This is a genomic window from Acidovorax sp. LjRoot129 (assembly GCF_964253765.1).
Taxonomy (GTDB): Bacteria; Pseudomonadota; Gammaproteobacteria; order Burkholderiales; family Burkholderiaceae_C; genus Acidovorax.
Genome location: NZ_CAXUSE020000001.1, coordinates 1 through 55,382 on the forward strand (window position 1 = coordinate 1; position 55,382 = coordinate 55,382).

The following is a 55,382-nucleotide window of genomic DNA, read 5'->3' on the forward strand; positions in this document are numbered from 1 at the left end:
CTGTGGCAAGCCTGCGCAGAGCAACTGGCGCAAGACCTGCCCGAGCAGCAGTTCAACACCTGGATCAAGCCCCTCATCGCCCAGGTGGCCGAGGATTTCTCCAAGGTCACCTTGCTCGTGGGCAACCGTTTCAAGCTCGACTGGATCCGCGCCCAATACGCCGGCCGCATCGCCGCCTTGCTCGAAGGGCTTTACGGCCAGCCAGTCACGCTGGAGTTAGCGCTCGCTCAGCGGGAATCCGTTGCCCGCACTTATGTTCGGCCCGCGCAGTCCGAGCAATCCAACACGCCAGCGCCAGCCGAATCACCCGCTGCCAGCAGCGACGACCCCGCGGCAGGCGCCTTCCGCAATCGGCTCAATGCCGCCCTGACCTTTGAGACGCTGGTGGAGGGCACTGCCAACCGCATGGCGCGCTCGGCGGCCATGCACGTGGCGGGCATGCCGGGCCACCTGTACAACCCGCTTTTCATCTACGGCGGCGTCGGCTTGGGCAAGACCCACCTGGTGCACGCGGTGGGCAACCGCCTGCTGCAGGACAAGCCCGACGCCAAAGTTCTCTACATCCACGCAGAGCAGTTCGTGTCGGATGTGGTTAAGGCGTACCAGCGCCGCACCTTCGACGAGTTCAAGGAGCGCTACCACTCGCTCGATCTGCTGCTCATTGACGACGTGCAGTTTTTCGCCAACAAGGACCGCACGCAGGAAGAATTCTTCAACGCGTTCGAGGCCCTGCTGGCCAAGAAGTCGCACATCGTGATGACTTCAGACACGTATCCGAAAGGCCTGGCCAACATCCACGAGCGGCTGGTGTCGCGTTTCGATTCGGGTCTGACGGTGGCCATCGAGCCGCCCGAGCTGGAAATGCGCGTGGCCATCCTGATCAACAAGGCCCGCGTCGAAGGCACCGAGATGCCCGAGGAGGTCGCCTTTTTCGTCGCCAAGAACGTGCGCTCCAACGTGCGCGAACTGGAAGGCGCACTGCGCAAGATCCTGGCCTACTCGCGCTTCAACCAAAAGGAAATCTCCATCCAGCTGGCCCGCGAGGCGCTGCGCGACCTGCTGTCGATACAGAACCGGCAGATCTCTGTGGAAAACATCCAGAAGACGGTGGCCGACTACTACAAGATCAAGGTCGCCGACATGTACAGCAAGAAGCGCCCGGCCAGCATTGCCCGCCCGCGCCAGATTGCGATGTACCTGGCCAAGGAGCTGACGCAAAAAAGCCTGCCGGAGATCGGCGAGCTGTTTGGCGGACGCGACCACACCACCGTGCTGCACGCCGTGCGCAAGATCTCTGGCGAGCGCCAGCAACTCACTGAGTTGAACCAGCAGCTGCACGTGCTGGAGCAGACGCTCAAGGGATGACATGGGACACCCCCTGAGTCGCCTTCGGCGCCGTCTCCCGTCAGGGGGACGACGCCCTCGCTGCGGGGCGGCCCTGGTTCGGCGTCCCTCGCTGGGGCACCGCCAGTATCCAAGGCTGTGGCGGGGCCCGGCCGTAACGGCAGCCGAAAAGTGCGCTTGCCACGGCAATGCCCTGGTAAGCGGGCAAAATGACGGATTGGGCAGCAGGGGGGGCACCACCCGTGCCGCTGCCAACGCACCGGTTTAGAAAATCCACAAGAGGTTGAAGACATGATCGTCCTGAAGGCAACACAAGACAAGGTTCTCGCGGTACTGCAGTCCGTGGCTGGCATCGTCGAGCGCCGCCACACGCTGCCCATCCTGGCCAATGTGCTGATCCGCAAGACGGGCAATGCCCTGCAGCTCACGACCAGCGACCTCGAAATCCAGATCCGCACCACGGCCGAGCTGGGGGGCGACACCGGCGACTTCACCACCACGGTGGGCGCGCGCAAGCTGATCGACATCCTGCGCACCATGCCGTCGGACCAGACTGTGAGCCTGGAGTCGCAGCAGTCCAAACTCATCCTCAAGGGCGGCAAGAGCCGCTTCACCCTGCAAAGCCTGCCGGCCGAAGACTTCCCGCTGGTGCAGGAATCCGCCGCGTTCGGCCCCGCGTTCAGCGTGCCACAGAAGGTGCTCAAGGACCTGCTGTCCCAGGTGTCCTTCGCGATGGCCGTGCAGGACATCCGCTATTACCTCAACGGCATCCTCTTCGTGGCCGAGGGCAAGCAGTTGTCCCTGGTGGCCACCGACGGCCACCGCCTGGCGTTTGCCAGCGCCACGCTCGACGTCGAAGTGCCCAAGCAGGAAGTCATCCTGCCGCGCAAGACCGTGATCGAACTGCAGCGCCTGCTGTCCGACGCCGGCGGCGAGAACCAGCCCCACATCGAGATGCAGTTCGCCAACAACCAAGCGAAGTTCACCTTCGGCGGCATGGAGTTCGTCACCAAGCTGGTCGAGGGCAAGTTCCCCGACTACAACCGCGTGATCCCCAAGAACCACAAGAACAGCATCACCCTGGGCCGCGCGCCGCTGCTGGCCAGCCTGCAGCGCACCGCCATCATGACCAGCGACAAGTTCAAAGGCGTGCGCCTGAACCTGGAGCCCGGCACCCTGCGCGTGGCGTCCAACAACGCAGAGCAGGAAGAGGCCGTGGACGAGCTCGACATCGACTACGGTGGCGACACCATCGAGATCGGCTTCAACGTGACCTACCTCATCGACGCCCTGGCCAACATGGGCCAGGACATGGTGAAGGTGGAGCTCTCGGACGGCAACAGCTCTGCGCTGATGACCATCCCCGACAACGAAAGCTTCAAGTACGTCGTCATGCCGATGCGCATCTGAGGCGGTCACGTCCCGTCTGCTGCATCGCATTGCCCTGAGCACGATTGCTACCATATTGATAGCTGCTAGCGCTTATCAAATAAGCGCTAGAGCCCAATTTGACCCATATTGACACATTGGAAACCCCGGTTTCCACGGATCCCAAGGCCCACCATGACCGTTGACAACAACATCCCTTCCGAGCCCGAAGACACCGGCGTCTCCGGCCATGTTGAGCCCACCCTCGCCAAGATCGACACCAACCAGGCAGGGGCCAGCGAAAGCTACGGCGAAGGCGCCATCACCATCCTGGAAGGCCTGGAGGCCGTGCGCAAGCGCCCCGGCATGTACATCGGCGACACGTCCGACGGCACCGGCCTGCACCACCTGGTGTTCGAGGTAGTCGACAACTCCATCGACGAGGCTCTGGCCGGCCACTGCGACGACATTGTGGTGACGATCCACAGCGACAACTCCATCAGCGTCACGGACAACGGCCGCGGCATCCCCACCGGCGTGAAGATGGACGACAAGCACGAGCCCAAGCGCTCGGCGGCCGAGATCGCGCTGACCGAACTGCACGCGGGCGGCAAGTTCAACCAGAACAGCTACAAGGTCTCCGGCGGCCTGCACGGCGTGGGCGTGAGCTGCGTGAACGCGCTGTCCAAAATGCTGCGCCTGACCGTGCGCCGCGAAGGCAAGGTCCATGTGCTGGAGTTCAGCAAGGGCTTTGTGCAGAACCGCATTGTCGAAACCGTGAACGGCGTCGAAGTCTCGCCCATGCAGGTGCTGGATGACACCGACAAGCGCGGCACTGAAGTGCACTTCTTGCCCGACACCGAGATCTTCAAAGAAAACAACGACTTCCACTACGAGATCCTGGCCAAGCGCCTGCGCGAACTCTCGTTCTTGAACAACGGCGTGCGCATTCGCCTGAAGGACGAGCGCAGCGGCAAGGAAGACGACTTCTCGGGCGCCGGTGGCGTGCGCGGCTTTGTCGAATTCATCAACAAGGGCAAGACCGTTCTGCACCCGACCTCGTTCTACGCAGCCGGCGAACGCCCCGCCGAAACGTATGGCGGCATCCCCGGCACGCACATCGGCGTGGAAGTGGCTATGCAGTGGAACAGCGCGTACAGCGAGCAAGTGCTCTGCTTTACCAACAACATTCCCCAGCGTGACGGCGGCACCCACCTGACCGGCCTGCGCGCCGCGATGACCCGCGTCATCAACAAGTACATCGAAGAAAACGAGTTCGCCAAAAAGGCCAAGGTCGAAGTCACCGGCGACGACATGCGCGAAGGCCTGTGCTGCGTGCTGAGCGTGAAGGTGCCCGAGCCCAAGTTCAGCAGCCAGACCAAGGACAAGCTGGTGTCGAGCGAAGTGCGCGCCCCCGTGGAAGACATCGTGGGCAAGCTGCTGACCGACTACCTGCAGGAGCGCCCGGCCGACGCCAAGATCATCTGCGGCAAGATCGTGGAGGCCGCTCGCGCCCGCGAAGCCGCCCGCAAGGCCCGCGAAATGACCCGCCGCAAGGGCGTGCTCGACGGCATGGGCCTGCCCGGCAAGCTGGCCGACTGCCAGGAAAAAGACCCCGCCCTGTGCGAGATCTACATCGTCGAGGGTGACTCCGCCGGTGGCTCTGCCAAGCAGGGCCGCGACCGCAAGTTCCAGGCGATTCTGCCCCTGCGCGGCAAGATCCTGAACGTGGAAAAAGCCCGCTACGAAAAGCTGCTGACCAGCAACGAAATTTTGACGCTGATCACCGCTTTGGGCACCGGCATCGGCAAGGCCGGCGGCACCACCGGTGGCGATGATTTCGACGTGGCCAAGCTGCGCTACCACCGCATCATCATCATGACCGACGCCGACGTTGACGGCGCCCACATCCGCACCCTGCTGCTCACCTTCTTCTACCGCCAGATGCCCGAGCTGGTGGAACGCGGCCACATCTACATTGCCCAGCCACCGCTGTACAAGGTGAAGGCCGGCAAGGAAGAGCTGTACCTGAAGGACGGCCCCGCACTCGACGGCTTCTTGTTGCGCATCGCGCTGAACCACGCCAGCGTGAGCACCGGCGGCGCCAACCCGCAAGTGCTGGCCGGCGAAACTTTGGCCGAACTGGCGCGCAAGCACCAGGTCGCTGAAAGCGTGATCCACCGCCTGTCCAACTTCATGGACGCCGAAGCCCTGCGCGCCGTGGCCGACGGCGTGAGCCTGAAGCTCGACACCGTGGCCGACGCCGAAGCCAGCGCCGTGAACCTGCAGATCAAGCTGCGCGAGCTGAACACCACCGGCACCCCTGCCGAAGTGGCCGGCGAATTCGACGTGCGCACCGACAAGCCCATCCTGCGCATCAGCCGCCGCCACCACGGCAACGTCAAGAGCAGCGTCATCACGCAAGACTTTGTGCACGGCGCCGACTACGCCGCCCTGGCCGAAGCCGCCGAAACCTTCCGCGGCCTGCTGGGCGAGGGCGCCAAGGCCCTGCGCGGCGAAGGCGAGAAGCAAAAGGAAGAAAAGGTCGGCGACTTCCGCCAGGCCATGAAGTGGCTCATCACCGAAGCCGAACGCACCACCAGCCGCCAGCGCTACAAGGGCCTGGGCGAAATGAACCCCGAGCAGCTGTGGGAAACCACCATGGATCCCAACGTGCGCCGCCTGCTGCGTGTGCAGATCGACGATGCGATCGAGGCGGACCGCGTGTTCACCATGCTGATGGGCGATGAGGTGGAGCCGCGGCGGGATTTCATTGAGACGAATGCGCTGCGGGCGGGGAATATCGACGTTTGATTTTTTGTCGAAGTGATGGGCCCCACAGCCTTTTCACAGCACCCTGCGCGGCGCGGCCGTAGCTGCGTCTCCACTGTTCGGCGTGCCCGTCGATTCGATCAGAAGAATATGCGCCTCTGCACTCGCGCGCGGACGGTGCTCCACACCCTTGGGCACTACGAATAGCTGACCAGGGTGCAGGGTGACCATGGCACCACCTGGCAGATCAATCTCTACGGAGCCTCTCAGTACCAGAAAAAAGTCGTCGGTATCGGGATGGCTGTGCCACTGGTACTCACCCTGAATCTTGGCGACCATGATGTCGTGGCCGTTGAATTCGGCCACGGTGCGCGGGGCCCAGTGGTCAGCGAACTGGGTGAGCTTTTGGGCCAGGTCCACGGGGTGGGCTGCGGTCGTAGTGGGGGTGTTGACGGTATCGGACATGGTGGTTGGGTCGGGGTAGGTTTGCAGGGTCGTGCCAGTGGGGGGCGTCTGCAGTGTCGCCACCGGGCACAGGGCGGTCTTGTACATTTGTTGCATGCACGCCGGGAACGACGATTCCGCCGCACCTTCCTCCTCCGCCTCTTCTTCTTCATCGCGCACGCCGCCACGCAGTGCCGGCAGCAGCCAGCGCGACTGGGCGGAGATGCGGCCGCTGGCCTCCGGGGGCATCACGCTGCTCAACGCGCATTTCACGGAGCACCGGTTCGAACGGCACAGCCACGAGACGTATTCCATCGGCGTCACGCGCTCGGGGGTGCAGACCTTTGCGTGCCGTGGTGCGCGCCACGCCAGCCTCGCAGGCGATGTGATCCTGTTCAACCCCGATGAGCCGCACGATGGCAGCCGAGGCACAGATGTGGGGTTTGGCTATTCGATCCTGTATGTGGATGCCGCGCTGGTGCACGCCCTGGTGGCGGACCGGGCGGCTTTTGGTGCGGGCGGTGCCAGCCATGCGGCGCGGTACTTCAAGGCGCCCGTGGTGCGCGATCCGCAGGGCGCCCTTTTGCTGCAGCAGGCAGTGGCTGCGGTGGCCGAGCGGCAGGAGTCGCTGCATGGGGAGGAGCTCACCAGCAGGGCTCTGGTGACGCTGCTGGGCCGCCATGGCGAGACGCGCACACGCTGGGCAGGCAACTGCCTGGATGCGGGCCGCCAGCGCATGGCCCTGGTGCGCGAGTACCTGGACGCGCACTTTGCCGATGATGTGACGGTGCAGGCCCTGGCCACACAGGCCGGCCTGTCGCGTGCGCACCTGACCCGCGCCTTCACGGCCACCTATGGCATGGCGCCACATGCCTACCTGAACATGGTGCGCATTCGCCAGGCCCAGGCGGCCCTGCGTCGGGGCAATGCGGTGGCCGACGTGGCGGCGGCTTGCGGTTTTGCCGACCAGAGCCACATGACGCGGCGCTTCAAGGGGCAGGTGGGCATGGCCCCGGCACGTTGGCTTGCCAACATGCGCGATTGCTGAAAAGCGTTTTTTTAACGCGGGTCGCCGCAAGCCGACGACGGCCTGATCGGGACCTCAGCAAAACGGGTGAGCCCCCCATCACTGGCGTCTGAGCGTCTGCTGCTTTCTGCACCGGCGCTCCAGCGTGCCCTCTTCACTCCCATCCTCCAGCCCCGCATACACACCACACGGCCAGACAAGGCCGCCGTACTGCTCCATGTACCAATACGGTGGCTCGGGGGCGCAAATTTCCATGTGTGTCACCCGCCAGACGGCGCCGGATTTGTGCAAGACCACCCAGAGCATTTTGTCCAGCTCAGTGTGGCAACCATCGGACAGGCTCCAGTCCATACCCTTGCCTGAGGCGGCCACGATGCTTCCCACCAGCACCGCCCAGTTGCGGTCCACGTTGAGCCGGTCTACCTTGATCCGCACGGGCTGGCCGGCCAGGGTTGCCGCTTTCGGCCGCACCACGTCCAGCAGGTCTTTGCGGGCGAGCGGGCTCAGTTCCGTGGCCCCCAGGCCTAGGCAGGTGGCAATGAGCGCCAAAAGTAGTACGAGTTGCTTGTGCATGACGGTCCTTTTAGCAGGCGGGGCTGCCGCGCACGGGCTACAAGGTGGAGATTGCTACCATCCACCTCCCATGCGATCCCCTATCTCTATCGTCGACGTCGACCGCCTCGACACCTGGACCCGCTACCGCGCGGGCCTGTGCGATACCTGCGCGGCCAACTGCTGCACGATGCCTCTGGAGGTGCAGCTTTCGGACTTGGTGCGGCTTGAGCTGGTGGACCCGTTCGAGGCCGAGCATGAAGAGCTGCGGCACATTGCCAAGCGGCTGCAGAAGGCACGGTTGATCGACCACTTTAACCACAAGAACGCAATCTTCACGATGGCCCGGCGCGCCAGCGGAGACTGCAACTTCCTCGACCCGAAGACGCGACTGTGCACGGTGTATGACAAGCGGCCTGAGACGTGCCGGCTGCACCCGCAAAAGAAGAGCCCCAAGCCGGGGTACTGCGCCTATGGGGCGCGGCGCGGGATTTAAAGCGCAAGGCCAGGCAGGCAGCCCTCCGACCTGACCTGGCAGCGGGTAGGCCGATGGCTGCAACTACGCGAGCAAGGCAGGCAGCCCCGCGGGTTACACCGTTTCGCGCTGCACAAACCCCGGCAAAGTTTCCGACGGCGCCGTCACGATGCGCGCCTCCACGACATCCACCCGAGCGTGGGGCGGACCTTGGTGCGCCCACTCAATGAGGGATTGCACGGCGTCCTGGGGCCCGGTGGCCAGGGCCTCGACACTGCCATCGCGGCAGTTGCGCACCCAGCCTTGCACGCCGCGTTGCTGTGCGGCTTGCACCATAGACCAGCGGTAGCCCACGCCTTGCACATGGCCGCGGATGATGAGGTGCTGAGTGATGACCGCGGGGGTGTTGCTGCTGTGGGGCATGGCCGCACTGTATCGCTAGCCCCAAGGATTTCTGCCCGTTTGCTTGCCATGCAGCGCTCGACCACTCGAATACGACCCGCTAAGCTGTGGCGCAGCAGGGGCCTCTACCGCGCCGTTGTATTCGGCCCCTGCACGCCCCACCACTGCATGACTGCTCACCGCAAGGCGCTGCCCTCCATCGACACCGCCCGCTGCACCGGCTGCGGCTGGTGTGTGGCGGTCTGCGCGCCGCATGTGCTGTCGCTGCAGGTGCAAGGTGATGCCGCCTGGGGCCCCAAGCGATCTCGGCTGGATGATGCGGCGCGTTGCACGGGGTGCGCACTGTGCGCCGTGCGCTGCCCGTTCGACGCGATCCAAATGGTGCGGGCGGGCGTACCGCCTGGCTTGCAGGGCAGCTTGCAGTCGGTAAAGGACGAAGCGGCCTTGTCCCACACCCGAGGCGATGTGCCTGTGATGTGATTTCTGGCCCGGGTTTTGCCCGGCCGTTCACCATTACCACCACTGCATGCACCATGCACAAGGAGTCACGCCATGTCTGAAAAGAAAGCCAGCGTCCACTGGGAGGGCGCCGGCAAGGCCGGCCAGGGCCAGGTCAGCACCGAGACCGGCGCGCTGAACAAATACCCCTACGGCTTTGCCAGCCGCTTTGGCGATGACCGTAAAGGTACCAACCCCGAAGAGATCGTGGGTGCGGCGCATGCGGCCTGCTTCACCATGGCGTTCTCGTTTGCCGCGGACAAGGCAGGCATCGCCACCGAAACCGTGGACACCACGGCCAGCGTGCGCTTGTCCAAGGATGGCGACGGTTTTGTGATCGACCGCATTGCGCTCACGCTGACGGCCAAGGTGCCGGGGCTGGACGATGCGGCGTTTCAAAAGCTTGCGGCCGACGCCAAGGCCAACTGCCCGCTGTCCAAGGCGCTGGCCGCCGTGCCAGAGATCACGCTGACCGCAACGCTGGTGCAGTAGCCGAGTTGTTGCGGTACCACTTTTGTCATGCCGAACTCTCGGTCAGCCAGGGACTCTGCATTGCTATGTACTGAGCACAGGATCGATGCGGTCCGCGCGACCCGGGAAAGGACGACAGCCCTTTTACCTCTTTGTTAATCGACCCTTTACCCGAAAAGGACGCAAAGTGCCTAGCTTCAATTTACGGACTGTCCGTAAGTAGTTGCAACTGAATGCTAGAGTATGTGGGCAGGGTCTCCCTGCCTGCGCGGGGAGCGCAGTACCACCCGACAAAGAGACGAGACGCTAATGCTTTTTTTCGCGAAACACCTGCGTGTATTCACCCTGTTCATCGGCATGTTGGCTTTGGTTGGCTGTGCCCAAGTACCGATGGCTACGCCAGAAGAGGATGCCAAAGCCAAACAGTTCACGCCTACAGCGGAAACGGCTTCGCTATACATCTATCGGGATGAGATTTTTGGTGCAGCGGTTCCGTTGGCCGTGACTGTGAACAATCAGCACCTGGGCCAGTCAGGCCCCAAAAGCTACTTTCACCTAAACGTCGCACCTGGCAAGTACAACATCGAATCCGTGGCCGAAAACACTGCTGCACTCACCGTCGCTGTAGAGGCAGCCAAAAACTACTTTGTGTGGCAAGAGGTAAAGATGGGTCTGTTCATGGCACGCACCCACCTCACCCAAATGGACGAAACTGGGGGTCGCACGGGCGTATTGGCTTCTAAACTGCTCGCAGTCAAAGTACCTGGCACCGCCATTGCACCAATCGGTGGCGCGCCAGCGATGCCATTGCGAACAGTAGCGCCCACGCAGATGACCTCCCCTGCGACGCCTGCAGTGTCTACCGTAGCGCCTCCGTCAGTCGCTGTTCCGTCGCCTGCGGCCAAGCAAGGATCTACTTCGGCGGCCGTAGTGGTGGCCCCCCCTGCTCAGCCCGCACCAAACAAGAAGGAGTCACGCTTGGAGTGGCTGAAAAAAATGCATGATGCCAAGCTCATTTCGACCAGCGAGTACGAGGTAAAACGTCAGCAAGTGCTCAGCGCACCTTAGCGATTTCTCCGGCGGGCAATTGCGCTAGTCAGGGGGGGCCCGCGAGGGCCCTTTTTTATGTCAGATGATCGCCGGCGCGTCTTTTTTCGTTCCTCTCTATCGCGCCCGGACCGCTGCAGCCAATGCAGCAAATGCCTGCCGGTCCACCGCGTGCGTGAAGGCCGTGTTGGGCACCGGGTGTGTGGATAGCTTGACCACCACCAGCTCTGCCGCCGGGTTGATATGGATGTGCTGGCCCATCAGTCCCTTGGCTTCCAAAGTGCCGTCGGCATCATGCGGCACCCACCACTGGTTGTGGTACGAGTAGCCCGCGCGCATGGCGGTTCCGGGGGCCTTGCTGAACTGGGCGGGGTCCGCGCCCTTGCGCAGCTCGGCGATGGTGGCGGGCGCGATGATCTGCTGGCCATTGAAGCGGCCATTGGCGCGCAACATCTCGCCCAGACGTCCCAGGTCGCGCAGCGTGGCGTTTACGCCCACGCTGGTGGACTGTCCACCGTTGGCGTCCGCAAACACATAGGCATCCTCCTGCGCGCCCAGGCGCGACCAGAGGCGTTCGGACAGCAGCGTGGCGTAGCTCTTGCCCGTCACGCGCTGCAGCAGCCAGCCCAGCACTTCCGTGTCCACCGACTTGTACGCGAACGCGGTGCCGTGCTCGCCTTCTTTCTTCAGCGTGGGCAAGAACTCGGCCATGCTTTTGGGCGCGCTGCTGCCGGGCGGCGCGGGCTGCAGGCCTGCGGCGGCCAGATACTGGAAGACGCCGGACGCGGGGTCGGCAAAGTTCTCGGCGTACTGCACGCCGGTGGTCATGTCCAGCGCCTGCTGCACCGTGGCGTCGGCCCAGGCGCTGGTGGCCAGCTCGGGCAGGTAACGCGGAATCAGCGCTTTGGGGTCGATCACGCCTTCCTGGATGAGTTCGGTGGCCAGCAGGCCGGTGAGCGACTTGCTCATGGACCACAGCACGTGGGGCTGGTGCGGCTGCATGCCGGTATGGTGCCGCTCGTACACCACCTTGCCGCGGTGCAGCACCAGCAGGCCGTCGGTGTACGTGGACTTTTGCCAGTCGGCCAACGTCGTGGTACCGCCCTTGCCGTCGGGCACCGGCAGCGCGTCGTCGAGTGCGCGGGCCCCTGCGGGCAATGCGCTGGAACTGCCCGCACCGCGCCACACGGCCGCCGTGGGGCCCAGCTCGCGCAGATGTTGCGCGCCCCAACGGACGTTGGGGTATTTGAGGATGTTGGCCAGGCGCACCACCTTGTCGGGCGGTGGGGGAAAGCCCTGCATCAGCTGCAGCGTGGCGGGGTGGGTGGCGTCGGGCGGTGGCAGTTGCGGTGCCTGGGCATGGCTGGCAGCGGCCATGCAGAGGGCGGCAGCGGCCGCGGCGAGCGTGACCAGGGCAAATTGAAGGCGGGGGTACGGCATGGTGCAAAAGTCCTGCAAGGGTGAGTAGGGAAACGATGGAGAAAATTGGGGAAACGATTGATCAGCAGGCCTACCCCCGCGCCGTCAGCAACGCGCGGATCGCGGCTTCGGTGCGCTCGTATTCGCCTTCGCCGAAGTGCTTGTAGCGAATGCGCCCCTGCGCATCGATGAGGTAGGCGGCGGGCCAGTACTGGTTGCTGTAGGCCTTCCAGGTGCCGTAGCGGTTGTCCTGCGCCACAGGGTGTTTCACGCCGTGGCGGCGCATCGCCACCTCGACGTTGCTGGTGGTGCGCTCGAACGGAAACTCCGGCGTGTGCACGCCCACCACGGTGAGTCCCTGGGGCGTGTACAGCTCGGCCCAGCGGTTGACGTGGGGCAGGGTGCGGATGCAGTTGATGCAGGCATACGTCCAGAAGTCCACCAACACCACGCGGCCGCGCAGCTGGGCCAGGCTCAGCGGCTCGGAGTTGAGCCAGCGCTCGATGCCCGTGAACTCGGGTGCGGCGCCAAAGTCGGGCAGCGTGGCCGCCTGGATGGCGGGCCCTGCTGCGTGGGTGAGGGCGGGCGCTGCCACGGCGGCAGCCACAGAGGCTGCAGACGCCAGGAATGTGCGGCGCGGAAACGAGATGGGTGAAGAAGGGCGCGATGTCATGGTGAAACTCCTTGCTGCGGGCCGCTTACAGCCCGCCAGAAATCGAGGGATAGAACTGCGACAGCCAGGCGGTGACCTGGCCATCGATCTGGAACAACATGGCCAGCGCGACGGCGATGACCACCACGCCAAAGGCCTGCTGCACGCGGTGCGCATGGCGCGAGATGCGACGCACATGGCTGGCCGCCGCCTGGCCGCCGTAGGCAATGGCCAGCATGGGCAGCGCGGCGCCGGTGGAATACGCGAGCAGCAGCACCGCAGTGCTGACCCCGGGCGGCTCGGTGGCGATGAGCGTGAGGATGGAGGCCAGCACCGGCCCGGCGCACGGCGTCCACACCGCGCCCAGGCTCAGGCCCAGCAGCAGTCCGCCCCAGTTGCCCGCCGATGAGCCCAGCCCCAAGCTGGCCACGCGGTTGAGCACGCCACCCGCGTGTTGGCTCAGCCACTGGAATGGCTTGGGCCACACCGTGAGCACGCCAAACACCAGCAGCATCACGGCGGCGAACCGGCGCAAGCCCTCGGGCGAGACCCCCAGCACCTGCGTAAAGCTGCTGAACAGCAGCGCCACGGCCGCAAACGACAGCGCAAAGCCCAGCGCGATGAACAGGGGGCGCGTGCGCTGCGCGGGGCCGCCCGCCACCGACGCGCCCAGCACCACCGGCAGCATGGGCAGCACGCAGGGAGCGCCCACGGTCAGCATGCCGGCGGCCACGGCCAGCCAGGGCGACGTGGCGGCCATGGTCATGGCGCACCCCCGTGCTCTGCGGCTGGGCGGCGCCATACCTGCGTCTTGCCAAACAGCGGGATGCCCACGTAGCCGCGCACCAGCAACTGGTCGGGCTCGGCGGGCGTGAGCTTGGCGCGGTAGGTCTTGGCGTTTTCGCGGTTGTAGATCTCGCCCTGGTAGACACCGTCGCCGCTCTCGCGCAGGCCCGACAACATCGTCATGCCCAGGGCGGGCCGAGCATCGGCCGCGGCCATGTCGGTGCCCGGTGCACTCATCGACCGGTTGGCCAGCACCCGCACCACCTTGCCGCAGAGGCTACTGATGTTGGGAGCAGTGCGGCTGCCGCCACCAACGTTCGTGCTGGCGGCGGTGTTGGCATCCGCCGTCGGGGCACAGGGTGCGATGTCCACCTCCAGGTTGCCGCTTTCGGTGATCCACCGGCCCAGGGGCGCCTTGGGGGGAGGTGCAGGGGCCGCCTGCGCAGCGGGAGCGCCGGGTTGCGCGCTGGCGGTATGCGCCAGGGCCAAGCCCAGCGCAGCAGCGGCTAGGGCAACGGATGGTTTCATGGCAAGTCCTCGTTGATTTCAGGAAGACTCATTGAAACCAGCGCACGTATCGGCGGTTTGTCGTGGAGAGGCCTTTTGGTATGCGCGCATGTCTGCGGCACCCGCAGACAAGTTCAGATACATGCGGGCCTGCAGCGGCTTCACCGCGCGGCGCCAAAGCCTGGACAATCAGCGTCCATGACGACCACGCCCCCGCCCGACCACATTCTGATCGTCGATGACGACGCCGGCATCCGCGAGCTGGCGGCCGAGTACCTGCAACGCCAGGGCCTGCAGGTCAGCGTGGCGGCCGATGGGCGGCAGATGCGCGAGGTGCTGGCCACGCAGCGCATCGACCTCTTGGTGCTGGACCTGATGCTGCCCGGCACCGACGGCATTGCCCTGTGCCGCGAGCTGCGCAGCCCCGGCGCGCCGCCGCTGCCCATCATCATGCTCACCGCGCGCAGCGACGAGGCGGACCGCATCCTCGGCCTGGAGCTGGGCGCAGACGACTACCTGACCAAGCCCTTTGCCGCGCGCGAGCTGCTGGCGCGCATCCACGCCGTGCTGCGGCGCACGCGCATGCTGCCGCCCAACCTGGCGGCGGCCGAGCCCGCGCGCCACCTCGCGTTCGGCGACTGGCGGCTGGATACCACGGCGCGCCACCTGCTCGATGACACGGGCGCGGTGGTGGCGCTGTCGGGCGCCGAATACCGGCTGCTGCGCGTGCTGCTGGACCACCCGCAGCGTATCCTCACGCGCGACCAGCTGCTGCAGCTCACGCAGGGGCGCGATGCCGACGTGTTCGACCGCTCCATCGACCTGCTGGTCAGCCGCGTGCGCCAGCGTCTGGGGGACGGGGCGCGCGGCTCGCGCTATATCAAGACGGTGCGCAACGAAGGCTATGTGTTCTGCGCCGACGTGTTGCCCACGTCCAGCAAGGCCGCTGCATGACGCTGCGCTGGTGGCCCCGCTCGCTGTTCGGGCGCATCCTGCTGGTGCTGGCGCTGGGCCTGGCGCTCGCGCATGTGCTGACGTTTGTGCTGGCCATCACTGAGCGCGGCATGACCATGCGGCGATCGATGGTGTCTTACTTTGCAAGCGACGTGGCCAGTTCCGTAGCCATGCTGGACCGCCTGTCCGCCGCAGAGCGCGCGCAGTGGGTGGACCGGCTGGCCCGCCGCAACTACCGCTTTGCGCTGACCGCGCCGCTGGATGCACCTGAAGCCACGTCCGACCTGGCCCGCCAGATCGCGGGCGCCGTGGGCGCCACGCTGCCGCCCGGCCAGACGGTGCGCGTCATTGACCCCCAGGTGCCCGGCACCGAGCTGCGCCTGCAGCTGCAGTTGAGCGACGGCACGCCCCTGGCCGTGGACATGGACGAGCCCCGGCTGCAGGTGTCGCCCTGGGTGCTGGGTGCGCTGGCGCTGCAGCTGGCGCTGCTGGTGGGCCTGTGCGCCTGGGCCGTGCGCGCGGCCACGCGGCCTTTGCGCACACTGGCCGATGCAGCCGATGCGCTGGGTGCCGACCGCGACGCCAAACCCCTGGCCGAAGACGGCCCGCGTGAGGTGCGGCGCGCCGCCCAGGCTTTCAACCGCATGCAGCAGCGCATTCAAACGCACCTGCAAGAGCGTATGCAGATCCTGGCCGCCGTCTCGCACGACCTGCAGACGCCTATCACCCGCCTGCGCCTGCGCGCCGACCTGCTGGACGACACCGTGTTGCAGGGCAAGCTGCATGCGGACCTGGCCGAGATGCAGTCGTTGGTGGAAGAAGGCTTGGCCTACGCGCGCTCATCGCAGGCGGCGCAGGAGCCCCTGCAGCGCGTGGACCTGCGCGCGCTGCTGCAGAGCATTGCGTTCGACTACGCCGATGCGGGCCTGCCCGTGTTGCTGCTGCACGCAGCCCCGGGCACCTGCGACACGCGCCCGCAGGCGCTGCGCCGGCTGGTGTGCAACCTGGTGGACAACGCGCTCAAGTTTGCGGGCGCGGCCGAGCTGAGCCTGCTCACCGTCAGCGACGGCGGGTGGTTGCTGCGCGTGCTGGACCGCGGCCCCGGCATCCCCGCAGCCGACTTGGCCGCCGTGCTGCAGCCCTACGTGCGGCTGGAGGATTCGCGCAACCGCGGCACCGGCGGCACGGGGCTGGGCTTGGCGATTGCAAGCGAGCTGGCGAAGGCGCTGGGCGGCCGGCTGGTGCTGGGGCCGCGCGAGGAAGGCCAGGGGCTGGAGGCGCGGGTCGAGCTGCCGGGCTCCCCACAAGCCCCTGCGTAGGTCGAACGCGCTGTGTGGGCATCTGCCGCCTTGCGCAGGCTGCCGCACAGCCCCATTGCCCCGTTCACCCACGGGCTTCATGGCGTTGTCGCGGCCCGGGCAGCGCTGCTAAAGTGGCCATCCCGTGGACTGACAGACAGGGAACGCCGTGGAAACCACCGCAAGCAGCAGCAACAGCGCCAGCAGCATCAACAGCCGCAGTGAAAGCGACCGCAGCAGCAGTCGCCACCAGCACATCCGCATCGGCATCGGCGGCTGGACCTTCGAGCCCTGGCGCGACAACTTCTACCCCGCGGGCTTGGTGCACAGCAAAGAGTTGCAGTACGCCAGCCGCCAGCTCAGCGCCATCGAGGTCAACGGCACCTACTACAGCACCTTCAAGCCGCCCACATTTGCCAAGTGGCACGGCGAGACGCCCGACGGTTTCATGTTCTCGCTCAAGGCCAACCGCTTTGCAACCAACCGCCGCGTGCTGGCGGAGGCGGGCGACTCGATCAAGCGGTTTGTCGAGAGCGGCATCTCCGAGCTCAAGGACAAGCTCGGCCCCATCGTCTGGCAGTTCATGCCCAGCAAGCAGTTCGAGCCCGCGGACTTCGAGGCCTTCCTCGCGCTGCTGCCCAAACAGGTCGATGGCCGCAGCCTGCGCCATGTGCTCGACGTGCGGCACGAGAGCTTTGCCGTGCCCGCCTTCGTTGAACTCGCGCGCCGGTATGGATGCGTGCCGGTGCACACCGACTCCGAAAAATTCCCGGCCATTGCCGATGCCGAGGCCGACTTCGCCTACCTGCGGTTGATGCGCAGCCAGGCCGATGTGCCCACGGGCTACACCCCTGAGGCGATTGCGCAGTGGGCGGATGGAGTGCGCGCCTGGACCAGTGGAGATCGGCCCCGTGATGTGTTTGTGTACTTCATCAACGGCGCGAAGGAGCGGGCCCCGGCGGGTGCGATGGAGCTGATGGCACAGCTGGGGATGCGGGTGCCGGAACGTGCCGGTGGCGAAGACTTCGGCCTGTTCTGACTGCGCTCCCACGCCGTGGGACCGGCGTGTATTGGACCGGTATGAGAGCGCGAGACACGGGAAAACTCAGTCAAAATTCCCTCTAGCGCTTAATCCACCTATGTCAATAGCTATTAATTTTATAGCTGACTCTCACTTTCGGCGGCTCCGCGGTCGACCCACCGTCCTCGGCCCTTGCGGCGTGTGGGCGCAACACGCACCTTCGTGCAGGCTTGACGCCACCCCAAACCCCTCAGGTACACTTCGCCCCTTCATGTCGTACACCTCCATCCCTTTCACTGCACGCGCCACGGCCTTCCAAGGCATGTGCATGATGCTGTCCGCATTCACGCGGGCTATGGGTGCACGAATGATTACCACCATTACCCCCGCGGCCACCTGAGCACGCGCAGGTGGCCGTTTCGGCAGCCACCTGGTGATCGCTCTCTCTTCTCCTCCAAGACGAATTGACTGAAACCCAGCTCTGGCAGCTGGGTTTTTTTGTTTGTTCGTTTGATTGTTTTTCAGTCGTTTGGAGAAGCCCATGTTCCGCGATCCCGTCCCGTCCCTAGAAGCCCCATCGTTCCAGCCCAGTGCTGCGGCCATGCGCCCCCTGCGCGTGGGCATGATCGGCATTGGCACCGTGGGCGCGGGCACCTTCCGCGTGCTGGCGCGCAACCAGGCGCTGATCGCGGGCCGCGCGGGCCGGGGCATCGAGGTGGTGGTGGTCGCAGCGCGCAACCTGGCCCGCGCCGTGAGCGTGGTGGGCAAGGACGTGGCGCTGACCAACGACCCGATGCAGGTCGCCACGCACCCCGACGTGGATGTAGTGGTGGAGGCCGCAGGCGGCACCGGCCCCGCGCGCGACTGGGTGCTGGCCGCCATCCGGGCGGGCAAGCATGTGGTCACGGCTAACAAGGCGCTGCTGGCCGAGCACGGCAACGAGATCTTTGCCGCCGCGCGCCAGCACGGCGTGGCCGTGGCCTACGAAGGCGCCGTGGCCGTGAGCATCCCCATCGTGAAGGCGCTGCGCGAGGGCCTCACGGCCAACCGCATCGAATGGGTGGCGGGCATCATCAACGGCACCACCAACTTCATCCTGAGCAAGATGCGCGATGAGGGCGTGGGCTTTGCCGAGGCGCTGGCCCAAGCGCAGGCGCTGGGCTACGCGGAGGCGGACCCGACCTTCGACATCGAAGGCATCGACGCGGCGCACAAGATCACGCTGCTGGCGGCCAACGCATTCGGCATGCCGCTGCGCTTTGCCGATGCGCAGGTGGAGGGCATCACCGCGCTGCAGGGCCTGGACGTGGCCTGCGCGGAGCAGCTGGGTTATCGCATCAAGCTGCTGGGCGTGGCCCGCCGCCGCGATGGCGATGCTGTCAACGGCGATGGCGCGTGCGGTGTGGAGCTGCGCGTGCAGCCCGCGCTGGTGCCCGCCACGCACCTGCTGGCGCATGTCAACGGCTCGATGAACGGCATCCTGGTCAAGGGCGACGCTGCAGGCGTGACGATGTACTACGGCGCGGGCGCGGGGTCCGAGCAAACCGCATCGGCCGTGATTGCCGACCTGGTGGACGTGGCGCGGCTCGAAGGCACCCACGCGGCGCAGCGCGTGCCGCACCTGGGCTTTCATGCCAACGCCGTCAGCAACGACCTGCGCGTGCTGCCGCGCGCCGCCGTGCGCACGCGCCACTACCTGCGCGTACCGGTGCATGCGGCCCAGCAGATCGAAGCGGTAGGCGCGTGGCTGGCAGCGCAGCAGTTGCCGGTGTTGCGTGTGGAGCTGGCGGCCGAGCGGCTGCTGCCCGGCGATGGGGTGCTGCCGGGCGCCAGCGGCCCGCAGGTGCTGGTGCTGACGGACCTGGCCGACCAGGCGACCTTGGACCTGGCGCTGCACGCGCTGGCCGCGCACCCCGCCGTGGCGGGGCCGGTGGTGTCGCTGCGGGTGGAGATGCTGGAGGGCTGAGGCTGAGGCTGAGGCTGAGGCTGAGGCTGGAGGGCGGATGCACTGATGCGCGACGTGCGTGGCGACGCGCGCTGTATCGCCACCCGCTCAGCACTCGCCCCCACCGTTCACGCTGAGCCTGTCGACGCGCGGCGCATGGCTTCGACAGGCTCAGCCCGAACGGCAGGGATGGGTTGGAGCGATTTCATGGCCAAAACAGGCGCCAGCGCTTGTCTATCAACCGCTTTAAGCTATAAATACGATAGCAAATGGCGTTCAAGCGCTCGGCCCGTGCTCCACCAACGCCGCCATGGCCAGCGCTTGGGGCGTGCCTTCCGCCGTCAGCCCCTGCACCACGCCCGCGCGGTCCACATCGCTGCGGTTCTGGTTGACCTTCCAGACGCCCTCCCAGCGCTCGACGGCAAGCTCCACGCCCACGATGGCGCCCAGCAATTTCTGCAAATAGTCCGCAGGCGCATCGTCCACGTGCCAGGGGTGCGGGCGGTGCGCCTCGTGCGCTTCGGTCAGGGTGTGCAGGATGGCGCGCAGGCGCTCAGGGTCGCCGTCCACCGCGCTGAGCGTGCCGTGCGCATGCACCGTGGCGTAGTTCCAGGTGGGCACTTGTTTGCCGTCGATGGCCTTGGACGGGTACCACGACGGCGACACGTACGCCTGCGGGCCGTGGAACACGGCCACCGCCTTTTGCGGCAGCAGCGGCCACACGCCGTTGCCCCGCCCCACGTGGCCCACCAGGGTGCCGTGCGGGCCGCGGGTGGGGTCCAGATACAGCGGCACATGGTTCACGTGCAGCGTGCCCTCGTGCGTGACAACCAGGGTGGCCAGGGGTTCGGCATGCATCAGCGCTTGCAGGATGGCCGGGTCGGTCACCTGGAACTGGCGGTTGGCAATCGTCATGTCAGCCCCCTTCCACTGCAGCTTCGATTTGCAGCACCGGCGCGCAGTCGATCTGCGTCTTGACCGAGTTGGCCAGAAAACACGCCTCGTGGGCGCGGTGGTGCAGGTCGGCCAGCACCTCGCTGCTGGGCGCGTGCGCGGCATCAAAACGCGTGACAGGCCGCAGCTGCACGTGCGAGACGACGAGCCGGCCCTGTTCATCCTTGGCCATGGTTCCCACGGCGGCATCGGTGTAGCTGTTCACGCGCCAGCCAGCGCGGCAGGTCAGGTCGAGGAACCACAGCATGTGGCAGCTGGACAGCGCGGCCACGTAGGCTTCTTCAGGGTCCACGGCGGCCGCATCGGAGTAGGGCTGTGGCACCACGTGGGGCGATGACGACCCGGCCACCACGGCGCCGCCATCGAACTGCCACGTGTGCGCGCGGTGGTAGCGCTTGTCCAGAAAGTCGTCGCTGCCACGGGACCAGGAGATGATGGCGGTGTGCTCGGCCATGGGGGGGGTTCCTTCGAAGGACCGGGCCTTCGGCGGCCCGTGTGTTTCTAAAATGGTTCTTCAGTTTATGGCGGCATTGCCACAACCAGGGGGCCAATTCATGCCAGTTGCCAGAGCCAATCCGAAGACCACTGCTGCCACTGCGGTGGCTGCTCCCAGCGCCCGCCTGGGCCTGCTGCGCCAGCAGGTGTACGAGCAGCTGCGCAGCGCCATCGAACAGGGCCGGCTGCCGGCGGGCACGCGCCTGCCCCCATCGCGCGAGCATGCGGCCAGCCTGGGCGTGTCGCGCAACACCGTGCTGTGGGCCGTGCAGCGCCTGCAGGCCGAGGGGTATGTGGAAGCGCATGTGGGTGATGGCACGTATGTGTCGCAGGCCGCGGGTGTGGCGCCTGCGCAGGGGCTGGTGGCGCCGCCGCGCGGGCTGTCGCGGCGCGGGCAGCTCATTGCCGAGACGGCGGCGCGCTGGCGGCCGCCGCATGTGGCGGCGCGGGCGTTCCGCATTGGCGCGCCTGAGGTGGACACTTTTCCGTTCGCCTTGTGGGATCGCCTCGCGCGCCAGGCCAGCCCCGCCCAACGCAGCGCCCGCGCGCAGTACCTGGACCCTGCGGGCGACCCGGCGTTGCGCCAGGCGATTGCGCTGTGGCTGTGGGCTTCGCGCGGCATCCGATGCGATGCCGCGCAGGTGGTGGTGTGCTCGGGCTCGCAGCAGGGCATCGACCTGATCGCGCGGCTGCTGCTGGACGCGGGCGACGAGGTGCTGGTGGAAGACCCGGGCTACCCGGGTATCCGCGCCAGCCTGCTGGGCCACGGCGTGTTGGCGCGGCCCGTGGCGCTGGATGCGCAGGGCCTGCGCATCGACGAGGGCGCCACCCAATGGCCTGGCGCGCGCATGGCGGTGGTCACGCCCACGCACCAGTTCCCTACCGGCGTGTGCATGGGCCTGGCGCGGCGGCAGGCGCTGCTGCAATGGGCACGCACGCACGACGCCTGGGTGGTGGAGGACGATTACGACGGCGAATTCCAGTATGGCAATGCGGCGCAGCGCGTGCCCGCGCTGTGCAGCCTGCCGGGGTCCGAGCGCGTGCTGTACGTGGGCACGTTCTCCAAGACGCTGCACCCCGGCCTGCGCCTGGGCTTTGTGGTGGTGCCGCCCGCGCTGGTCGAGGCCTTTGCCATGGCCCGCGCCATCACCGACCGGCATGCGCCCGGCGACACCCAGGCTGTGCTCGCGCGCTTCATCGCCGAAGGGCACTTGCTGCGCCACCTGCGGCAGATGCGCGAGCTGTACCTGCAGCGCCAGCAGATCCTGATCGACGCGCTAGTGGAGGCGAGCGGCGGGGCGCTGCAGCTTGCACCCAGCGACCGCGGCATGCATTTGTTGTGCGAGGACGCGCCCGGCAGCGACGACGAAACCCTGAGCCGTCGGGCACTTACCGCGGGGGTGATGCTCGCGCCGCTTTCGCGCTACGCCATGGAGTCACCACGACGCGGCTGGCTGTTCGGGTACGCGGGTTACAGCAAGCCGGAGATCGTGGCGGCTGCGCGGGTGGTGGGCCTATTCGCTTCCACCAGCCGCAGCAACTGGCGCTGACCAGGCCAGCGACCGCCGCGCAAGGGCCGCCAAGCCGCGGGTGCGGCGCTGCGCTGGCGTGCGCTGGCAGTGTCCCCCTTCCCGAATTGCGCAGCAATTCGAGATAAGGGGCTGAGGGCTGCGGCTACGAGCCTGCCTGCGCAGGCTTGGACATGCCCGAAGAGCCGCCGCCTCTGGCGGCCGCACCGAGGCGCCGAAGGCGACTCAGGGGGATGCCACCCTACCTCTTCCACCACTGCTTCGACAACGCCGGCTGGCGGATATCGAGCCGCTCGCCCATCACCGGCGCGACCAGTGGCACGCCGGCTTTTTCAGCCAGGGCGGTGATGCGGTCGAACGGGTCGGTCCACGCATGCAGCGCCAGGTCAAACGTGCCGTTGTGGATGGGCATGAGGTGGCGGCCTTTGACGTCCAGGTGGGCCTGCAGGCTTTCCTCAGGCTGCATGTGAACGTCGGGCCACTGGGCGTCGTAGGCGCCGGTTTCAATCATCGCCAGGTCGAACGGGCCAAAGCGCTCGCCGATGGCCTTGAAGCCGTCGAAGTAGCCCGTGTCGCCGCTGAAGAAGATGCGCGTCGCGTCCGCACCTTCGCCTGCCTGGATCATCCACGACGCCCACAGCGTGAGGTTGCCGTCCGACAACGTGCGGCCCGAGAAGTGTTGCGCGGGCGTGGCCACCAGCTTCACGCCGGCAATCGTGGTGCCCTGCCACCAGTCGAACTGCTGCACCTTGGCGGCAGGCACGCCCCAGGCGATAAGGCGGTCACCCACGCCCAGCGGCGTGACGAAGTGCGCGACCTTGGGGGCCAGCTGCAGGATGGCCGCGTGGTCCAGATGATCGTAGTGGTCGTGCGACAGCACCACGCCGGTGATGGGCGGCAGCTCGTCGATGGCAATGGGCGGCGCATGAAAGCGCTTGGGGCCCATGAAGGAAAACGGCGAGGCGCGTTCGGAGAACACCGGGTCGGTCAGCCAGAACTGGCCCTGCAGCTTGAGCAGCATGGTCGAGTGCCCCAGGCGCCACAGGCTCAGGTCGGGTGCCTTGAGCAAGTCGGCCTGCGTGAGCGGCAGCACTTGGGGCGGCTGGGCGGGCACCGCGTCGGCGGGCTTGTCGGTCATGAAGCGCCACATGATGGCCATGGTCTTGGCAAAACCCGGCGCCTCGCGCGGCGCGGCGTTGCGGAACTTGCCGCCCGCCTGCTGAGGCGACTGCTCGTACGTGTTTGCCGGCAGGGAAGTGCAGGAAAGGATGCTGTAGGCCATGGCAGTGACAACGGTGAGGATGAGGAGGATGCGCGAGGTGCGGCGGAGCATGGTGGATGCCTTTTTCCGAAAAGTGCACTGTACAGTGTAGTTCACTTTTCTAAAAAGTAAACTCCCCAGTGTAAAATTGAGCCTATGACCGAGCCCGCCACCGTGATCCCGACCACCCGCCTGACCGACCGCAAACGCGATGCCATCGTGCAGGCCGCCATCGCCGAGTTCCGCGAGCATGGGTTTGGCGGTACCAGCATGGACCGCGTGGCTGCCGCGGCCGAAGTCTCCAAACGCACCGTGTACAACCACTTCCCCAGCAAGGACGAGCTCTTCGGCGCGATCCTGGAGCGGCTGTGGGAATGCAGCCAGGCGCAGGCCGAGGTGGCGTACGACACACAGCAGCCGCTGCGCGCACAACTGCTGGCGGTGCTGGAGCAAAAGATGGAGCTGCTCAACGACGCGAGTTTTATCGACCTCTCGCGCGTGGCGATGGCCGAGATGATGCACACGCCCGAGCGCGCCCGGGCCATGGTGGCGCGGCTGTCCGAAAAGGAAGAGGGCCTGCCGCGCTGGATTCGCGCGGCGCAGCAGGACGGCGCCCTGCGCAGCGGCGTAGACCCACAGTACGCCGCCCACCAGCTGCACGGCATGGTCAAGGCCTTTGCCTTTTGGCCCCAGCTGGCCATGGGCCGCGCGCCGCTCACGGCGGCAGAGCAGCAGCAGGTGCTGTCGGATGCGGTGGATATGTTTTTGGGCTTTTATGCATCCTGACTGAGTACTGTCAACGCCATCGACAAGACGATTTGATTCAGCTTTGACAGCGTCACTTTCCCAATCGAGGCAGTTTCCTGCAAGAAAGGGGCATGTGGTGCAGTGGAAAACCTGCGCAGGACCATTCAACAGCCGTGCCATCCCAGGTAGGAGTCAACTCCACCAGCGCATGGGGCTCGTCTGAATAAACGGAAATCACGCCGTCGCTTGAAATGGCCCCGCCGCGCAGCCGCCCCAGCGGTTCAATTGAAAGACCCGTTCCAGAGCCCGCAAGAGACTGTTGCGCAACAGCGCGAACAGCAATGACCTCTTTGTACCGGGATGCGCTCAAGACAAGCTCGGCTGCCTTGGATCTGTCGGAGTAGCACTGATAGGCGGGGTGTAAGGATGCTGGCGGCTAGCAGCACCGCCATCAGGAACAGCATGTCATAGAGGACTCTGGCAAAACTCCACCCCAGCCTACGCCAGCCTTTCAGGTTTCGCGTCGCAAAATAGGCAACCCAAATCGCTGTCGTAACTGAAGCAGCCAACACAGCAACCTGTTCATACCGAGGCGTCTCCTTGCAGGCCATCGCGAAAATGCACCATACCCAGAGGGCACTAAGTCCCAGGGAGACGAATGCATGAGTACCAGCGAAGGGCAATAAATCGCGCAAGTGCTTAGGCGAAAGAGAAGCCATGTGAAGATCGATGTCGTGGCAAGAATGCCAGCCTGCATGATGCCGAAAACCACCCACAACATTGCAATCGCTATGCCCCTCAACCCCTACCTCGACACCCGCCCCGTGCTCAGCGCCGGTGTTTTTGTCCACGACTCCGCCCAGGTGATCGGCGACGTCACCCTGGGCCGCGACAGCTCGGTGTGGTGCAACGCGGTGCTGCGCGGCGATGTGAACCGCATCGTGGTGGGCGAGTGCAGCAACGTGCAGGACCTGACCATGGGCCACGTGTCGCACCGCAATCCAGCCAAGCCCGACGGCTCACCGCTGCTCATCGGCAGCCACGTGACGATCGGGCATTCGGTGATCCTGCACGGCTGCCGCATCGGCGACGAATGCCTCATTGGCATGGGCTCGATCGTGATGGACGACGCGGTGGTGGGCGACCGCGTGATGCTGGGCGCCGGCAGCCTGGTCTCGCCGGGCAAGGTGCTGGAGAGCGGCTACCTGTACATCGGCCGCCCGGCGGTGCGCCAGCGTGCACTGACCGATGCCGAGATCGCCTACCTGAAGTACTCGGCCGAGCACTATGTGCGGGTGAAGAACAACTACCAAGGTGCACCCGCACCGGTACTGGCGCCCGCCCCGGTGGTCTGACCTCCGCGGGTTAGTTCCCTGGCCGCCGAGCTGGCCGCAAACCATAATTTTGGGCGTATGAGCGAACTTCTTGAGCAACTGTCCGAGTCGGTCTCTGCAGCACAGACCGTGGAGGAGCTCACCCGGCCGCTTCTGGAGATGCTGGAGGCCGTGACAGGGCTCGAATCCACCTACCTCACCTCCATTGACGAGGCCAAGGGCGTACAGCACGTGCTGTATGCGCGCAACTCCAGCGCGATGCAGATGCCCGAGGGGCTGACGGTGCCCTGGAACGACACGCTGTGCAAACGCGCGCTCGAAGAAGGCCGCACCTTTACTGACGATGTGCCCGCCTGCTGGGGCGATTCGCAGGCTGCGCGCGAACTGGGCATCCGCACCTATGTGAGCAAGCCCGTGCGCATGGGCAACGGCGCGCTGTACGGCACTCTGTGCGCTGCCAGCACCCACAGCCGCCCGCGCACGCCCCAGGCCGAGCGCATCCTCACGCTGTTTGCCTACCTGATCGGCCAGCAGGTCGAGCGCGAGCAGCTCATCCAGAAGCTGCTGTCCGCCAATGAACAACTGGCTGCCGCGGCCGCCACCGACCAGCTCACCGGGCTGCCCAATCGCCGCGCGCTGATGGAGGCGCTGGAGCGCCTGCTGGCGCAGGGCCCGCGCCAGCAGATGGGGGTGCAGATCGCCTTCATTGATCTCGACGGTTTCAAGGCCGTCAACGACACCCACGGACACGACGTCGGCGACCAGTTTTTGGTGGCGATCGCGCAGCGCCTGCAGGGTGTGCTGCGCGCCGAAGACATGGCCGCGCGCCTGGGCGGCGACGAGTTCGTGGTGGTCAGCCTGAGCCCGCACACGGGCGACGCCGCCCGCGCGGCGCAGGACGCGCTGTGTGCGCGCATCACGCACGCCCTGCAAGGTCACTTCGAGCTGCCAGGCGCCGCGTTCGATTACGCCGGTGCCAGCGTGGGCGTGGTCACCATTCCACCCGACCAGCCCCACCAGATCGCGGACGCGCTGCGCGTGGCCGACCAGACGATGTACCGTGTCAAGCTGGCGCGCCGCCATGCCAACGAGGCCCTGGAGCAGGCGCGCACGGGGGTCGCAGCGCACTCCTGAGTGCTGCGGCAGGCCGCGCTGGCGGGGCGGCTGCTGCGGCCGCAATGACGCTGCAGCAACCCCACGGAGGGCCGCCCGCACCGTGGTGCCGGGATAATCGGCGTTCACCACCCCCAGGTTCCCATGGCTTCTTCTCCGTGCCGCGTGCTCGCTGTCATCCCGCCGATGACGCAGCTGAACACGCCCTATCCGTCCACCGCTTACCTCACGGGCTTTCTGCGCTCGCGCGGTGTCACCGCGTTCCAAGAGGACCTGGCGCTGGCGCTGGTGCTGCGGCTGCTGTCGCCCGAGGGCCTGAAGGCCGTGGCTGCAAAGGTGGACGCACTGCCCACCAAAAAGCAAAGCCCCGCCGTGCAGTCGTTTGCCGCGCAGCAGGATCGGTACCTGTCCACCATTGGGCCGGCCATTGCCTTTTTGCAGGGCCGCGACAGCACTCTGGCGCACCGCATTGCCGGGCGGCATTACCTGCCCGAAGGGCCGCGATTCGCCACGCTGGACGTGTACGTGGACGACGAGGGCGGCGACCCGCTGGGCTGGGCGTTTGGTGCCCTGGGCCTGCACGACAAGGCCAAGCACATCGCCACGCTGTACCTGAACGACCTGGCCGACGTGCTGCGCGATGCGGTGGATGAGCGCTTCGAGTTCGTTCGCTATGCCGAATCGCTGGCGGGCAGCCAGCCCACATTCGACCCGCTGGCCACGGCGCTGGCCGCACCGCCCACGCTGGTGGACGACCTGCTGGCGCAGCTCACGCACGAGGCCATCGAGCGGCATCAGCCCACGGTGGTGCTGCTGTCGGTGCCTTTCCCGGGCTCGGTGTACGCGGCGTTCCGCATCGCGCAGGCCATCAAGGCCCGCTGGCCGCACATCGCCACGGTGCTGGGCGGCGGTTTTGTGAACACCGAGCTGCGCGAGCTGGCCGACCCCCGCGTGTTCGACCATGTCGACTACGTGACGCTGGACGCGGGCGAGCGCCCGCTGCTCGCGCTGCTGGAGCACCTGCAGGGCCAGCGCGGCCGCCAGCGGCTGGTGCGCACCTTTGTGCGCGGTGATGACGGCGCCGTCCAGTACATCAACATGATGGAAGCTGATGTGGCCTTCGCCGAGGTCGGCACGCCCACCTGGGACGGCCTGCCACTCGACCGCTACCTGTCGCTGCTGGACATGCTCAACCCCATGCACCGCCTCTGGAGCGATGGCCGCTGGAACAAGCTCACCGTGGCGCACGGCTGCTACTGGAAGAAGTGCAGCTTCTGCGACGTGAGCCTGGACTACATCAGCCGCTATGAAGGCGCGAGCGCCGAGGTGCTGGCCGACCGCATTGAACAGATCGTGCGCGAGACGGGACAGACGGGCTTTCACTTTGTGGACGAGGCGGCGCCGCCCAAGGCGCTCAAGGCGCTGTCCACCGAGCTGATTGCGCGCAACGCCGGCATCAGCTGGTGGGGCAATGTGCGCTTTGAGAAAACCTTCACTCCCGACCTGGCCGAGCTGATGGCCGACAGCGGCTGCATCGCGATTTCGGGCGGGCTCGAAGTGGCCTCGGACCGGCTGCTCACCCTCATGAAAAAAGGCGTGTCGGTAGACCAGGTGGCGCGCGTGACGCGGGCGTTTACCGACGCGGGCATCCTGGTGCATGCGTACCTGATGTACGGTTTTCCGACGCAGACCGTGCAGGACACGGTGGACGCGCTCGAATACGTGCGCCAGCTGTTCGCCAACGGCTGCATCCAAAGCGGGTTCTTCCACCGCTTTGCCTGCACGGTGCACTCCCCGGTCGGCAAGAACCCCGAGGAGTACGGCGTGACGCTGGCGCCGTTGCCCCCGGGCGACTTCGCCAAGAACGACGTGGCCTTCATCGACCCCACGGGCGTGGACCACGACGCGCTGGGCGGCGCGCTCAAGAAGGCCATCTACAACTACATGCACGGCATCGGGCTCGAAGAAGACGTGCGCAGCTGGTTCCCCTTCAAGGTGCCCAAGACCACGGTGCAGCGCAACCGCATCGAGCGGGCGCTGCGCGAGCGCGGGTGACACATCGGTAGATACGTGGGCGCTGCACATGAATTCGCTCAGGCGTCTTTAAACACACAGCGACGCGGCTATACATTCATTCACAAAACTTGCAATCGGCTTGCATGAAAGCCAATTGCAAGCTGTGCCCTTGCTCTAGCATGCGCTCATGCTAAATATCACATCCGAGGGAATTTGCGTGGACGGGCGGATTATTGTCCGCCGCTATTTAAATCTGGAGCACGGACGCCTTGACAAGGTCGTGGCTCTCGTTTTACACCAGACAGATTCATCTACCGCGCAACAAACATTCAACAGCTATATTAGCAGTCAGCACGGCGCGCATTTTCTCGTTGATAAAAATGGGCAAATTTATCAAACCGCCAGCCTGCTCATGCGCTGTTATCACGTCGGAAAACACATCCGTTCAAAATGTTTAGAAATCGACAAACCGTCTTGTGATAGCGCAGCCATGGCCAAGATGCTCGCCATGTCTTTCAGCAACCACGTCAAGGCTATTGACGCGCACGAGCGGGCTAAATCATATCCTCTGCGTTACCCGGTCAACGGAGATTCCATTGGAATAGAAATCGTAGGTAGGAGTATCGATGACAAAACCTACGAAAAAATCACCTCTGAACAGAACACATCCGTTCAGTGGTTGACTGGTGAGCTTTACTCCCACTTTTCGATTTCAAGTTCCGACGTCTACCGCCACCCAGAGGTGTCGTATAAGAATCGGGGTGAAGCAGCTTCTGCAGTTTGGAAATGAGGAGCCTCTACATTTTGCCCCTAGGGATATTGACAGTGCTGCTGGCTATTTTTTACAGAAATGTTTATAGCAGTATGTCCGTCATAGATATTCCCTCGTTTCGGAGCGATGAGCCCGCTACATGCCAGCGGACAGACGTCGATTTGAAACCAGTGAATGTCCAAAGGTTTTTCCGCGGCGCCACCGTGGTGAGTAGCCGGCGTGTTCATGACGAATATGACCTTGCGCCCTGCTACCTACAGGGCACCCTGCTTCACTCGCTCCAACGCTGCACCTGGACGATCCGACCCGGGGGCGTAGGCACACTCCAATGTGGCGCAACTTTTAGCTATGTCGTCTGCGAGGAGTGTGAGCTCAATAACGAATCAAAATAGCTGCGGCTGCCTTGCACCGCACTTGCGTCAAGTTGTGCTCCAAGCGGAACCCACGGCCGACTCTTCTTTAGACAAGATCGGGCTTGCGCAAGTTACATAGGCACTTTCAGCTCTCAAACAGGAGCAACTTTTCACTGCTTCTGTTTTTGGTAGGCGTTGTGCGCCGGCACCCCACGGTCCGTGTCCTGCAGTCCGCGCTCTACGTCCTTGTATGCCTGCTCAATCTCCGGGTGGCGTTCGCCATCGGTCATGTCGGTGGCCTGGTCGCGCTCGTGGGGCAGGCGGGCTTCGGGGCCGTTCAGGTCCTCGGGGCCGCTGCCGGGCTGCACGGCGGGGTGGGTGGTGTTGACGCGCCGTTCGGTGCGGGCGGGCACCGGGGCGGAGGGGGTGACGTCTTTTTCTTGCGTGGGGGATTGGGCCATGAGGGCCTCCGATTCAGGGGATGTGGGGCACCGGTGGTGCATGGCCCATGCTATGCAGGTGCTTGCGCGGCAGCTGTAGGCGGGTGCGCACAGTGGACGCGAGTGCGCGGCGGCTCCGGGGGCGCGGCATGCGACACTACTGTATGTCTCAACAGGTATGGGCCGCGCAGGCTCTTGAATCGTTCGATGCGGTGGTGCGGGCCACCCCGGGATTTCGCAGCCGCCAAGGCCAGCGGCGCATGGCCGAGCAGGTGGCGCTCACATTCAGCACGGCCACGCTGGGCAAGGTGGACGCTGATGGTGGCGACAGCGGCGATGGTGAAACGACCACGCCCACACGCGCCATCGCGGTGATCCAGGCCGGCACGGGGGTGGGCAAGTCGCTGGCGTACTGCGCCCCCGCCATCGCGCTGGCGCTGTCGCGTGGCACGCGGGTGCTGATCTCCACCGCCACCGTGGCGCTGCAGGAGCAGCTGGTCAATAAGGACCTGCCCGCGCTGGCCGCGCTGATGCCCCAGCCCTTCAAATTTGCGCTGGCCAAGGGGCGCGGGCGTTATGTGTGCAAGCTCAAGCTCGACCGGCTGGCCGGCACCGGCGAAGCAGAAGAGGCGGACGAAGACGACCTGTTTGCCGAGGAAGAAGCCGCAGCCCGCGCCAAGCGGCCCCGGCAAGAGACCGAGGCGCGCATGCAGTTCTATTCGACCATGTCGCAAACCCTGGCCAAGGGCGCGTGGGATGGCGACCGCGACAGCCTGGACACGCCGCCCGAGCCCGAGGTGTGGAGCCCCGTGGCGGCCGAGGGCGCGTCGTGCACCGGCAAACACTGCCCGGCCTTCAGCCAGTGCACCTACTACGACAAGCGCAAGGAGCTGGTGGGCGCGCAGGTGATCGTGGCCAACCACGACCTGCTGCTGTCGTCGCTGGGCGCACGTGTCCTGCCCGAGCTCGACAACTGCCTCCTGGTGCTGGACGAAGCCCACCACCTGCCCGCCACCGCGCTCGACCAGTTCGCCTGCAGCATGGACCTGTCGCGCATCACCTGGATTGACCGGCTGTCGAGCCGCGGCCTGCGCATTGGCGCGCTGCTCGAGGTCGAGGAGATCGCCGACATCCCGCGCCACGCGGCGCAGTTGCGCCAGACGCTGCAGGACCTGGCGCGCATCGTGATGGATGTGTACGGTGCTGCGCTCAAGAGCCAGAAGGACACCTGGGGCCCGGCGCGGGTGCGGGTGCCGCGGGGCGAGTTGCCCGAGCCGCTCATTGCGCCGCTCGGTCTGCTGGCCGCCAGCGCCGATGGCTTCCTCGAAGCCCTGCGCGCCATCAGCAAGGCCCTGCGGGCAGAAATGCGCGACAAGCCGGAAGAGGCCAAGCGCCTGTCCACGCTGTACGCGCAGATTGGCATGCTCGCGCCCCGGCTTGAAGAGCTGCACGCCACCGCGCAACTGCTGCTGCAGGACGCACCGCAGGGCGCCGACCGCAGCTTTGTGCCCGCCGCCAAGTGGTTCACGCTGGAGATGGATGGCGACTTCATCGTGGTCAAGGCGCACGCCAGCCCCATCCTGCCCGGCACCACGCTGCGCAACCATTTGTGGAACGCGGTGCGCGGCGCCGTGCTGACATCGGCCACGCTCAACAGCTGCGGCAATTTCGACTTCTTTCTGCGCGAGGCCGGGCTGCATGGTGATGAGTCCACGACCACGCTGGAGGTGCCAAGCCCCTTCAACTACGCCGCGCAGGGCACGCTGATCGCCGCCGAGACGCGCGCAGACCCCAAGAACGCCGCGCAGTTCACCGCCGAGATGGTCGATGCGCTGCTGCACGACATTGCGCGTGTCGAATACGGCGCGCTGGTGCTGTTCACCTCGCGCGAGCAGATGCGCCAGGCTGTGGACGCACTGCCCACCGCCATGCGCGGCGTGGTGCTGGTGCAAAACGCGCTGCCGCGCACGCAACTGCTGCGCCGCCACCGCGAGCGCGTGGACAACGGCGAGCCTTCGGTCATCTTTGGCATGCAGTCGTTCGGCGAGGGGCTGGATCTGCCCGGGCGGCTGTGTGAATCGGTGTTCATCACCAAGCTGCCGTTCGCTCCGCCCGACGACCCGGTGGGCGAGGCGCGCGCCGAATGGCTGCGCGCCGTGGGGCGCGACCCCTTCAGCGAACTGGTGGTGCCCGCCACGGCCGTCCGCCTGGCGCAATGGGTGGGCCGCGCGATCCGCACCGAGGACGACATGGCGCACGTGTACTGCTACGACAAGCGCTTGATGCGCACCAGCTACGGGCAGCGGTTGCTCAAAGGCCTGCCGCCGTTTGCGCTGGAGCAGCGGGCGCCGCTGTAGCCGCGTTCAGGGTCGCCGCAGGGCTTGCAAACTGCGGGACACCGCGCGCGGCGCGGGTGTCGGATAAACACCCACGCACCTGCGGGCGCAGGGCCGACACTGGCCGCGTGACTCTCTGCCTAGAGTGGACTACGACGGGAATCTTCCTCCCATTTACCCACTTACGACGCACGGAGAGCCCATGGCCCAGAACACGCCCGCCCACGAGACCCTGTGGAAACTCATCAAGGACATCCGCTTCGGGATGCTCACCCACCGCACCAGCACCGGCATGCTGCATGCGCACCCGCTGACCACGCAAAACCGCAGCATTGACGAGCACAACGAGCTGTATTTCTTCATCTCCAAATCGGGCGAGCTGTACGAGCGCCTGCTCACCGACGGCGAGGTGAACGTGTCGTACGCCGACCCGGGCGACGACAGCTATGTCTCGCTGTCGGGGCAGGCCCGTTTTATCGACGACCTGGCGCAAAAGGAAGCGCTGTGGTCGCCCATGGCCAAGGCCTGGTTCCCGGGCGGCCACACCGACCCGGACCTGGCCCTGCTGGCCGTGCGCATTCGCCACGCCGAGTATTGGGACGTGAAGGAAAGCAAGATGGTCCAGCTGTTCAAGATGGCCAAGGCGGCCGTCACCGGCGAGCAGCCCCGCGGTATGGGCGAGCACAAGGAGCTCACGCTGTCCTGATCGCCGCAGTGCGGCATGCGGCGCGACACCCGTCCGCCGGCTGCGCCTGATCGCTTTTCCCGACTCTTCACCCGTTCTCCCATCGTCTTTACAGGAGGCTCCATGAGCAGTAGCAACAGCAAAGAAAACCGCCGTGAGGATGGTGGCGTCAGCAACGAGACCGAGGGCTCGGGCAAGGTCGCACAGGCCCACAACGCCACGGGCGACCAACCGACCACCCAGCTCAACCAGGGCCGTCGCACACCCGAGAGCCGCCACGACCGCGACGCCCACCTGGGCAGCGGAAACCAGGTGCAGTCGCGCCGTGGTGCGGGCGGCGGTGGCAATGGTGGCGGCAGCCGTGGTGCGGGCTGAAGCCGCCCGCTGCCGGAACGGCTGACACGTCCCAAGAAAGAGCCTTCGGGCTCTTTTCTTTTTGCGGTATTGCTCTTGAAACGGCCGGATAACCATCCAATTACCATCCATACGGATGGCGAACAGCCGCAAAAGAGGAATCCATGCCCCCATCACCTGCTTCTCCCGCATCCCCGGTTGCCCTGCGCGGCAAGATCCCTGACTCGGAAAAGATCACCATCAACCTCGGGTTTGTCGACCTGGGCCACATCGATCTGCTGGTGTCCGAGGGCTTTTATGCCAACCGCACCGACTTCATCCGCACCGCCATCCGCAACCAGCTGACCGCCCAGGGCGACGCCGTGCGCCAGGTGGTGGCCCGCAAGATGCTTGTGCTGGGTTTGCAGCGGTTTGGCCGCGCCGACCTGGAGGCCGTGCAGGCGGCGGGGCAGGTGCTCGAGATCCGGGTGCTGGGCCTGGTCAGCATCGACAACGACGTGCCAGCTTCGCTCGCGCAGGCCACGGTGGCCTCGGTGACGGTGCTGGGCGCCTTCCATGCCAGCGCCGCGGTCAAGGCCGCCCTGGCGGGGCGGATTCACTAAGAGCCTGTTCAAAGTAGCAGCCCGCCCCCCAACAACCCACAAGGAACCCCATGGACTGGAATCACAAACTCAAGCAACTGATGGGAGAAGCCACCCATTTGGTGCGCAGCGGCAATCTGGCCGACGCGACGCGTGCGATTCAGCAGGCGCTGGGCCACAACACGGCAGCTGCCACGCCGCGGGGCGCTGGCACGCCCGAGGGACAGGCCGTGGGCACCACACCTGTGCAGACGCCCGTGCCGGCCGCCACCTTTCGTACCAGCACGGCCTGGCGCGGCGCCGCGGCGCCGGATGTGGAAGATGCGGTGGTCATCGAGCGCGAGGGTGGCCCCGCGCACGACAGCACAGACGGTAGCAAGACTGGCGCGCAGGGCGAGCCTGCCGCGTCGCGCCCCGCAGCGCCGTCATCAGCTGCACCTGGCTTGGCATCCCGCGCCGGCCCTGCAGCCCACGCCGAGCCCCCCGGCAGCTTCACCCGCGTGGCCTTCACTAGCCCCGGCGCGTCGCAGGCCCCGCACCACTACCACCTGTACGTTCCACCGGGTGCCGCGTCCGGCACCCCCATGCCGCTGGTGCTGATGCTGCACGGCTGCACGCAGAACCCCACGGACTTCGCCGCCGGCACCGGCATGAACGCCGCCGCCGCGCCCGCCAATGCGCTGGTGCTGTATCCCGCCCAGCCCCAAAGCGCCAACCCCAACGGCTGCTGGAACTGGTTTCGTCCTGAAGACCAGCGCCGCGGCGGCGGCGAGCCCGCGCTGCTGGTGGCCATGGTGCAGGACGTGATGGCGCGCCACCCGGTGGACACGCAGCGCGTGTACGTGGCGGGCCTGTCGGCCGGCGGCGCCATGGCCGCACTGCTGGGCCGCGAATACCCCGACGTGTTTGCCGCCGTGGGCGTGCACTCAGGCCTGCAGGCCGGCGCCGCACACAACGTGATGGCGGCGCTGTCGGCCATGAAAAGCGGCGCCAAGCCCAACCCCCGCGGCACCCCCGTGGCGGCCCCGGGCCAGGCGGTCATGCCGATGATCGTGTTCCATGGCGACGCCGACCCCACGGTCAGCGCGCGCAACGGCGAGCAGGTGATCCACGCCGCCCTGAGCGCAGTGGTCGGCGGCCCGGCGACGCTGCAAGCCAAGGTGGAGCAGGGCCAATCGGCCAGCGGACAGGCCTACACGCGCACCGTGCACCGCCACGCTGCGGGAGCGGTGGTGGCAGAGCACTGGGTGCTGCACGGCGCGGGGCACGCCTGGGCAGGGGGCAACGCGCAGGGCAGCCACACCGATCCCCGCGGGGTGGATGCGACGGGGGAGATGCTGCGGTTCTTTCTGGAGCACCCGCGCACGTCTGCAGGGTGAGGCGCCGTCAGGGCTGTGCGGCCAGGTCGCGGATGACTCCCTCCAGCCCCTGTACCACCCGCGCCAGCCGGTCGTAGTCCACCTTGTCGGGCGTGTCCTCGCGCGTGTGGTAGTGCGGATAGCGGTAGGGCGCCGTGTCGGTCACCATCAGCGCGGGATAGCCTTCGTCGATGAAAGCGGCGTGGTCCGAGTAGTCCACCCCGGGGATGAAACGCGGCGCCGCAATGCCTTCGGAGGGAAACTGGGCATGCGACCGGAAGGACTTCACCGCGCTGCGCACCAGCCTCAAGTCAGTCGTCGTGCCCACGAAGGCGATGAAATTTCCCTGCGTGGGATAGAAGCGGTTAAGCGGCCACGGGTACTTCTGCGAGGCCGCCTCGTCCGAGAAGTAACCCATGGTCTCCAGCGACAGCATGGCCTGCACAGGCGCTCCGGCAGCCTTCAACGCCTTGGCGTGCACGCGGCTTCCCATCAGGTGGGTCTTGAAGTACGGCGGCTCTTCGTTCGTGTACAGCGCAAACACGATGTCCGACGACGCCACGTCACCCAGATCTTTTAGGCGCCGCGCAAGTTCGAGCACCGCCGCCGTGCCTGTGCCGTTGTCATTGGCTCCCGCGGTTTCGTGGGCCGAGTCGTAGTGGGCACCCACCACGATCACACGCTGCCCTGGCGCGCGCTGGCTCGGGAGCGTGACCCACAGGTTGCGAACTTTCTGGCGCGAGGCTTCGAACTCCTGCCGCTCCACCCGATAGCCGTACGAAACAAGCTCAGCTTCCAGGTAGCGGGCGGCCGCGTCCAGCGCAGCCGGTTGCGCAGGTTGTGCTCGACAGACGCCACCGCCACCACATGCTGGCGCAGCCGCTGTGCCAACGCGGCCTGTTCGGCGCTGGCCAGGGGCAGGGGCCCCCGATGCGACCGCGACGGCATCTGCGTGATGGCCGCCGTGTAAACGAGGGCCAGCAGGGCCACCAGTGCCAGCGCACCGCAGATGCGCAGAAGGCTTGCGCCGAGGCGCAGGGTGAAATGTCGAAGGGTCATGCAATCAATGGCGGTGGAGGGCAGCGACGGACAGGCAGGCTCCGGTCAGGCGCTCGAACTGGGGCCCGTGGCCGTGTGAACGAGAATGATGATCGAAAATGGCCCACCTCCGGCAAAGCCCAGGCACCCGGGATCAGCCCGTGGCGCCCAGCCTCCATCGCCCGGCCCCGGCCGCATCGCACCCACCCACACCCATGCCCCCCATCGCCGTCATCGACTTTGAAACCACCGGCGTCTCGCCCGGCCAGGGCGCACGCGCGACGGAGGTGGCGATCGTGCTGCTGGAACAAGGCCAGGTGGTGGACCGGTTTCAGAGCCTGATGAAAACCGGCGCGTGGATTCCGCCGTTCATCACGCAGCTCACCGGCATCACCAACGCGATGGTGGACGCGGCGCCCGATGCGGCCGGGGTGATGGCGGACGCCGCGCGGTTTGTGGGCGATGCGCCCATGGTGGCGCACAACGCGTCGTTTGACAGCAAGTTCTGGCAGGCCGAACTGGCCCTGGCCGACGTGGCCGCGCCGCACCCGTTTGCGTGCACGGTGCTGCTGTCGCGCCGGCTGTACCCCCAGGCGCCCAGCCACAAGCTCGGGACGCTGGTGGACTACCACGGCCTGCCGCGCACGGGCCAGGCGCACAGGGCGCTGGCCGATGCTGAAATGGCGGCGGCCCTGCTCGCGCGCATGCAGCACGACCTGCGCACCCGCTGGCGGGTGCCGGAACCGAGCTACGCGCTGCTGCAGACGCTGCAACGCTGCGCCAAGCCCAAGGTGGGGGCGCTGCTGGCGCAGCACGCGGTGGAATGACCGGAGCGGCGCAGGCATGTGCCCCGGCCGTTCCAACCTGTTTACTACTGAATTGATAGCTACAAGTGCTTTATAGACAAGCGCTGGCGGCACTTTTTAATCAAAATTTGGGCTTGCAAGCGGGCCCGTGGCACTCAGCCATCCACGCCAGCGCTGCAGCGCCAACCTGCCGGCCTTGACCGCCATCGCCCCGGGCACAAAATGCAGGGCAGTGCACGCTCCCTGTGTGTGCCGGCGGGGGCGCGTTGGCAAGCCCCGCCGCTGCCCTTGAATACCCACAACGAAAGGCCCCCCATGGTGCTGCTGGTTTTTGGACTCGTGCTGTTTCTGGGCGTGCACTCCGTGCGCATTGCGGCCGACGGCTGGCGTACACAGACGCTGGCGCGCCTGGGCGAGGGGCCATGGAAGGGGCTGTATTCGCTGGTGTCCGCGGTGGGCCTGGGGCTCATCATCTGGGGCTATGGCCTGGCGCGGCAGCAGCCCGTGGTGCTGTGGGTGCCGCCCACCGGCATGCGCCACGCCGCAGCGCTGCTCACACTCATCGCCTTCATCCTGCTGGCCGCCACCTATGTGCCGCGCAATGCCATCAAGGCACGGCTGCACCACCCGATGGTGCTGGGCGTGAAGGTGTGGGCGCTGGCGCACCTGCTGTCCAACGGCAACCTGGCCGACGTGCTGTTGTTCGGCAGCTTTCTGCTGTGGGCCGTGCTGAGCTTTCGCGCCGCGCGCCAGCGCGACCGGGCACAGGGCACCGTCTACGCCTCCGGCACTGCGGCCGGTACCGGCGCGGCGGTGGCGGTGGGCGCGCTGGCGTGGCTGGGTTTTGCGTTCTGGGCCCATGCCTGGCTGATCGGCGTCTCGCCGCTGGGGCGTTAAGAACCTGTTCACGATCTCCCTGGGGTCGCGCAGCGGTCTTGGCGGGTGGGATGCAAGGCGCGGTGCGCAGTGGATAGCTCGGCTATCCACAAGCGCCGCAACGCCGCAGTCCGCCCGCCAAGACCACGGCCCGAAGGGTTGGAGCGAAATCGGGCCGATGAACTTGAGTGTTGACGCCCCGGCTGCTTGCATGGGCATGAGCCCATGCGGCGCACCTGAAGCATCCACTCATCCCGATTGCGCTCCAACGCGACCCCTGCGAGATCGTGAACAGGTTCTAAAAGCCAAGCTCCTTTGGGGGCATGGCGAAGGGCAGCAGCTGCAAATCCCGGAGAATCCGCGCTTTCCGTTTTGTGTTTTTTGCCTTTTTTGAAGAAGAGCCTTCTGCATGACCGACGCCACCACCACCGCAACCACCACCACGCCGCCAGCCCTGCCCGACCATCTGTCGGTGGACCCGCGCAGCCCGCACCATGTGGCCGCCGTGTTCCAGCACGACATCGGCATCCGCTTCAACGGCAAGGACCGCACCGATGTCGAGGAGTACTGCATCAGCGAAGGCTGGGTGAAGGTGCCAGCCGGCAAGACGGTGGACCGCAAAGGCCAGCCGTTGATGATCAAGCTCAAGGGCAAGGTCGAGGCGTTTTACAAGTGACCTTCGCGGGCCGGATGCGCGGCCCTTTTGCCCTTTCGCGGCGCGCCTGCCTAGCGCCACACGGCCGCCCGAGGCCGTTGCGATGACGATCCCTTGAAGCACGACCCTTCCCGCATGGACTGCAGCAGTTCCGCCTGGGTGATCCATTGCGACGGCAGCGCCGTCCCCAACCCCGGGCGCATGGGGCTCGGCGCCGTGGTGGTGGAGCCCGACGGGACCACGCGGCATGCCTTGTCTGAAGCGACCCACCTTATTGGCTGCAACAACGAGGCCGAGTTGCGCGCGCTGTTGCTGGGACTGCGGTGCGTGTTGCAGCTGGCCCCCAGGCCAGCCCAACCGGTGCAGGTGTTCAGCGACAACAGCGTGCTGGTGGCGCAGCTCACCGGCGCAGGCGACGTGCTGCCGATTGCGCGGCTGGCCGACCTGTTTGACGAAGCCCGTGCCCAGTTGGTGGCGTGTGGCGATGTTCGTGTGCACTGGATCCCGCGCCACCGCAATGGCGAGGCCGACGCCCTCGCGCGCGCGGCGCTGGGGCTCGCGCCCAAGGCGTCCACGCCCCACCACTTGCGCAAGAAGAACAACAAGAAGCACCCGCGGGCTTGACTCGCGTAGTGGGAGTAGCCCGGGCCCATCCACGCCCGATCAATCCAGCCCCAGCTGCTCCCGGTACGCACTGATGCGCGGCAGCAGCGTCTGGCGGCGCGCCAGGCTGTCGGGCGGCCAGTACAGGTCGCGGTCGTAATACTGCGGCACCGCGGGTGTGCCGGGCGGCAGCACCACCCAGGGCTGTTTGGATTCGGTGTAGATGTGGATGTCGGGCGGCAGCAGGTCAGGCGCATCGAGCGTGCCCACGCGCACAAAGGCCACCAGCGGCCCGGCACCGGAGTAGTGGCTCCACACTGCGATGCGGCAGTGCGGGCAGCGCGCGACCTTCTGGCCAAAGCCGCTTGCAGACGGCGTATCCACCAGCTCGACCGCACCCACCAGCAGCGTGAGGCGCTCGGCTTCGACCATGGCGTTCAGGGCAAACGAGGCCCCGCTTTCGCGCTGGCACCAGCGGCAGTGGCAGCAGTGCACAAACAGCGGCGCCGTGTGCAGGCGGTAGCGCAGATGGCGGCAGGCACAGCCGCCGTCGAGCGGGAACACGGTGTCGGGGTGTGTCATGGCACGGCGGGTGGGGAGTGGGCGAAGAAGCCATTCTGGCGAAAGCGCGGCACAAAATCACGCGGAAAAATCAGGTGGGTGTCACGCTGGTATCCGCTTGAAATCAGGCCGTAAGTGCGTCCTCGATGACGTCCCCACCCTGCACGGCAGTCTGCACAGCGCCACCATTTATCCCCCCGCGCGCGCCAGCAACAGGGCCTTTTCCTGCGCGTTGTGCGTGAGGCCCGCGGCGCGCTCGAATTCAGCCCGCGCCTCGGCCCCCCGGCCCAGCTTGGCCAGCAGATCACCGCGCACGCTGGGCAGCCAGTGGTAGTGGCGCAGCACGGGGTCGTGGGCGATTTCGTCCACCAGTTGCAGCGCGGCCGCCGGGCCCTCGGCCATGCCCACGGCCACCGCGCGGTTCAAGGCCACCACGGGCGAAGGCGCCACTTGCACCAGCGCGTCGTACAGCGCCACGATGTGGGCCCAGTCGGTGTCCTCTGCGCGCCGTGCGCGCGCGTGGCAGGCTGCGATGGCGCCCTGCAACGCGTACGGACCCCAGGCGTGGCCGGCGCGCGCCAGCTGCTCGGCCTTGTCCAGCGCGGCCAGGCCCCGGCGCAGCAGCAGCGGGTCCCACCGCGCGCGGTCCTGGTCCATGAGCAGCACGGGCCGGCCTTCGCCATCGGTGCGCGCCCCCAGGCGCGAGGCCTGGATCTCCAGCAGCGCCACCAGCCCCTGCACCTCGGGCTCGTCAGGCACCAGGCCGGCCAGCACGCGCACCAGGCGCTGTGCCTCGCCGCACAGTGCGGGCCGCATCCAGCCGTCGCCCGCGGTGGCGGCATACCCTTCGTTGAAGACGAGGTAGATGACTTCGAGCACCGACGCCAGGCGCGGCGCGCGCTCGGCTTCGCCGGGCACCTCAAACGGCACATGGGCGGCCGACAGGCTGCGCTTGGCACGCACGATGCGCTGCGCGATGGTCGGCTCGGGCACCAGAAACGCCCGTGCGATCTCAGCCGTGGTCAGGCCCCCCAGCAGCCGCAGCGTGAGCGCCACGCGCGCCTCGGTGGGCAGAACAGGGTGGCAGGCGGTGAAGATAAGGCGCAGCAAGTCGTCGCCGATATCGTCCTGCTGCGCAGCGACCAGGGTGTCCACCACGTCGGGCGCGTACTGGGCTTCGAGCGCCTCCAGGTCCTTGCCAAGCGCCTCGTGTTCGCGCGCGTGCAGGGCCTGCTGGCGCAGATGGTCGATGGCGCGGCGCTTGGCGGTGGTCATAAGCCATGCCCCCGGGTTGGCGGGCAGGCCCGTGGCGGGCCAGTGCTCCAGCGCGGCCACCAGCGCATCCTGCGCCAGCTCTTCGGCCCGGCCCACGTCGCGCGTCATGCGCGCCACGCTGGCGATGATCCGTGCGGCCTCGATGCGCCACACCGCATCGATGGTGCGGTGCAGGGCATCGGCGTCGGGACTGCGGGCGTGGTCCATCGCGGGTTTCGGCAAACGATCAGCCCAGGGCCTTGCTGGCGTCCATCATGTGCACAAACTCCCAGCTGTGGCCATCGAGGTCATCAAAACTGTGTGAGTACATGAAGCCCAGGTCCTGCACCGGGCGGGGCGAGGTGCCGCCCGCCGCCAGGGCCTTGGCGACGAGGGCGTCGACCTCTTCGCGGCTCTCGCACGAGAAGCACACCAGCACCTCCGACGTGGTGCGCGCATCGGCAATCGTTTTGCTGGTGAAGGTCTGGTAGAAGTCCTTGACCAGGAGCATCACGTAGAGGTTCTCGCCCACGACCAGGCAGGCGCCCTGCTCGTTGCTGAACTCGGGGTTGAACTCATAGCCCAGGGCGCGAAAGAACGCCTGCGAGCGGGCCATGTTCTCGATGGGCAGGTTCACGAAGATTTGCTTGTGCATGAGAGGCTCCTGAAGGGGTGGGAAGGTAAAGCGAAACGAAAGGTTTGGCAAAGGGGGCGGCGGTTCACACCGCGGGTTTTAGCGCCGCGGCCTGCAGGTTGGCCAGGCCGTCCTCGAAGTCCTGCCCCACCATGCGGTCCATGTTGAAGAGCAGGTGCGCGATCTTGGCAAGGTAGGGCACGGGCCCTTGCATGGCCCAGGTGACGCGGGTGGCGCCCGCGCCTTCGGGCTGCAGCGTGAACTCGACCTGGTTGTGGGCTTCGAAGGGTTTGACGAAGTCGAGCTTCATGTCCACGCGGCGGGGTGCCGTGGCCTCCACGATCTCCATGCTGCCGGTGCCCACCTTGTCGCCCTGCCATGCGTAGCGTGCGCCAGGGCCACTGGTGGTGGCGCTGTACTCGCCCTTGATGGCGGGGTCCTTGCGTTCGTACGGGTTCCACGTGTTGAACTGGCGCAGGTCATGGATCAGCCCGTACACCCGCTCGGGCGGGGCCGTGATCACGCGGCTGCGTTCCACGCGGAAGGTGTCGGGGCGGGTGGCGGTATAAGCCAGCAGCAGCGCCAGGGCGGCGGGCAGCACGAGGGCAATGGTCTTGATCATGGTGGTGGCTCCAGGGCGGGGGGGTCAGCCGCGGGCTTCGAGTTCGCGGAAGTGCTCCACGCCCTGCACGGCGGCGAAGTCCTCCATCTCGTACAGGGGGCGCACCTCGATCTCGGCTTCCATGCCCTCGCCGCGGGGGTTGGGGAAGCGGCGCGTCCATTCCAGCGCCTCGCCCGTGCTGCGCACCTGGATCAGCGTGTAGCCGGCAATGAGCTCCTTGGTCTCGGTGAAGGGGCCGTCGGTGACGGTCCGCGCACCGGCGGCACCGTAGTGCACGCGCCAGCCCTGGGCGCTCGGCTTGAGGCCGCTGCCGTCCAGCAGCACGCCGGCGTGGGCCAGCTCCTCGTGGTAACGGGCCATGGCGGCCATCAGGGGCTCGGTGGGCATGTCGCCGCGCTCGGATTCGGCGGTGGCTTTCACGATGATCATGAATCGCATGGGGTGCTCCTTGGGATGGCGGTGCCAGGGGGGGTGTGAAATTTCTTGCCTTCACCTGCACGACGAACGGGGCAGCTTCAGATCGACAGGCTTCGTGAGAAACAAGGGTTTTTACTGAGAAAAAACCCGTGCTCAGCGGGCCGAGACGGTCACCCAACCGGGCGCGCAAGACCTGCTGTGGCGTATCTGCCAAGCCGTGCAAATGGTTACCCGCCCCCGCGATGTGCCTCGGTAGGATGCCCCGCGAGGGACCCCGACAGTAATGACCAGCGACAACAACGACGACACCGAACCCACCCCCCCCTGGCTGGCCAGCATTCCGCTGGAGCCCAGCCACCAGACGCTGGCGCTGCTCATCGTCCACCCCGGCCGGGCCGTGGCTCCGCCGGAGGGCCTGGTGGAGGTGCTGCGCTTCTGGGCCGATGGGTGTGGGGGCTGGCTGGGGGCGGCCCGGGCCGCCAATGGCTTGTGGGGCTACATCGACGGCGAGGGCCAGTGGCGCGTGCCACCCACGCTGCAGAACGCCCGCAGCTTTACCGAAGATGGCGTGGCCCGCTTTTGCGACGGTGGGCGCTGGGGGTTCCTGGACCTCGCGGGGGTGGTGGTCATCCCGCCCGCGTTCGACAACGCCCACCCGTTTCGCAACGGTTTGTGCGGCGTGCAGGTGGGCAAGGACGCCTGGCGCATCATCGACCGCACGGGCCGCACCACGTGCGACGAGGTCTTTCATGAGCTGAGCCCGTTTGGCGGCAACGGCCTCGCGCGTGCCACGCTGTGGAAGAAATCCGGCAACCAGCGCACCCATGGTTTTGTGGACCGCACGGGCCGCTGGGTGATAGAGCCGCGTTTTTGCGACGCGCGGCCCTTTGGCGAATCCAGCGCCACGGCCGCCTCGCTGGACGGCGAGCTTTACGGCCTTATCGATGCCAAGGGCCATTGGGTGCTCGAGCCCCGCTACCCCCGCATCGACGCCTTCAACGCCGAGGGCCTGGCTTTCTTCGACGAACCCAACGCCTGGGACAACGGCCACGGCTACCTCAACACGCGTGGCAAGGTGGTGGTGAAGGGCGGGCGCCACCTGTCGCGGCGCATGGCCTGCGGCGCCGCCGCCAACAGCTACGACGGCACGAGCTTTCTGACGGCCGACGGCACGCCACTGCCCACGCCAGCCCTGAGCTACGGCACCGATTTCTCGACCGAGAGCTGTTATGCCGTGGTGCGCACCGCCGCCACCCCGAGCGGCACCGTCGCCCCGGCCCAGTGGGGCCTGCTGCACCCCGACGGCCGCTTTGTGCCCGCCCCTGAAAACCTGCTGGAGCCCCTGACGGGCGGCGACGGCTGGCTGGTGGCGCACCCACCCGACACGCCGCTGGTGCCGTTTCTCACGCGCGACGGGCAGCTGGCTTTCATCGACGGCGAAGGGGCCATCACTTGGCGCGCGCACTATGACGGGCAACAGGTGGCCCTGCTCGACGCCGCCGGCACACCGCTGTGGCGCAGTGGCGTGCGCGAGAACTGCTGGCCCCCGGGTCCGTTCTTCAACACACCTCCCACCGACCACCTGGAAAACCTGGAGACCGTCGACGGCATCGTGCCGCTGGCCCTGAACCTGCTGGCCGATGCCGAAGCCCGGCTGCACCGTCTGGCGGCGGGCGACGACCTGGCACCCGACGCGCCCGTGGACGGCGAGGACCAGGAAGACGATGGCGACCAGGAGCAGGAGCCCGACCAGGTGCAGGCCGCCCGCACGGTGGTGGTACGCCGGGTGATGCGTGCTTACCTGAGCGAGTCGCACAACGGGCCGTACGAGTTTTTGTGCACCGACCTCAACCGCGCGGTGGACGAGGCCCGGGTGGCCATGGTGCAGCAGCTGACCACACGCTTTGGCGCCGCCGACCCCAATCCGGAGCACGCCGCGCCCTGGGGCCGCCAGGGCGAGTACACCCAGGCCTGGCCGGTGGCACTGGCCAAGCCCCTGCCGGGCGACAGCGGCACCTTGCACGAGGCGCGCGAGCAGTGGCTCACGCTGTACAAGCATTCGGATTCTGGCGATGGCGACGTGTGGTGGGAGCTGTGGCTCATGGCCGCGCCCAGCATCGACGCGCTGCAGCTGGCGCAGCGCACCCGCACCGCGGCCCCCGCGTCGGCGCCGCCCAGCGATGGTGACGACGGGCCCGAAGGGCCCGACAGCGACGGCCCGGCACTGCACACGGAGCCGCCCGATAACGCGGCAGCGTCCACGCAGCTGCCGCAGAGCCGCGACGAATGGCTGGATGCCGTGCAGAGCGACCGCTATGCCATTGCCCATGTGCCCGCACCGTGGCTGGACGACGCCATGGTGGATGCCGCGCTGGCTGCCCATGTGGCCGCCTTGGAACACGTGCCCCCCGCCTGGCAAACGCCCGAACGGCTTGCGATGCTGGTGCGCCGCGGCCTGCGCGAGGCCGCCGACATCCCGCCCGCCTGCATGACCGCCGAGGCCCTGGCCCTGGCGCGCAGCCTGTATGCCGGCCAGCACGAGTGGGACTGGCGCGACGAGCGCAACAGCCGCATTCCCAGCACCTGGGACCACAACAGCCTGTGCGACATCTGGGGTTGCCTGCTCACACCCGAGCTCGCCCTGAAGGCCGTGCGCGCCCAGGCCCCACTCAGGGACCTGGCCCACTGGCTGCGCACCGATGCGGTGGAGCAGGCGGCATTGGAAGCCGACATCTACAACATCAGCTACATCGACCCGCGCAAGATCACGCCCGCGCTGGCCGAGCGCGCCGTGCGGCACGACTACGGCTGCCTGATCGAACACATCCCGGCCGAGATGCTGAACCCCGCGCTGTGCCTGGCCTCGGCACGCGCCAACGGGCTCTCGCTGGACAAGATCCCCGAGGCGCTGCGCAGCGCCGATGTGTGCGTGGCCGCGCTGAAAGACCGCTGGGAGATGTTCCCGGCCGTGCCCGCTGCGCTGCGTGAGGAGGTGACCACACGGCTCATCGAGGACGACCTGGCCCACGCACGGACGGAAGGTGAACGCCGCGCGGGCAGCCCCTGGCATGTGCAGCGCGCCTGGGCAAGGCTGTGGGCGGGTGACCACGAAGGTGCCATCACCGACGCCCGCCTCAGCCTGGGCCATGTGCGCCACGAGGCGCATCCGCACTACATCCTGGCCAGCGCCTGCCGCGCGCTCGGCCGCGCCGGCGAGGCCGCACTCGAAGCGTCCACGGTGCTGTCGCTGCACGCGCCGTACACCGCGCAATGGGATGCCGGCGAGGACACGCGCTGGTTGCAGGCCCTCGCGCAGTCCCAGGCGGACGCCGCCGATGACGACACCTTGATCGCGCAGCTGCAGTCGCACCCGCGGACGCTGGCTGACGTGCCGCGCGCGCGCATCACCCACGCCATGGTGGACGCCGCCCTGGCGGCCGACGAGGACACGGTGCGTTTTGTGCCCAAGCGGCTGATGACGCCCGCGCGCTACGCTGCGGCGCTGCGCCAGGGCGTGAAGGGGTTTGACCAGATTCCCGCCGGCATGCTCAGCGAGGAAGCCTGCATTGCGCATGTGCAGGGCAGCGGCTGGCGGCTGGCGCAGGTGCCGCCCGCACTGCGCACCGTTGAGGTCTGCGCCCACGCCGTGCGCGACAGCGCGGGGGCGCTGGAGCAGGTGCCCGAGCCGCTGCGCGATGCGGTGCAGGACGCCGCTGAGCAGCTGCGCCGCGCGGACGGGGACGAGGGGGATGGCGGAGGCGACACGTCCCGTTCGGCGGGTGTGGGCCACTGGCTGACCCGCCGCGTGGTCGAATCCGCGCTCCAGGGGCAGGACACCGCCGCCCGCCGCCTGCAGCACAAGGGCGTGGTGGCGGCGTTCATGGTGCAGGCGGCGATGACCGCCCGGTCCAGCACGCCGCCCACGTTGAAGGGCCTGGCGGGGTGGTTCGAGCAGCGGCCCGTGCTGGCCTTGCTCGCCAACCTGCTGCTGGGCCTGGCCGCGCTGGTGGGGCATGCGTTTGTGTCCGTGGCCGCCTGGCGTGCCGAGGGGCCGTGGATCGGCCTGCTGAGTTTTGCGCTGATGGGCTTTTCCGATGCCTACTGGGCCTGGCGGTTCGCGTTTGCCGCCCCGGTCCACCTCGGGCTGGCATTGACTGCGGCGGTGGTGGTGCTGTACGTGTTTGCCTGGCGGCGCCTGTACCGACGCCTGGGGCTGGCCTTCGCCGCACGCGAGGCCGAGGCCCTCCCGGATTAGGGCCGGGCGGGGCGCCCAGCCCACCCATTTATTACATTTTTCCTAGGGTCATCACCGATCCCGCGGGCGTCTGCGCACGCCCGCCGATGGATACACTTTGTAAAGAATTTACCGACCGAGTACGAACCTCCAGAAACCGCTTGGCTCGCCGCGCGAGCCCCCACCCAAACCGGTGCAAAGCCATGACAAGAGGATCGGACCCTTCCCCACGGTGGCCGCGGCACGCGGGCCTTGCCCTGCTGTGCGCCTGGGCCCACCACGCCAGCGCCCAAACCGACATCGCCCAGCTGCCGCTGGAGCAGCTCATGCAGATGGAGGTGACAACGGCCAGCCGCTACGCGCAGACCGCTCTGGAAGCGCCCGCCGTCGTGAGCGTGGTGACTGCCGAGGACATCCGGCTTTTTGGCTACCGCACGCTCGGCGAGGTGCTCTCGAGCATGCGCGGGCTGTACGTGTCGTACGACCGCTCCTACCACTACCTGGGCACCCGCGGCTTTGCCACGCCGGGCGACTACAACACCCGGGTGCTCCTGCTGGTCAACGGCGTGCGCTTCAACGACAACGTGTACGACCAGGCCACGATCGGCACGGACTTCCCGCTGGACCTGGACTTGGTGGACCGCGTGGAATTTGTGCCCGGCCCGGGCTCGGCGGTCTACGGGGCGAATGCATTTTTTGGCGTGGTGAACGTCATCACGCGCAATGGCCGCCAGCTGGCGGGGCCGCAGGTCAGCGTGGAGGCGGGCAGCCACGGCAGCGCCAAGGGCCGTTTCTCGGTGGGCACCGTGGACACGCACGGCGGTGATTGGCTCGTGGCCGTGTCGCGCGCCACCAGCCGGGGCGCGGACCAGTACTTTTCGGCGTTCGATGCGCCCACCACGAACCACGGCGTGGCCCAGCGCCTGGACTTTGACCGCAATACCCAGCTGTTCGCCCGGATGCAGCACGAGGGCCTGGCGCTCACGCTTGCGCACGGCGAGCGCACCAAGGGAACGCCCACCGCAGCGTTTTCGCAGGCTTTCAACGATCCGCGCTCGCGCTTCATCGACACCAACACGCGCGTGGCGGCCGAGTACACGCGCCAGCTGCAGCCGTCGCTGGCGTTTACCGGCCGCCTGCATGCAGGGCACTACCGCTTCGTGGGCGACTACGTGTACGACTACCCGCCGATCACCCTGAACCGCGATGTGGGCACGGGCCAGTGGTGGGGCAGCGACTTTCAATGGGTGAGCACGGCCTTTGCCCGCCACAAGCTCGCCTGGGGCTTGGACTACCGGCGCGACGCGCGCATCAAGCAGGTGAATGTCGATATCGACCCACCGGCCAGCTACCTCGACACCCGCCGCACCGGGCATGCCGTTGGCGTCTACCTGCAGGACGAATTTGCGCTGGCGCCCACGCTCACCCTGCACACGGGCCTGCGCTGGGGCAAACAATCCGGCAGCGCCGGCGGTCTGCACCCGCGCCTGGGCCTGGTGTATTGGTGGAGCCCCGTCACCGCCGTCAAGCTGCTGCACGGCACGGCCTACCGGCCACCCAACGCGTACGAGCGCGACTATGCAGTCGACATGGCGGGCGGCATGGTGCTTACCCACGGCCTGCGGTCAGAAAAGGTGCGCACCACAGAGCTTGCGCTGGAGCACGCGCCCACGGGCGCGACGCGCATGCTGCTGACCGCGTTCCGCTCGCAAGTGAGCAACCTGGTCTCGCTGGGCGACGCTGCGGTGGCGGACCGGCTGGCCTTCAGCAATGCGCGCAACGTGCACGTGGATGGCATCGAGGCAGAGGTGGAGCAGCGCTGGCAGCGCGGCGCACGCCTGCGCGTGGCCTACGGCTGGCAGAAGGCGCGCGATACCAGCACCCCCGAGCCGCTGACAAACTCGCCCCGCCACCTGCTCAAGGTGCAGTGGTCGGACACGCTGGAGCTGCCGGGCCTGGGCCAGGGCAAGCCCGGCCAGTATGCGGTGGAAGCCATTGGCATCGGCCCGCGCCGTACCCTCACGAACGCGCGCCTGCCGGGGCATATTCTGGCCAACCTGGTCTACACCAAGCGCATGGGGGATGTGGATGTGTCGGTAGGGGTCTACAACTTGCTGAACCGCCACCACGCCGACCCCGCCTCGTATGAAATCCGTGAAGACGCGATCCGCCAGGATGGACGAACCTACCGCGTGAAGCTCACCTACGGTTTCTGAGCCATGTCTCACTTCATCCGCTTGCGTCATCTGCTGTGGATCGGGCTGTGCATGCTGGGTTGCGCAGCGGGGCTTGCGCGGGCTGCCGACCCCGTGGAAGAACTCGACCTCAAGGCCGCCTACATCTTCAATTTCATCCAGTTCATCGAGTGGCAGGACAGCGACCAGGCGATCGACGGTGAGTGGCCGCTGTGCGTCTCGCCGTTCAGTCCGCTCAAGCGGCACCTGACAGCGCTGGAGGGCAAACCTGCCCGCAAGGGACAGCCCATCCGCGTGCGGTTGCTGGAGCCCGGCATGCTGCGGCAGTGCCGCGTGCTCATCCTGCACAGTTCCGACATCGAGCCCGTGTTGCGCGCACTGCGCGCGCTGCCCTCGGCGCACGGCATCCTCACGGTGGCCGATGAGGTGGCAAACAACAACCCCGAGATCATGATCACGCTCAGCCAGCAACAGAGCCGGATCGTGTTTGGCATCAACACCGAGGCGGCTGCGCGCGCAGGCTTGTCGGTCAGTTCGCGCCTGCTGCGGCTGGCCAAGGCGGCCAAATGACGAAAAAAATGCCCTCGCACGGGCCCGCGCCGTCACCGGCCCAGGGCCCAGACGCCGAGCAACCCCGACTGTCTTCGCGGCTGGTGGCCACCGGTATCCTGGCCGCGGGGCTCGCGCTGCTCACGGTGGTGCTGGCGCTCACCGGGCTCGACTACTGGAGCACACGCCAGTCGATGCTGCAGGACAGCCGGGTGGAGGCAGCCATCGTGGCCGACAACATCTCGGCCGCCGTCATGTTCCGCGATGCCAACACCGTCAGCGAAATGCTCGCCGCGCTGAAATCGTCGCCCATGGTGCTGGCCGCAGACGTGTACGACCGGCAAGGCCTGCGGCTGGCCGACTACGCGCGCGATCCCGAGGCACAGCACCCTGACACGCTGTCTGCCGCCGGCATGGAGGGCGTGGCAGAACGCGCGGGGCTGCGCGTGCTGGAGATCGCCCGGCCGGTGGAGGTGGGCGGCACGGCGTGGGGCACGCTGTACTTTCGCAAGTCGATGAGCGCGGTGTACACCCGCCTGGCCATCCGCTTCATCAGCGCCTTGCTGATTGCGCTGTGTGTGATGGCGCTGGCGGCGGCCATGGTGCTGCGCAGCCAGGCGGCTGTGCGCAACGCCGAGAACCGCCTGCATGCGCTGGCCCACACCGACGCGGTCACCGGCACCGGCAACCGCCACGCCTTCAACGAGCGCCTGGCCGCCGAGATCGAGCGCGCGCGCAGCCTGGGCAGCCGGGTGGCGCTGGTCTACATCGACCTCGACAACTTCAAGACCCTGAACGACACCTTCGGCCATGCGGCCGGCGACGGCCTGTTGCGCCAGGTGGCGCGGCGGCTGCAGTCGGTGGTGCGCGGCACCGACACGATCTCGCGCCTGGGGGGCGACGAGTTCGCCCTCATCCTGCGGCTCGACATGGACGACACGGCGCTCAACAGCTACGGCCAGCGCATCGTGGGTGTGTTCCGCCCCACGTTCACCGAGGTCGGCCAGCAGGTCACCGTGACCTGCAGCGCGGGCATTGCGACCTTTCCGGACGACGCGGCCGACATGGACAGCCTGGTCAGCAACGCAGACACGGCCATGTACCGCGCCAAGGACATGGGCAAGAACCGCTGCGTGCGGTTTGACGCATCGATGAACCAGGCCGTGGTCCGGCGCCAGGCCATCGAGCATGCGCTGCGCGCGGCGCTGCAAACCAGCGAGGGCCTGGCGCTGCATTACCAGCCGCTGTATGCCGCCACCGACAAGGCGGTGGTGGGTGCCGAGGCATTGCTGCGCTGGACGCATGCGGAGCTGGGCAACGTGCCCCCGCTCGAGGCCGTGATGGTGGCCGAGGACTGCGGCCTGATCGTGCCGCTCGGCTACTGGGTGATGCGCACGGCCTGCCGCGATGCTGCGCGCTGGCAGGCCGGCGGGCCGCTGCGGGTGTCGGTCAACATCTCGGCGCGGCAGCTGGGGGACCCGCAGTTTCTGGAGCGCGTGATGGACATCCTGCGCGAGGAGGGCCTGCCCGCGCACCTGCTGGAGATCGAGCTCACCGAGACCGTGCTCATGGACAACATGGAGGCCGGCGCGCACACCTTGCACCGCCTGAGCCAGCTGGGCATCCACCTGGCCATCGACGACTTCGGCACCGGCTACTCGTCACTGGCCTACCTGCGGCAGCTGCCGATGCGCCGCCTCAAGATCGACCGCAGCTTCGTGAAGGATCTGCCGGGCCACGAGCACAGCCGCACCATCGTCAACGCCATCGTGGCCCTGGCGCATGGCCTGGGGCTGCACATCACGGCCGAAGGGGTGGAGACGCCGGAACAGGCCGACTATCTGGTGCGGCAAGGATGCGACGTGCTGCAGGGCTACCTGTTTGCCAAGCCGATGCCGGGGCAGCAATTTCAGGCGCTGCTGGCCGATGCGCCGCGGCGCGCGGCGTAGGCGCCTTCAGGGCGAGGCCACAACGGCCGAAGCCGTCTTTGTTCTTTGTGTCAGGACGCCCCGTGGTAGCAGGGCGCGACCTCACGCACTTCGATGGTGGCCCATTCGGCGGCTGGGCATTCGTGGGCCAGGGCTACCGCCTCCTCGCGCGTGGCGCAATCGAGCAAGTAAAAGCCACCCACCATTTCCTTGGTCTCTGAAAAGGGGCCATCCACCAGCCGGGACTGCCCTTCGCGCACCTGCAGCCGCACGGCTTCGTGGGTAGACGCCAACGACTCGCTGGCGCGCAACAGGCCGCGGGCCTTGAGGCCTTCGCCAAAGCGCAGCATGCGTGCATACGCCTCCTGCCCACCCGCCAGCCCCCGCTCGGCCCGCTGGCCAGGGGGTTCCATGATGAGCAGCATGTAGGGCATGGGATGTCTCCTGCAAAGGCGAAAGGGGGATGGAGGAAGGAACGAACGGGAGGCCGACGTGGCCCCGGGCCGCCATCGTATCAGCAGCATATGCTATTAATTTAATAGCTATAAGCGCTTACCAATCAAGCGCTGGATGCCATTTTGATTCAAATTCTTGCGTGCTGCAGCCCGCCTGTGCTATCTTCGACCGCTATGCAACGCAGCATGCTCCTACCCACCCTATCGCTAAGCCTACTAGTGCTTGGCCGGGGTCTGCCTGCGTTCGCCACCGTTGCCTGACTCGCTCAGCGCAACACCTGATCTCCCCCTGACCCCGGCCCGCGAACCAGCCTTTGCACACGCAAAGGGCTGCAGGGGATGTCACACGTTTTGTCTTCTCATTCATTTCGTCTGACCCGTGCACCGCGCATTTTTTTAGCGCACCGCACACACCGTTCGTGGAGCCTCTCATGATTGCCAAGCCCGCCACCAAGTACCAGCCCATTGCTCCGGTCGCATTGACCGACCGCCAGTGGCCCACCCGCAGCATCACCCGCGCGCCCGTGTGGCTCTCCACCGACCTGCGCGATGGCAACCAGGCGCTGTTCGAACCGATGAACGGCGAGCGCAAGATGAAGCTCTTTGAGGAGCTGGTGCGCATCGGCTTCAAGGAGATCGAGGTCGGCTTCCCGGCCGCGTCGCAGACCGACTTCGACTTTGTGCGCCGCCTCATCGACGAAGACCTGATCCCCCACGACGTGACGATCATGGTCATGACCCAGTCGCGCGAGGACCTGATCGCGCGCACGGTGGAGGCCGTGAGGGGCGCGCCGCGCGCCATCGTGCACCTGTACAACGCCACGGCCCCCGCATGGCGGCGCATCGTGTTCGGGATGAACGTGACGCAGGTGATGCAGCTCATCGCGCACCACGTGGGCTACTTGAAGCAGCTCACCGACGCGCAGCCCGCCACGCAGTGGACGCTGCAGTACTCGCCCGAGACCTTCAGCGCCACCGAGCTTGACGTGTCGCTCAAGGCCTGCCAGACGGCCATCGCGGCGTGGAATGCCGGCCCTGGCCGCCCCATCATCATCAACCTGCCCACCACGGTGGAGAACGCCACGCCCAACGTGTTCGCCGACCAGATCGAGTGGATGGACCGGCGCCTTGCGCCCCGCGAGCACATCACGCTGTCGGTGCACCCGCACAACGACCGCGGCACCGGCGTGGCCGCGGCGGAGCTGGCAATGATGGCCGGCGCCGACCGCGTGGAAGGCTGCCTCTTTGGCAACGGCGAGCGCTGCGGCAACGTGGACATCGTGACGCTGGCGCTCAACATGTACACGCAGGGCGTGCACCCAGGCCTCGATTTTTCGGACATCACGTCGGTGGCGCGCATTGCCGAGGAATGCACCTCGCTGCCGGTGCACCCGCGCCACCCTTACGCGGGCGACCTGGTGTTCACCGCGTTTTCGGGCTCGCACCAGGATGCGATCAAAAAAGGCTTTGCCGCACAGGACCCGAACGCGCTGTGGGAAGTGCCGTACTTGCCCATCGACCCCGCAGACCTCGGCCGCACGTACGACAGCGTGATCCGCGTGAACAGCCAGTCGGGCAAGGGCGGCATCGCCTTCTTGCTGGAGCGCGAACACGGCGTGGTGATGCCGCGCCGCATGCAAGTCGAATTCAGCGCCGTGGTGCAACGCCAGACGGACGCGAGCGAGGGCGAGATGAGTGGCGAGGCGCTGTGGGACCTGTTCCAGGTGACCTACCTGCGCGCGCCTGCGCAGCCGGCCATCGTGTGCCACAGCCACAAGCTCGATGAAGACGGGCAGGGCATCGAGCTCGACGTGACCATCGACGGCACGCGCCAGCATTTGCGCGGCCAGGGCAACGGGCCGATTGCCGCCACCGTGGATGCGCTGGGCCTGCCGCTGCGCGTGGACCACTACGAAGAGCGCGCCACCGGCACGGGCGCCAACGCCCAGGCGCTGGCCATCGTGGAAGCCGCGATGGAAGGCGTGGCGGGCTCCACCTTCGGCGCGGGCATGAGCCACAACATCGTGACGGCGTCGGTGCTGGCCATCGTGAGCGTGGCCAACCGGCTGGCAGAGCGGCGCGCGGTGCCGCAGGCGGCCACGAGCACCGTCGCCTGAATGGGCTGGGCTGCAGAGATCCGCCCAGCCACCACGGGAGATGCGGCAGCGATCAGCCGGCTGATCCTGTCGCTGGCGCGCTTCTTCACCGTGGACCCCGGGGGCCGGGGCGCTGAAGATTTCCTGTTGTCCCTGCACCCTGATGCTGTCGCCGCGCGCCTGGCATCGGCGTCGTTCAAGACCTGGGTGGCGGTGGCCGACGGGAGCGACGTAGCGGGCGTGATCGTGGTGCGCGGCGGCCACCATCTTTTTCATCTGTTCGTGGCCGAGCCGTTTCAAGGGCAGGGTGGGGCGCGGGCGCTGTGGCGGCACGTATTGCCGCACATGGCCCCCAGGCGCCTGCGTGACGGTCAACGCCACGCCCTTCGCGCACGGTTTTTACGAACGCATGGGCTTTGTGGCCACCGGGCCTGCGGTGCAGACCGCAGGAATCGCTTTCATACCGATGGCTCGGCGATGCGATGGAGAAGGCGGCGGTGGCGGTACGGGCAACCCTGCACCGCAACACGGTCCACACTGACCTGGCAGGCACCGCAAAAACCGTTCTGCGCCGTGGGTCATCGCGGTGCACGCTGCAACTCCATTAACCTTGCGCCCCATGCGCGTTTTTCACAGCCTGGCTTTTGCTGCCTGCACCGTTGCCCTGTTGGCCCTGGCCGGCTGCGGCACCTCGCGGCCACCTTCACCGTCCTCGTCTTCGGCCCCGGTACGCACGACCCCGCCCCTGAACGCAGAGCAGGCGCACGACATCGCCATCCACGCGCTGGGCCTGGTGGGCACGCCGTACCGCTTCGGCGGCAACACGCCCGACTCGGGTTTTGATTGCAGCGGGCTGATTGGGTATGTGTACCGCAACCAGGTCGGCACGCCACCGCCCCGCACGGTGGCGCAGCTGAGCAGCTGGGGCTATCCCGTAGACGGCGGCGAGCTGCGCGCGGGCGACCTCGTGGTGTTCGGCACGGGCCGCCAGCCCAACCACGCGGGCATCTATGTGGGCGAAGGGCGGTTTGTGCATGCGCCGTCGACCGGCGGCACGGTGCGGCTGGACCATTTGCAGTCGCGCCACTGGTCGCGGCAGAACGCGGCGTTCCGGCGGCCTTAGAAGCTCCCCCTGAGTCGCCTTCGGCG

General features: G+C 66.9%; 53 protein-coding genes and 1 pseudogene. 35 read left to right on the forward strand and 19 right to left on the reverse strand.

What is annotated here, in order from left to right:
• From dnaA to gyrB, 3 genes are all read left to right on the forward strand, one after another.
• Positions 1–1,365, forward strand: a 1,365-nt coding sequence (gene dnaA, locus ACSQ3Q_RS00005; RefSeq protein ID WP_436132390.1) for a chromosomal replication initiator protein DnaA, incomplete at its 5' end; no start/stop codon positions are given.
• A gap of 270 nt (positions 1,366–1,635) precedes the next feature.
• The gene (dnaN, locus tag ACSQ3Q_RS00010; protein ID WP_056171502.1) at positions 1,636–2,754 is read left to right on the forward strand and encodes a DNA polymerase III subunit beta; all 1,119 of its coding nucleotides are present in this window, start codon (positions 1,636–1,638) and stop codon (positions 2,752–2,754) included.
• 153 nt (positions 2,755–2,907) lie between these two features.
• Positions 2,908–5,526, forward strand: coding sequence for a DNA topoisomerase (ATP-hydrolyzing) subunit B (gene gyrB, locus ACSQ3Q_RS00015; protein ID WP_436132391.1), 2,619 nt, complete (start codon positions 2,908–2,910; stop codon positions 5,524–5,526).
• 33 nt (positions 5,527–5,559) lie between these two features.
• On the opposite strand, the gene ACSQ3Q_RS00020 is transcribed toward gyrB, so the two are convergent.
• Positions 5,560–6,036, reverse strand: coding sequence for a cupin domain-containing protein (locus ACSQ3Q_RS00020; RefSeq protein WP_436132392.1), 477 nt, complete (start codon positions 6,034–6,036; stop codon positions 5,560–5,562).
• A gap of 7 nt (positions 6,037–6,043) precedes the next feature.
• On the opposite strand from ACSQ3Q_RS00020, the gene ACSQ3Q_RS00025 reads away from it, so the two are divergent.
• A complete protein-coding gene (locus tag ACSQ3Q_RS00025) occupies positions 6,044–6,976 on the forward strand; it encodes an AraC family transcriptional regulator (RefSeq protein WP_436132393.1) in 933 nt (310 codons plus the stop codon).
• A 78-nt stretch (positions 6,977–7,054) separates the two neighbouring features.
• Here ACSQ3Q_RS00025 and ACSQ3Q_RS00030 read toward each other — a convergent pair whose 3' ends face one another.
• Entirely contained in the window at positions 7,055–7,528 is a 474-nt protein-coding gene (locus tag ACSQ3Q_RS00030; RefSeq protein ID WP_436132394.1) for a hypothetical protein, read from the reverse strand.
• Positions 7,529–7,598: 70 nt separating this feature from the next.
• On the opposite strand from ACSQ3Q_RS00030, the gene ACSQ3Q_RS00035 reads away from it, so the two are divergent.
• Entirely contained in the window at positions 7,599–8,003 is a 405-nt protein-coding gene (locus ACSQ3Q_RS00035) for a YkgJ family cysteine cluster protein (RefSeq protein ID WP_436132395.1), read from the forward strand.
• 93 nt (positions 8,004–8,096) lie between these two features.
• Here ACSQ3Q_RS00035 and ACSQ3Q_RS00040 read toward each other — a convergent pair whose 3' ends face one another.
• Positions 8,097–8,405: an acylphosphatase gene (locus ACSQ3Q_RS00040; protein WP_436132396.1), complete on the reverse strand. Its 309-nt coding sequence runs from the start codon at positions 8,403–8,405 to the stop codon at positions 8,097–8,099.
• A gap of 147 nt (positions 8,406–8,552) precedes the next feature.
• On the opposite strand from ACSQ3Q_RS00040, the gene ACSQ3Q_RS00045 reads away from it, so the two are divergent.
• The 3 genes from ACSQ3Q_RS00045 (at position 8,553) to ACSQ3Q_RS00055 (ending at position 10,421) form a co-directional block, all read left to right on the forward strand.
• Positions 8,553–8,864 (forward strand): ATP-binding protein, encoded by a 312-nt coding sequence (locus ACSQ3Q_RS00045; protein WP_436132397.1) that lies wholly within the window; start codon positions 8,553–8,555, stop codon positions 8,862–8,864.
• 72 nt (positions 8,865–8,936) lie between these two features.
• Positions 8,937–9,374: an OsmC family protein gene (locus ACSQ3Q_RS00050; protein ID WP_436132398.1), complete on the forward strand. Its 438-nt coding sequence runs from the start codon at positions 8,937–8,939 to the stop codon at positions 9,372–9,374.
• 288 nt (positions 9,375–9,662) lie between these two features.
• Positions 9,663–10,421, forward strand: coding sequence for a DUF2846 domain-containing protein (locus tag ACSQ3Q_RS00055; RefSeq protein ID WP_436132399.1), 759 nt, complete (start codon positions 9,663–9,665; stop codon positions 10,419–10,421).
• A gap of 96 nt (positions 10,422–10,517) precedes the next feature.
• On the opposite strand, the gene ACSQ3Q_RS00060 is transcribed toward ACSQ3Q_RS00055, so the two are convergent.
• The 4 genes from ACSQ3Q_RS00060 to ACSQ3Q_RS00075 form a co-directional block, all read right to left on the reverse strand.
• On the reverse strand, positions 10,518–11,840 hold the full coding sequence (locus ACSQ3Q_RS00060; protein WP_436132400.1) for a serine hydrolase domain-containing protein: 1,323 nt from the start codon (positions 11,838–11,840) through the stop codon (positions 10,518–10,520).
• A gap of 70 nt (positions 11,841–11,910) precedes the next feature.
• Complete coding sequence (locus tag ACSQ3Q_RS00065) at positions 11,911–12,492, reverse strand: thioredoxin family protein (RefSeq protein WP_436132401.1); 582 nt, start codon at positions 12,490–12,492, stop codon at positions 11,911–11,913.
• A gap of 25 nt (positions 12,493–12,517) precedes the next feature.
• Positions 12,518–13,237, reverse strand: coding sequence for a cytochrome c biogenesis CcdA family protein (locus tag ACSQ3Q_RS00070; RefSeq protein ID WP_436132402.1), 720 nt, complete (start codon positions 13,235–13,237; stop codon positions 12,518–12,520).
• Positions 13,234–13,785, reverse strand: a complete 552-nt coding sequence (locus ACSQ3Q_RS00075; RefSeq protein WP_436132403.1) for a DUF2147 domain-containing protein — start codon at positions 13,783–13,785, stop codon at positions 13,234–13,236. Before ACSQ3Q_RS00075 ends, ACSQ3Q_RS00070 begins: the two co-directional genes overlap by 4 nt.
• 177 nt (positions 13,786–13,962) lie before the next feature.
• Between ACSQ3Q_RS00075 and ACSQ3Q_RS00080 the strand changes: the two genes are divergently transcribed.
• The 4 genes from ACSQ3Q_RS00080 (at position 13,963) to ACSQ3Q_RS00095 (ending at position 19,003) form a co-directional block, all read left to right on the forward strand.
• A complete protein-coding gene (locus ACSQ3Q_RS00080) occupies positions 13,963–14,718 on the forward strand; it encodes a response regulator (RefSeq protein WP_436132404.1) in 756 nt (251 codons plus the stop codon).
• Entirely contained in the window at positions 14,715–16,037 is a 1,323-nt protein-coding gene (locus ACSQ3Q_RS00085; RefSeq protein ID WP_436132405.1) for an ATP-binding protein, read from the forward strand. Before ACSQ3Q_RS00080 ends, ACSQ3Q_RS00085 begins: the two co-directional genes overlap by 4 nt.
• 187 nt (positions 16,038–16,224) lie before the next feature.
• The gene (locus ACSQ3Q_RS00090) at positions 16,225–17,055 is read left to right on the forward strand and encodes a DUF72 domain-containing protein (RefSeq protein ID WP_436136905.1); all 831 of its coding nucleotides are present in this window, start codon (positions 16,225–16,227) and stop codon (positions 17,053–17,055) included.
• Between the two features lie 523 nt (positions 17,056–17,578).
• Positions 17,579–19,003 (forward strand): homoserine dehydrogenase, encoded by a 1,425-nt coding sequence (locus ACSQ3Q_RS00095; protein ID WP_436132406.1) that lies wholly within the window; start codon positions 17,579–17,581, stop codon positions 19,001–19,003.
• A gap of 255 nt (positions 19,004–19,258) precedes the next feature.
• Here ACSQ3Q_RS00095 and ACSQ3Q_RS00100 read toward each other — a convergent pair whose 3' ends face one another.
• Both ACSQ3Q_RS00100 and ACSQ3Q_RS00105 read right to left on the reverse strand, forming a co-directional pair.
• The gene (locus tag ACSQ3Q_RS00100) at positions 19,259–19,897 is read right to left on the reverse strand and encodes an FMN-binding negative transcriptional regulator (RefSeq protein WP_436132407.1); all 639 of its coding nucleotides are present in this window, start codon (positions 19,895–19,897) and stop codon (positions 19,259–19,261) included.
• Position 19,898: 1 nt separating this feature from the next.
• Positions 19,899–20,390, reverse strand: a complete 492-nt coding sequence (locus tag ACSQ3Q_RS00105; RefSeq protein WP_436132408.1) for an OsmC family protein — start codon at positions 20,388–20,390, stop codon at positions 19,899–19,901.
• A 100-nt stretch (positions 20,391–20,490) separates the two neighbouring features.
• On the opposite strand from ACSQ3Q_RS00105, the gene ACSQ3Q_RS00110 reads away from it, so the two are divergent.
• On the forward strand, positions 20,491–21,981 hold the full coding sequence (locus ACSQ3Q_RS00110; RefSeq protein WP_436132409.1) for a PLP-dependent aminotransferase family protein: 1,491 nt from the start codon (positions 20,491–20,493) through the stop codon (positions 21,979–21,981).
• Between the two features lie 220 nt (positions 21,982–22,201).
• On the opposite strand, the gene ACSQ3Q_RS00115 is transcribed toward ACSQ3Q_RS00110, so the two are convergent.
• Complete coding sequence (locus ACSQ3Q_RS00115; RefSeq protein WP_436136906.1) at positions 22,202–23,242, reverse strand: MBL fold metallo-hydrolase; 1,041 nt, start codon at positions 23,240–23,242, stop codon at positions 22,202–22,204.
• Between the two features lie 135 nt (positions 23,243–23,377).
• Between ACSQ3Q_RS00115 and ACSQ3Q_RS00120 the strand changes: the two genes are divergently transcribed.
• The 5 genes from ACSQ3Q_RS00120 to ACSQ3Q_RS00140 all read left to right on the forward strand — a co-directional run bounded on the left by ACSQ3Q_RS00120 (position 23,378) and on the right by ACSQ3Q_RS00140 (position 29,221).
• Entirely contained in the window at positions 23,378–24,007 is a 630-nt protein-coding gene (locus tag ACSQ3Q_RS00120) for a TetR/AcrR family transcriptional regulator (RefSeq protein WP_436132410.1), read from the forward strand.
• Between the two features lie 752 nt (positions 24,008–24,759).
• Positions 24,760–25,323: a gamma carbonic anhydrase family protein gene (locus ACSQ3Q_RS00125; protein WP_436132411.1), complete on the forward strand. Its 564-nt coding sequence runs from the start codon at positions 24,760–24,762 to the stop codon at positions 25,321–25,323.
• A 57-nt stretch (positions 25,324–25,380) separates the two neighbouring features.
• On the forward strand, positions 25,381–26,436 hold the full coding sequence (locus ACSQ3Q_RS00130; RefSeq protein ID WP_436132412.1) for a sensor domain-containing diguanylate cyclase: 1,056 nt from the start codon (positions 25,381–25,383) through the stop codon (positions 26,434–26,436).
• Between the two features lie 123 nt (positions 26,437–26,559).
• Positions 26,560–28,470 (forward strand): B12-binding domain-containing radical SAM protein, encoded by a 1,911-nt coding sequence (locus tag ACSQ3Q_RS00135; RefSeq protein WP_436132413.1) that lies wholly within the window; start codon positions 26,560–26,562, stop codon positions 28,468–28,470.
• Between the two features lie 178 nt (positions 28,471–28,648).
• Positions 28,649–29,221 carry a peptidoglycan recognition protein family protein gene (locus tag ACSQ3Q_RS00140; RefSeq protein ID WP_436132414.1) on the forward strand — a complete coding sequence of 191 codons (573 nt, stop codon included), beginning with the start codon at positions 28,649–28,651 and terminating at the stop codon, positions 29,219–29,221.
• Between the two features lie 505 nt (positions 29,222–29,726).
• Here ACSQ3Q_RS00140 and ACSQ3Q_RS00145 read toward each other — a convergent pair.
• Entirely contained in the window at positions 29,727–30,017 is a 291-nt protein-coding gene (locus tag ACSQ3Q_RS00145) for a hypothetical protein (protein ID WP_436132415.1), read from the reverse strand.
• A gap of 143 nt (positions 30,018–30,160) precedes the next feature.
• Here ACSQ3Q_RS00145 and dinG point away from each other — a divergent pair, with 143 nt between their 5' ends.
• The 5 genes from dinG to ACSQ3Q_RS00170 all read left to right on the forward strand — a co-directional run bounded on the left by dinG (position 30,161) and on the right by ACSQ3Q_RS00170 (position 35,331).
• Entirely contained in the window at positions 30,161–32,353 is a 2,193-nt protein-coding gene (dinG, locus tag ACSQ3Q_RS00150) for an ATP-dependent DNA helicase DinG (RefSeq protein WP_436132416.1), read from the forward strand.
• 181 nt (positions 32,354–32,534) lie between these two features.
• Positions 32,535–33,038, forward strand: coding sequence for a pyridoxamine 5'-phosphate oxidase family protein (locus ACSQ3Q_RS00155; protein ID WP_436132417.1), 504 nt, complete (start codon positions 32,535–32,537; stop codon positions 33,036–33,038).
• A 102-nt stretch (positions 33,039–33,140) separates the two neighbouring features.
• Entirely contained in the window at positions 33,141–33,392 is a 252-nt protein-coding gene (locus ACSQ3Q_RS00160; protein WP_436132418.1) for a hypothetical protein, read from the forward strand.
• A gap of 143 nt (positions 33,393–33,535) precedes the next feature.
• Positions 33,536–33,973 carry a CopG family transcriptional regulator gene (locus ACSQ3Q_RS00165; RefSeq protein WP_436132419.1) on the forward strand — a complete coding sequence of 146 codons (438 nt, stop codon included), beginning with the start codon at positions 33,536–33,538 and terminating at the stop codon, positions 33,971–33,973.
• A gap of 50 nt (positions 33,974–34,023) precedes the next feature.
• Positions 34,024–35,331, forward strand: coding sequence for an extracellular catalytic domain type 1 short-chain-length polyhydroxyalkanoate depolymerase (locus ACSQ3Q_RS00170; RefSeq protein WP_436132420.1), 1,308 nt, complete (start codon positions 34,024–34,026; stop codon positions 35,329–35,331).
• A gap of 7 nt (positions 35,332–35,338) precedes the next feature.
• Here ACSQ3Q_RS00170 and ACSQ3Q_RS00175 read toward each other — a convergent pair whose 3' ends face one another.
• Both ACSQ3Q_RS00175 and ACSQ3Q_RS00180 read right to left on the reverse strand, forming a co-directional pair.
• A complete protein-coding gene (locus tag ACSQ3Q_RS00175; RefSeq protein WP_436132421.1) occupies positions 35,339–35,983 on the reverse strand; it encodes a M28 family peptidase in 645 nt (214 codons plus the stop codon).
• Positions 35,984–35,985: 2 nt separating this feature from the next.
• Positions 35,986–36,369 carry a hypothetical protein gene (locus ACSQ3Q_RS00180; protein WP_436132422.1) on the reverse strand — a complete coding sequence of 128 codons (384 nt, stop codon included), beginning with the start codon at positions 36,367–36,369 and terminating at the stop codon, positions 35,986–35,988.
• Positions 36,370–36,563: 194 nt separating this feature from the next.
• Here ACSQ3Q_RS00180 and ACSQ3Q_RS00185 point away from each other — a divergent pair, with 194 nt between their 5' ends.
• From ACSQ3Q_RS00185 to ACSQ3Q_RS00200, 4 genes are all read left to right on the forward strand, one after another.
• A complete protein-coding gene (locus ACSQ3Q_RS00185; RefSeq protein ID WP_436132423.1) occupies positions 36,564–37,175 on the forward strand; it encodes a 3'-5' exonuclease in 612 nt (203 codons plus the stop codon).
• A gap of 294 nt (positions 37,176–37,469) precedes the next feature.
• A complete protein-coding gene (locus ACSQ3Q_RS00190) occupies positions 37,470–38,051 on the forward strand; it encodes an NnrU family protein (RefSeq protein ID WP_436132424.1) in 582 nt (193 codons plus the stop codon).
• 388 nt (positions 38,052–38,439) lie between these two features.
• Positions 38,440–38,706 carry a DUF3297 family protein gene (locus ACSQ3Q_RS00195; protein WP_436132425.1) on the forward strand — a complete coding sequence of 89 codons (267 nt, stop codon included), beginning with the start codon at positions 38,440–38,442 and terminating at the stop codon, positions 38,704–38,706.
• Positions 38,707–38,820: 114 nt separating this feature from the next.
• Positions 38,821–39,309 (forward strand): ribonuclease HI family protein, encoded by a 489-nt coding sequence (locus tag ACSQ3Q_RS00200; protein WP_436132426.1) that lies wholly within the window; start codon positions 38,821–38,823, stop codon positions 39,307–39,309.
• A gap of 39 nt (positions 39,310–39,348) precedes the next feature.
• Here the strand turns inward: ACSQ3Q_RS00200 and ACSQ3Q_RS00205 are convergent, their stop codons facing one another.
• The 5 genes from ACSQ3Q_RS00205 to ACSQ3Q_RS00225 form a co-directional block, all read right to left on the reverse strand.
• Positions 39,349–39,870, reverse strand: a complete 522-nt coding sequence (locus tag ACSQ3Q_RS00205) for a GFA family protein (protein ID WP_436132427.1) — start codon at positions 39,868–39,870, stop codon at positions 39,349–39,351.
• A gap of 168 nt (positions 39,871–40,038) precedes the next feature.
• On the reverse strand, positions 40,039–41,331 hold the full coding sequence (locus ACSQ3Q_RS00210; protein WP_436132428.1) for an RNA polymerase sigma factor: 1,293 nt from the start codon (positions 41,329–41,331) through the stop codon (positions 40,039–40,041).
• A 19-nt stretch (positions 41,332–41,350) separates the two neighbouring features.
• Positions 41,351–41,758, reverse strand: a complete 408-nt coding sequence (locus ACSQ3Q_RS00215) for a VOC family protein (RefSeq protein ID WP_436132429.1) — start codon at positions 41,756–41,758, stop codon at positions 41,351–41,353.
• A 64-nt stretch (positions 41,759–41,822) separates the two neighbouring features.
• Positions 41,823–42,359 carry an SRPBCC family protein gene (locus ACSQ3Q_RS00220; protein ID WP_436132430.1) on the reverse strand — a complete coding sequence of 179 codons (537 nt, stop codon included), beginning with the start codon at positions 42,357–42,359 and terminating at the stop codon, positions 41,823–41,825.
• 24 nt (positions 42,360–42,383) lie between these two features.
• Entirely contained in the window at positions 42,384–42,797 is a 414-nt protein-coding gene (locus ACSQ3Q_RS00225; protein WP_436132431.1) for a YciI family protein, read from the reverse strand.
• 262 nt (positions 42,798–43,059) lie between these two features.
• On the opposite strand from ACSQ3Q_RS00225, the gene ACSQ3Q_RS00230 reads away from it, so the two are divergent.
• The 4 genes from ACSQ3Q_RS00230 (at position 43,060) to ACSQ3Q_RS00245 (ending at position 51,703) form a co-directional block, all read left to right on the forward strand.
• Positions 43,060–47,031, forward strand: a complete 3,972-nt coding sequence (locus tag ACSQ3Q_RS00230) for a WG repeat-containing protein (protein ID WP_436132432.1) — start codon at positions 43,060–43,062, stop codon at positions 47,029–47,031.
• 182 nt (positions 47,032–47,213) lie between these two features.
• Positions 47,214–49,226 carry a TonB-dependent receptor plug domain-containing protein gene (locus ACSQ3Q_RS00235; RefSeq protein WP_436132433.1) on the forward strand — a complete coding sequence of 671 codons (2,013 nt, stop codon included), beginning with the start codon at positions 47,214–47,216 and terminating at the stop codon, positions 49,224–49,226.
• A gap of 3 nt (positions 49,227–49,229) precedes the next feature.
• Positions 49,230–49,775, forward strand: a complete 546-nt coding sequence (locus ACSQ3Q_RS00240; RefSeq protein WP_436132434.1) for a YfiR family protein — start codon at positions 49,230–49,232, stop codon at positions 49,773–49,775.
• Complete coding sequence (locus tag ACSQ3Q_RS00245) at positions 49,772–51,703, forward strand: putative bifunctional diguanylate cyclase/phosphodiesterase (protein ID WP_436132435.1); 1,932 nt, start codon at positions 49,772–49,774, stop codon at positions 51,701–51,703. Before ACSQ3Q_RS00240 ends, ACSQ3Q_RS00245 begins: the two co-directional genes overlap by 4 nt.
• 50 nt (positions 51,704–51,753) lie before the next feature.
• On the opposite strand, the gene ACSQ3Q_RS00250 is transcribed toward ACSQ3Q_RS00245, so the two are convergent.
• Complete coding sequence (locus ACSQ3Q_RS00250; RefSeq protein ID WP_436132436.1) at positions 51,754–52,116, reverse strand: YciI family protein; 363 nt, start codon at positions 52,114–52,116, stop codon at positions 51,754–51,756.
• A 452-nt stretch (positions 52,117–52,568) separates the two neighbouring features.
• Between ACSQ3Q_RS00250 and leuA the strand changes: the two genes are divergently transcribed.
• The 4 genes and pseudogenes from leuA (at position 52,569) to ACSQ3Q_RS00270 (ending at position 55,356) form a co-directional block, all read left to right on the forward strand.
• Entirely contained in the window at positions 52,569–54,254 is a 1,686-nt protein-coding gene (gene leuA, locus ACSQ3Q_RS00255; RefSeq protein WP_436132437.1) for a 2-isopropylmalate synthase, read from the forward strand.
• A pseudogene (locus tag ACSQ3Q_RS00260) lies at positions 54,255–54,578 on the forward strand (GNAT family N-acetyltransferase); the annotation flags it as partial.
• A 19-nt stretch (positions 54,579–54,597) separates the two neighbouring features.
• Positions 54,598–54,774: a GNAT family N-acetyltransferase gene (locus ACSQ3Q_RS00265; protein WP_436132438.1), complete on the forward strand. Its 177-nt coding sequence runs from the start codon at positions 54,598–54,600 to the stop codon at positions 54,772–54,774.
• A 78-nt stretch (positions 54,775–54,852) separates the two neighbouring features.
• Entirely contained in the window at positions 54,853–55,356 is a 504-nt protein-coding gene (locus ACSQ3Q_RS00270; RefSeq protein ID WP_436132439.1) for a C40 family peptidase, read from the forward strand.
• Positions 55,357–55,382 lie beyond the last annotated feature (26 nt).

Bases quoted from the DNA above. Each gene is read 5' to 3' on its own strand.
- dnaN (WP_056171502.1), top strand. From the start codon at position 1,636: ATGATCGTCCTGAAGGCAACACAAGACAAGGTTCTCGCGGTACTGCAG.
- gyrB (WP_436132391.1), top strand. From the start codon at position 2,908: ATGACCGTTGACAACAACATCCCTTCCGAGCCCGAAGACACCGGCGTC.
- ACSQ3Q_RS00020 (WP_436132392.1), bottom strand. From the start codon at position 6,036: ATGTACAAGACCGCCCTGTGCCCGGTGGCGACACTGCAGACGCCCCCC.
- ACSQ3Q_RS00025 (WP_436132393.1), top strand. From the start codon at position 6,044: ATGCACGCCGGGAACGACGATTCCGCCGCACCTTCCTCCTCCGCCTCT.
- ACSQ3Q_RS00030 (WP_436132394.1), bottom strand. From the start codon at position 7,528: ATGCACAAGCAACTCGTACTACTTTTGGCGCTCATTGCCACCTGCCTA.
- ACSQ3Q_RS00035 (WP_436132395.1), top strand. From the start codon at position 7,599: ATGCGATCCCCTATCTCTATCGTCGACGTCGACCGCCTCGACACCTGG.
- ACSQ3Q_RS00040 (WP_436132396.1), bottom strand. From the start codon at position 8,405: ATGCCCCACAGCAGCAACACCCCCGCGGTCATCACTCAGCACCTCATC.
- ACSQ3Q_RS00045 (WP_436132397.1), top strand. From the start codon at position 8,553: ATGACTGCTCACCGCAAGGCGCTGCCCTCCATCGACACCGCCCGCTGC.
- ACSQ3Q_RS00050 (WP_436132398.1), top strand. From the start codon at position 8,937: ATGTCTGAAAAGAAAGCCAGCGTCCACTGGGAGGGCGCCGGCAAGGCC.
- ACSQ3Q_RS00055 (WP_436132399.1), top strand. From the start codon at position 9,663: ATGCTTTTTTTCGCGAAACACCTGCGTGTATTCACCCTGTTCATCGGC.
- ACSQ3Q_RS00060 (WP_436132400.1), bottom strand. From the start codon at position 11,840: ATGCCGTACCCCCGCCTTCAATTTGCCCTGGTCACGCTCGCCGCGGCC.
- ACSQ3Q_RS00065 (WP_436132401.1), bottom strand. From the start codon at position 12,492: ATGACATCGCGCCCTTCTTCACCCATCTCGTTTCCGCGCCGCACATTC.
- ACSQ3Q_RS00070 (WP_436132402.1), bottom strand. From the start codon at position 13,237: ATGACCATGGCCGCCACGTCGCCCTGGCTGGCCGTGGCCGCCGGCATG.
- ACSQ3Q_RS00075 (WP_436132403.1), bottom strand. From the start codon at position 13,785: ATGAAACCATCCGTTGCCCTAGCCGCTGCTGCGCTGGGCTTGGCCCTG.
- ACSQ3Q_RS00080 (WP_436132404.1), top strand. From the start codon at position 13,963: ATGACGACCACGCCCCCGCCCGACCACATTCTGATCGTCGATGACGAC.
- ACSQ3Q_RS00085 (WP_436132405.1), top strand. From the start codon at position 14,715: ATGACGCTGCGCTGGTGGCCCCGCTCGCTGTTCGGGCGCATCCTGCTG.
- ACSQ3Q_RS00095 (WP_436132406.1), top strand. From the start codon at position 17,579: ATGTTCCGCGATCCCGTCCCGTCCCTAGAAGCCCCATCGTTCCAGCCC.
- ACSQ3Q_RS00100 (WP_436132407.1), bottom strand. From the start codon at position 19,897: ATGACGATTGCCAACCGCCAGTTCCAGGTGACCGACCCGGCCATCCTG.
- ACSQ3Q_RS00105 (WP_436132408.1), bottom strand. From the start codon at position 20,390: ATGGCCGAGCACACCGCCATCATCTCCTGGTCCCGTGGCAGCGACGAC.
- ACSQ3Q_RS00110 (WP_436132409.1), top strand. From the start codon at position 20,491: ATGCCAGTTGCCAGAGCCAATCCGAAGACCACTGCTGCCACTGCGGTG.
- ACSQ3Q_RS00115 (WP_436136906.1), bottom strand. From the start codon at position 23,242: ATGGCCTACAGCATCCTTTCCTGCACTTCCCTGCCGGCAAACACGTAC.
- ACSQ3Q_RS00120 (WP_436132410.1), top strand. From the start codon at position 23,378: ATGACCGAGCCCGCCACCGTGATCCCGACCACCCGCCTGACCGACCGC.
- ACSQ3Q_RS00125 (WP_436132411.1), top strand. From the start codon at position 24,760: ATGCCCCTCAACCCCTACCTCGACACCCGCCCCGTGCTCAGCGCCGGT.
- ACSQ3Q_RS00130 (WP_436132412.1), top strand. From the start codon at position 25,381: ATGAGCGAACTTCTTGAGCAACTGTCCGAGTCGGTCTCTGCAGCACAG.
- ACSQ3Q_RS00135 (WP_436132413.1), top strand. From the start codon at position 26,560: ATGGCTTCTTCTCCGTGCCGCGTGCTCGCTGTCATCCCGCCGATGACG.
- ACSQ3Q_RS00145 (WP_436132415.1), bottom strand. From the start codon at position 30,017: ATGGCCCAATCCCCCACGCAAGAAAAAGACGTCACCCCCTCCGCCCCG.
- dinG (WP_436132416.1), top strand. From the start codon at position 30,161: ATGTCTCAACAGGTATGGGCCGCGCAGGCTCTTGAATCGTTCGATGCG.
- ACSQ3Q_RS00155 (WP_436132417.1), top strand. From the start codon at position 32,535: ATGGCCCAGAACACGCCCGCCCACGAGACCCTGTGGAAACTCATCAAG.
- ACSQ3Q_RS00160 (WP_436132418.1), top strand. From the start codon at position 33,141: ATGAGCAGTAGCAACAGCAAAGAAAACCGCCGTGAGGATGGTGGCGTC.
- ACSQ3Q_RS00165 (WP_436132419.1), top strand. From the start codon at position 33,536: ATGCCCCCATCACCTGCTTCTCCCGCATCCCCGGTTGCCCTGCGCGGC.
- ACSQ3Q_RS00170 (WP_436132420.1), top strand. From the start codon at position 34,024: ATGGACTGGAATCACAAACTCAAGCAACTGATGGGAGAAGCCACCCAT.
- ACSQ3Q_RS00180 (WP_436132422.1), bottom strand. From the start codon at position 36,369: ATGACCCTTCGACATTTCACCCTGCGCCTCGGCGCAAGCCTTCTGCGC.
- ACSQ3Q_RS00185 (WP_436132423.1), top strand. From the start codon at position 36,564: ATGCCCCCCATCGCCGTCATCGACTTTGAAACCACCGGCGTCTCGCCC.
- ACSQ3Q_RS00190 (WP_436132424.1), top strand. From the start codon at position 37,470: ATGGTGCTGCTGGTTTTTGGACTCGTGCTGTTTCTGGGCGTGCACTCC.
- ACSQ3Q_RS00195 (WP_436132425.1), top strand. From the start codon at position 38,440: ATGACCGACGCCACCACCACCGCAACCACCACCACGCCGCCAGCCCTG.
- ACSQ3Q_RS00200 (WP_436132426.1), top strand. From the start codon at position 38,821: ATGGACTGCAGCAGTTCCGCCTGGGTGATCCATTGCGACGGCAGCGCC.
- ACSQ3Q_RS00205 (WP_436132427.1), bottom strand. From the start codon at position 39,870: ATGACACACCCCGACACCGTGTTCCCGCTCGACGGCGGCTGTGCCTGC.
- ACSQ3Q_RS00210 (WP_436132428.1), bottom strand. From the start codon at position 41,331: ATGGACCACGCCCGCAGTCCCGACGCCGATGCCCTGCACCGCACCATC.
- ACSQ3Q_RS00215 (WP_436132429.1), bottom strand. From the start codon at position 41,758: ATGCACAAGCAAATCTTCGTGAACCTGCCCATCGAGAACATGGCCCGC.
- ACSQ3Q_RS00220 (WP_436132430.1), bottom strand. From the start codon at position 42,359: ATGATCAAGACCATTGCCCTCGTGCTGCCCGCCGCCCTGGCGCTGCTG.
- ACSQ3Q_RS00225 (WP_436132431.1), bottom strand. From the start codon at position 42,797: ATGCGATTCATGATCATCGTGAAAGCCACCGCCGAATCCGAGCGCGGC.
- ACSQ3Q_RS00230 (WP_436132432.1), top strand. From the start codon at position 43,060: ATGACCAGCGACAACAACGACGACACCGAACCCACCCCCCCCTGGCTG.
- ACSQ3Q_RS00235 (WP_436132433.1), top strand. From the start codon at position 47,214: ATGACAAGAGGATCGGACCCTTCCCCACGGTGGCCGCGGCACGCGGGC.
- ACSQ3Q_RS00240 (WP_436132434.1), top strand. From the start codon at position 49,230: ATGTCTCACTTCATCCGCTTGCGTCATCTGCTGTGGATCGGGCTGTGC.
- ACSQ3Q_RS00245 (WP_436132435.1), top strand. From the start codon at position 49,772: ATGACGAAAAAAATGCCCTCGCACGGGCCCGCGCCGTCACCGGCCCAG.
- ACSQ3Q_RS00250 (WP_436132436.1), bottom strand. From the start codon at position 52,116: ATGCCCTACATGCTGCTCATCATGGAACCCCCTGGCCAGCGGGCCGAG.
- leuA (WP_436132437.1), top strand. From the start codon at position 52,569: ATGATTGCCAAGCCCGCCACCAAGTACCAGCCCATTGCTCCGGTCGCA.
- ACSQ3Q_RS00270 (WP_436132439.1), top strand. From the start codon at position 54,853: ATGCGCGTTTTTCACAGCCTGGCTTTTGCTGCCTGCACCGTTGCCCTG.